The sequence below is a fragment of the Streptomyces sp. 2P-4 genome, from assembly GCF_030167965.1.
GTDB lineage: Bacteria > Actinomycetota > Actinomycetes > Streptomycetales > Streptomycetaceae > Streptomyces > Streptomyces globosus_A.
In genome coordinates this window covers 5,803,005-5,859,959 of the sequence record NZ_CP095011.1, presented here as the reverse complement: position 1 = coordinate 5,859,959, position 56,955 = coordinate 5,803,005, and the positions used below count along the sequence as shown (strand labels likewise).

Below are 56,955 nucleotides of genomic sequence, written 5' to 3'. Positions count from 1 at the left end.
CGGACGGCGACCCAGCCCTCGTTGTGCAGCGGGGAGACCGTGGGGGACTCCAGGCCGGGGGTGAGGGCGACGGCCCGCTCCAGGTGCTCGGCGCGGCAGTCGTAGTCCATCATCACGTAGCTGCGGGCGACGAGGACGCCCTGGAGGCGCCGCAGGAACTGCTGGGCCTGCGGGTTGCCGGTCTCGGCGCCGCTGCGGCGGATGACGACGGCCTCGGAGGTCATGATCGGCTCGCCGATCACCTCCAGGCCGGCGTTGCGCAGGCTGGTGCCGGTCTCGACGACGTCCGCGATGATCTCGGCGACGCCGAGCTGGATCGCGGTCTCGACCGCGCCGTCGAGGTGGACGACGGAGGCGTCGATGCCGTGGTCGGCGAGGTGCTTGGCGACGATGCCCTCGTAGGAGGTGGCGATCGTCATCCCGTGGAAGTCCTCGGGGCCCTTGGCCGTGCCGGGGCGGGTGGCGTAGCGGAAGGTGGACCGGCCGAACCCCAGCGGCAGGATCTCCTCGGCGTTGGCGCCGGAGTCGAGGAGCAGGTCGCGGCCGGTGATGCCGATGTCGAGGCGGCCGGAGGCGACGTAGATCGCGATGTCCTTGGGGCGGAGGTAGAAGAACTCCACCTCGTTGTCGGCGTCGACGACGACGAGTTCCTTGGACTCCTTGCGCTGGCGGTAGCCGGCCTCATGGAGCATCGCCGACGCCGCTCCGGAGAGTGAGCCCTTGTTGGGGACGGCGATGCGGAGCATGGGGGCTTCCTTCTCTGCGGGATGCGGGATTAGGGGCGGTGGGTGCGGGTGGGGGCGGGGCGGAGGACCGGTCCGGGGACCGCGGCGGCCCTAGAGGTGCTTGTAGACGTCGTCGAGGGAGATCCCGCGCGCGACCATCATCACCTGGATGTGGTAGAGCAGCTGGGAGATCTCCTCGGCGGCGGCTTCCCTGCCCTCGTACTCGGCGGCCATCCAGACCTCGGCGGCCTCCTCGACGACCTTCTTGCCGATGGCGTGGACGCCCTTGGCGACCAGCTCGGCGGTACGGGAGGTGCCGGGGTCGCCGTCAGCGGCCTTGGCCTGGAGCTCGGTGAAGAGCTCTTCGAAGGTTTTGTTCGCCATGATGGTCCTCAGGATAGGGGGTCCTCCGCCGCCACTCAGCGCCAGGGTTCGCTGACGGACCGCAGGGTGGCCGCGGTGGAGACGGCGGCGATGACCGCTTCGTGCCCCTTGTCCTCGTTCGATCCCTCAAGGCCGGCGCGGTCCAGCGCCTGCTCCTCGTTGTCGCAGGTCAGAACACCGAAGCCGACGGGGACTCCGGTGTCGATCGACACCTGCACCAGGCCCTGGGTGACGCCCTGGCACACGTAGTCGAAGTGCGGGGTGCCGCCGCGGATGACCACTCCGAGGGCGACGACGGCATCGTAGCCGCGACCGGCGAGTACCTTCGCCACGACCGGGAGCTCGAAGCTGCCGGGGACCCGGAGCAGGGTGGGCTCGTCGATGCCGAGCTCGTGGAGGGCGCGCAGGGCGCCGTCGACGAGTCCGTCCATGACCTTCTCGTGCCACTGCGCCGCGATGACCGCGACCCGCAGGTCGCCGCAGTTCCTCACGCTGAGTTCGGGTGCGCCCTTGCCGCTCACTGCTGTTCTCCTCGGTGGTTCGTTGTCCGTGGTTCGCTGTTCGTGTGTTGCCGGTGGTGCGGGCGGGTCCGCCGGGCCCGGGGGCCGGGTTCCAACGGGGTGCCGCCGGGGTGGGTGCTACTGGTTGCCGCAGGCGGTGGGGACGGTCTCGCCGAGCCAGGGCAGGTCGTGGCCCATGCGGTCCCGCTTGGTGCGCAGGTACCGCAGGTTGTGCTCGCCGGCCTCGACGGGCATCGGCTCGCGGTCGGTGACGGCGATGCCGTGCCGGACGAGGGCCGCGGTCTTGTCGGGGTTGTTGGTGAGCAGGCGGACGCTGCGGACGCCGAGGTCGGCGAGCATCTGCGCGCCTGCGGCGTAGTCGCGGGCGTCGGCGGGGAGGCCGAGCTCCAGGTTGGCGTCGAGGGTGTCGCGGCCGCGCTCCTGGAGTTCGTACGCGCGGAGCTTGGACAGCAGTCCGATGCCGCGGCCCTCGTGGCCGCGCAGGTAGACGACGACGCCGCGGCCCTCCTCCTTGATGCGGGCCATGGAGGCGTGCAGCTGGGGGCCGCAGTCGCAGCGCAGGGAGTGGAAGATGTCGCCGGTGAGGCACTCGGAGTGGACGCGGACGAGGACGTCGGCGCCGTCGCCGATCTCGCCGTGGACGAGGGCGACGTGCTCGACGCCGTCGACGGTGGAGCGGTAGCCGTAGGCGGTGAAGTCGCCGAAGGCGGTGGGCAGGTTGACCTCTGCCTCGCGGCGCACGGTCGGCTCGGCGGAGCGGCGGTAGGCGATCAGGTCCTCGATGGAGATGATCGTCAGGCCGTGCTTGCGGGCGAAGGGGATGAGCTCGGGCAGGCGCAGCATGACGCCGTCCTCGCCGGCGATCTCCACGATGGCGCCGACGGGGCGCAGGCCCGCGAGGCGGGCGAGGTCGACGGCGGCCTCGGTGTGGCCGTTGCGGACGAGGACGCCGCCGGGCTTGGCGCGGAGCGGGAAGATGTGGCCGGGGCGCACGAAGTCGGCGGGCCCGGAGACTCCGTCGGCCAGCATGCGCAGGGTGGTGGCGCGGTCGGCGGCGGAGATGCCGGTGGTCACGCCGTGGGCGGCGCTCGCGTCGACGGAGACGGTGAAGGCGGTCTTCATCGACTCGGTGTTGTGCTGGACCATCTGGGGCAGTTCGAGCCGCTCCAGTTCGTCGGCCTCCATGGGGGCGCAGATCAGGCCGCGGCACTCGCTCATCATGAACGCGACGATCTCGGGGGTGATCTTCTCCGCGGCGACGACGAGGTCGCCCTCGTTCTCGCGGTCCTCGTCGTCGACGACGACGACCGGGCGGCCGGCGGCGATGTCGCGGACGGCCCGCTCGACGGGGTCGAGCCGGAACGGCTCGTCGAGGAGGGAGTCGTAATCGGGAACGGGCTTGAGGGCGGTCATGCCGTTGCTCCTTCCAGGGCCGGGGCGGTGGTGGTGCGCGAGCGCCGGTACCAGTCGTGCGCGCCCCAGAGGACGAGCGCGAAGTAGACGACGTAGACGAGGCCGGAGAACGCCAGCCCGCCGGTGAAGGCGAGGGGGACGCCGACGAGGTCGACGAGGAGCCAGGCGAACCAGAACTCGACGAGGCCGCGGGCCTGGGCGACCATCGCGACGACGGTGCCGACGAAGATGTACGCGTCGGCCCAGGGGCTCCACGACAGGTTCGGGTAGAGGGTGAACAGGCCGCCGACGGCGAGGGTGCCGAGGACGGCGCCGGCCAGGAGGAGGCCGCGCTCGGCCCAGGTGGCGGTGCGGACGGCGATGGAGCCGTCCTGGGCCTGCCGCCGGCCGAGGTGCCAGGCGCGCCAGCCCCAGGCGGCCACGCCGATGACGAGGAGCTGCTTGCCGACGCCGCCCGCGAGGTGGGCGGAGGCGTAGGCGGCGATGAGCACGAGGCCGGAGAGGAGCTGGGCGGGCCAGGTCCAGATGGAGCGGCGCCAGCCGAGGGCGAGGGCGGCCAGGCCGAGCAGGTTGCCGATCATGTCGGACCAGATGACCTTCTGCCCGAAGGCGGTGAAGGCTTCGGCGCCCAGCCAGCCGAGCGCGCTCACGGGGTGTCCTCCTCGGCTGCGGCGGCGGTCGCCGCGAGGGGGTCGACGCCGGCGGCGAGGAGGCGCTCGACGTACTTGGCGAGGACGTCGACCTCCAGGTTGACGGGCTCACCGGGCTGCTTGGTGCCGAGCGTGGTCAGCGCGAGGGTGGTCGGGATGAGGCTGATGGTGAAGTGGTCGGCGGCCGCCTCGACGACCGTGAGGCTGACGCCGTCGACGGTGATGGAGCCCTTCTCGACGACGTACCGGGCGAGGTTGCCCGGGAGGGAGACCTTGACGAGCTCCCAGTGTTCGGAGGGGGTGCGGGAGAGGATCTCGCCGGTGCCGTCGACGTGGCCCTGGACGAGGTGGCCGCCGAGGCGTCCGCCGAGGGCCATGGGGCGTTCGAGGTTGACGCGGGAACCGGGCCGCAGGGCGCCGAGGCTGGAGCGGTTGAGGGTCTCCTGCATGACGTCGGCGGTGAACTCGCCGTCGGCGGTCTCCACGACGGTGAGGCAGACCCCGTTGACGGCGATGGAGTCGCCGTGCTTGGCGCCGTCGGTGACGAGGGGGCCGCGCAGGCGGAAGCGGGAGGCCTCGGCGAGTTGCTCGACGGCGGTGACCTCGCCCAGTTCTTCGACGATTCCGGTGAACACTCAGTGCTCCTTGGGGGCGGTGGGGACGGCGGTGATGCGCAGGTCGGTGCCGGTGCGGACGGCCTCGGTGATGTCGAGGCGGACCGCGTCGGCGATGTTCGTGATGCCGGCGCCGGCGAGGGCGGCGGGGCCGGCGCCCAGGAGGGCGGGGGCGAGGTAGCCGATGACGCGGTCGACGGCTCCGGCTTCGAGGAAGGCTCCGGCGAGGGTGGGGCCGCCTTCGAGGAGGAGGGAGCGGACTCCGCGGTCGTACAGCGCGGCGAGGAGGTCGGGGACGGGGATCCGGCCGTCCTTCGGGGTCAGCCGGAGGAGGTCGGTGCCGGGGGGCAGGTGCCGGGTGTCGGCGTCGTCGGCGACGACCAGGAGGGTGGGGGCGGAGCCGTCGAGGATGCGGGCGCTGGCCTGGGCGGTGGCGCGGGGGTCGACGGCGATGCGCAGGGGCTGGGTGGCGCCGTCGATGCCGCGGGCGGCGAGGTGGGGGTCGTCGGCGCGGAGGGTCCCGGCGCCGACGAGGACGGCGTCGGACTCGGCGCGCAGCCGGTGGACGTCGGCGCGGGACTCCGGGGAGGTGATCCAGCGGCTGGTGCCGTCGGCGGCGGCGCTGCGCCCGTCGAGGGTGGCCGCGTACTTCCAGGTGACGTGGGGCCGGCCGAGGCGGACGGCGGTCAGCCAGGCCGCGTTGCCGGCGGCGGCCTCGGCTTCGAGGAGTCCGCCGCGGACGTCGATGCCGGCGGCGCGCAGGGTGGCGGCGCCGCCGCCGGCCTGCGCGCTCGGGTCGGAGACGGCGTAGGCGACGCGGGAGACGCCGGCGTCGATCAGGGCCTGGGCGCAGGGTCCGGTGCGGCCGGTGTGGTTGCAGGGTTCGAGGGTGACGTAGGCGGTGGCGCCGCGGGCGGCGGGTCCGGCGTCGCGGAGGGCGTGGACCTCGGCGTGGGGGCCGCCCGCGCGCTGGTGCCAGCCTTCGCCGACGACGGCGCCGGAGGCGTCGGCGAGGACGCAGCCGACGACGGGGTTGGGGCTGGTGCGGCCGAGGCCGCGGGCGGCGAGCGCGACGGCACGGCGCATGGCGCGGGTGTCCGCTTCCGCGTCGTGCGGTGCGGCGTGCGCGGCGTCGTGGGGTGCCACCGGGTCCTCCTGCCTCGTCGGGCACGGACTCCGGGGCTGTCGGGATACGACAGATCGAGCGGTACAGGCACGCGGGGACGCCGAGGCCGGAGGAAACGGTCCGTTCCGGGCGCGTCCGCGAGGAAGCGCTGGTGGACCGCCGACGGCGGCGTACCGGTGACTGCCCGCCGCGCACTGCCTCCCATCCGGACTTTCACCGTCGGTCCAGGAATCTCACCTGGTCAACCGGCCGCTGGCTGCGGACGGGTCGCGGACTATACCGCCGGTTCGGAATTACACCGACCCCGGAGTGCGCTGCTACTGGTACTCCCGACCAGTCTGCCACGGGCGATCGGCGCCCATGCCGGCGAAGTGCTGTGGCCTGGGTCACAAGGCCGGGCCGGGCGGGTGAGTCCGTCACGTCGCTTCCATGATTGGTCCAGACCTATTGACGCCTTGGTCTAGTCCTCTTAACGTTCCCTTCATCCTCCCCGGGAGAGCCCGCCGGACGTGCGCACGCCGCGGGCCAACACGCACCACCTGTCTGCATGTTGTGTCCTGCCACCTCCCCTCCCCAGGAGGCTCAATGCTGTCCCCCACACGAACGAGGGCGATGCTCCTGGCATCCGGCGCGGCGATCGCCGGACTGCTGGCGGGCGGGCTCTCGGCGGGCGTCTCGCACGCCGCCGACAACGAGAGCTGCCGGCCCGACGGGCTCTACAAGACGGCCGGGGTCGACGTCCCCTACTGCTCGGTCTACGACACCGAGGGCCGCGAGAAGATGGGCGCCGACCACCAGCGGCGCGTCATCGGCTACTTCACCAGCTGGCGCACCGGCAAGAACGGCCAGCCGGCCTACCTGGTGAACAACATCCCGTGGGACAAGGTCACCCACATCAACTACGCCTTCGCGCACGTCGGCGGCGACAACAGGATCTCGGTCGGCGCGGACGGCCCGAACAACGCCTCCACCGGGATGACCTGGCCCGGCGTGGCGGGCGCCGAAATGGACCCCGCCCTCCCGTACAAGGGCCACTTCAACCTGCTGAACAAGTTCAAGAAGCAGCACCCCGACGTGAAGACGCTGATCTCGGTCGGCGGCTGGGCGGAGACCGGCGGCTACTTCGGCGACAACGGCGACCGGGTGGCCTCCGGCGGCTTCTACTCGATGGCCACCAACGCCGACGGCTCGGTCAACCAGGCAGGCATCGACACCTTCGCCGCCTCGGCGGTCGACTTCATCCGCACGTACGGGTTCAACGGCGTCGACATCGACTACGAGTACGCCACTTCCATGAAGGACGCGGGCAACCCGCTGGACTGGTCGCTCGCCAACCCGCGCCGGGCCGGCCTCGTCAAGGGCTACGACGCCCTGATGAAGTCGCTGCGCGAGAAGCTGGACCAGGCCGGCGCCGCCGACGGCAAGCACTACCTGCTGACCGTCGCCGCCCCGTCCTCCGGCTACCTCCTGCGCGGCATGGAGACGTACCAGATGCAGAAGTACCTGGACTACGTCAACATCATGTCCTACGACCTGCACGGCGCCTGGAACGAGTACGTCGGCCCGAACGCCTCGCTCTTCGACGACGGCAAGGACGGCGAGCTCGCCGCCGCAGGGGTGTACGGCTCCCAGCAGTACGGCGGCATCGGCTACCTCAACACCGACTGGGCGTACCACTACTTCCGCGGCTCCATGCCGGCCGGCCGCATCAACATCGGCCTGCCCTACTACACCCGCGGCCACAAGAACGTCCAGGGCGGCACGGACGGCCTGTGGGGCAAGGCCGCGGCGACCAGCTGCCCGGCCGGCTCCGGCCTGGCCAAGTGCGGCGACGGCGCGGTCGGCATCGACAACCTGTGGCACGACAAGGACGACAACGGCAACGAGTCCCCGGCGGGCTCCAACCCGATGTGGCACGCCAAGAACCTCGAGAAGGGGATCGTCGGCGACTACGTCACCCAGTACGGCTTCCCCGCAGGCACCACGCTGACCGGCACCTACGCCCGCAAGTACGACTCGACCCTGGTCGCGCCGTGGCTGTGGAACGCGCAGAAGAAGGTCTTCCTCTCCACCGAGGACGAGCAGTCCGTGGCCGCCAAGGCCGACTACGTGGTCGACCGCGGCATCGGCGGCACCATGGTCTGGGAGATGGCCGGCGACTACGCCTGGAACGCCGCCAAGGGCCAGTACGAGATGGGCTCCACGCTCACCTCGCTGATGTACGACAAGTTCAAGTCGGCCTCCCCGTACGGGGCGAAGAAGGCGGGCGCCACCGCGCTGCCGGCCCAGGCCGTGGACGTGAAGGCCGAGTTCGGCGACTTCAAGCTCGGCGACTCCAACTACCCGCTCACCCCGAAGATCAAGATCACCAACAACACCAAGACGGCCCTGCCGGGCGGCACCGAGTTCCAGTTCGACTACGCCACCTCGGCCCCGAACAACGCCTCCGACCAGTCCGGCTTCGGCACGAAGGTGATCAGCAGCGGGCACACCGGCAACAACGTCGGCGGCCTGAAGGGCGACTTCCACCGGGTCTCCCTGAAGCTGCCGGCCTGGCAGTCGCTCGCCCCGGGGGCCTCCGTCGACCTGGCGTTCAACTACTACCTGCCGGTGTCCACCCCCTCCAACTGGACGGTGAACATCGCCGGGACGGTGTACGCCCTCGCCGGGGACCTGGCGCGCGGCACGGCCGTGGTCGAGCCGGGCGGCGGTTCGCAGCCGCCGACCAGCCAGCCGCCCACGAGCCAGCCCCCGACGAGCCAGCCCCCGACCAGCCCGCCCCCGGGCGGCACCTGCACCAACCCGGCGTACCAGGCCGGCGACGTGTACACCGCGGGCACGGTGGTCTCCCACAAGGGCCGCAACTGGAAGGCCCAGTGGTGGACGCAGAACGAGGAGCCGGGCACGACCGGCCAGTGGGGCGTCTGGAAGGACCTCGGCGCCTGCTGACGCACCGCCCCCGCACCTGACGCGGGCGGCACGGTGAAGGGACCCGGTGGCCCGGCGGCCACCGGGTCCCCGCACGTCCGGGGCCGGTCGGCGCCCCGTACGCTGCTGCGGGTGACCACCTCTGCGGCAGACCTCTCGGCCGAATTCGAGCAGCACCGCCCCCGGATGTTCGGCATCGCCTACCGCATGCTCGGCTCCGCGGCGGAGGCCGAGGACACCGTCCAGGACGCGTGGCTGCGCTGGAGCGCCGCCGACCGCGGCGACGTCCTGCACCCCGGGGCCTGGCTCGCCAAGGCCGTCACCCACCTATGCCTCAACCGGCTCACCTCCGCGCGCGCCCGACGCGAGGCGTACGTCGGCCCCTGGCTCCCGGAGCCGGTGCTCACCGGGGACGGGGCGCTGGGGCCCCTGGAGTCGGCCGAGCAGCGCGACAGCGTCTCGACGGCCCTGCTGCTCCTCCTGGAAGAGCTCACTCCGGTGGAGCGGGCCGTGTACGTGCTGCGGGAGGCCTTCGCGTACGGGCACCGGGAGATCGCCGGACTGCTGGACGTGTCCGAGGCCAACAGCCGGCAGCTCCACCGGCGGGCCTCGGCGCGCGTCGCCACAGGGAGGGCCGCCGCCGCGGCGGCCGGCGGCGAGGACGGCGGCGAGGACGGCAGCGGGGAGAGCCCGGCCGCCGTCCGGAGCCGGCGCTTCCAACCGGATCCCGCGCAGTGGCAGGTGCTGGTCGAGGGCTTCCTCGCGGCGGCGCGCGACGGCGACCTGGCCCGCCTGGAGGGCATGCTCGCCGCGGACGTCCGGTACGTCTCCGACGGCGGCGGCGTGGTCAGCGCGGCCCGGCGCCCGGTCGAGGGCCGGGACAAGGTGGCCCGCTTCCTGGCCGGCGCCGTGCGCAAGTTCGGGGCCGGCCTGCCGGTCGCGGTCGCCCCGGTCAACGGCGAGCCCGCGCTGCTCGTCGGCGGGGCGGCGGTCGTCATGCAGGTGGAGTTCGAGGACGGCCTGGTCAGCGAGGTGCGGACGGTCCTGAATCCGGAGAAGCTGGAGTTCCTGGCGCAGCAGTTGTCACGTTCGCCGGGGCTGTCCAATCCGGGCTGGTGAACGCACTCCCCAGCGGAAGGACACGGACACCATGAGCACCATCCTGGTCACCGGCGGAACCGGGACCCTCGGCAGGCGGGTCACCGACCGGCTTCAGGCCGCCGGCCACGAGGTACGGGTCCTCAGCCGCCGCTCGGAGCAGTACCCCGTCGACCTGCGGGACGGGAGAGGGCTCGACGCGGCGATGGCGGGGGCGCAGGTGGTCGTGCACTGCGCCTCCTCGCCGCGCGGCGGGGACGACAAGGCGGCCGGGCACCTGATCGCGGCGGCCCGGCGGGCCGGGACCGTCACGAACCTCGTCTACATCTCCATCGTCGGCGTGGACGTGGTGCCGCTGGGCTACTACCGCGTCAAGCACCGGGTGGAGCGGATGCTGCTGGAGTCCGGGCTGGGCGTGACGATCCTGCGGACGACGCAGTTCCACGACCTGGTGGCGGCGGTGGCCCGGGCGCTGGCCAGGGTCCCGGGGCCGGTGCCCGTGCCCAGGGGGGTGCGGGTGCAGCCGATCGCGGTGGAGGAGGTCGCCGGCCGGCTGGCGGAGCTGGCGGTTCCCGTCCCCGCGGCGGGCGGGCGCGTCCCGGACATGGGCGGGCCCGAGGTGCGGACGCTGGCCGACTGGGTGCGGGCGTACCTGGCGGCGGGCGGGGGGCGCCGGCGGCGGGTGGTGGAGGTGCCGCTGGCGGGAAGGGCGTACCGGGGGTTCCTGCGCGGCGGGAACCTCGCGCCGGACCGCGCGGTGGGCACGGTGCGCTTCGCGGACTTCCTGGCGGAGGGCGGCGGGCGCGCCTGAGCCGCCGCGGGGCGGCGGGCTGCGGCCCCGCGGCGTCAGCCGAAGAGCGCGGCCTGGGCGGACTCCGCGGCGGCGAGGCGGGCGCCCGCCAGGACCGCCGCGTCGCCGAGGGCGGTGGCGCGGACCTCCGTGGGGACCGGGCTGAGGGCGGCGAGGCGGCGGGCGACGCGGTCCGCGAGGGCGGGTCCGCCCGCGTGGCCGAGTTCGCCGCCGAGGACGACGCACCCGGGGTCCAGGACCGCCGCGACGGCCGCGGCGCCCAGGGCGAGGCGCTCCGCGAGGGCGTCGAGGAAGGCGTCCCCGGCGGCGCCCGCCACCGCTTCCGCCACCGGCCCGGTGAAGCCGTGCGCGGCGGCCAGCCCGGCCACGGCGGCCCGCCCGGCGAGCGCGTGGAAGCCGCCCTCGCAGCCCGCGGCCGAGGGCAGGGAGCCCGTGCCCGGCACGGGCAGGAAGCCGATCTCGCCCGCTCCGCCCGAGGCGCCGCGCCGCAGCCGGCCGTCGAGGACGACGGCCGCGCCGACGCCTGCGCCGAGCCACAGCAGCACGAAGGAGCCGGCGTCCCGCGCGGCGCCGACCCGCTGCTCGGCCAGGGCCGCCAGGTTGGTCTCGTTCTCCACGGAGACCGCCGCGGGCAGCCGCCGCCGCAGGGCCGCGACCAGGTCGCGGTGCCAGGCCGGCAGCCCGGCGGTGCTGCGCAGGCGGCCGTCGGCGGGCGCCACCAGGCCGGGCGCGCCGACCACGACGGTGTGCAGGGGGTCCGCTCCGGCCTGGCGGGCCAGCGCCTCCAGGGCGTCGACGGCCTCGTCGGCGGCGTCGACCGGGAGGGCCGCCCGGGCCAGGGGCCGGCCCAGCAGGTCGGTGACGACGGCGGTCGCACTGTCCGTGCGCACGTCCAGGGCCGCCAGGTGGGCCCGCCGGGCGACGATCCCGTACAGGCGGGCGTTGGGGCCGCGGCGCCGGGCGCCGGCCTCGCCGACGACCTCGACCAGCCCGGCCTGCGCGAGCCGCTCGACGAGGTCGGCGACCGAGGGCCGGGACAGGCCGGTCATCTCCTTGAGCTGAGCAGCCGTCAGGGGGCCCTCGTCCCTGAGGAGTCGCAGGGCGAGGCGGTCGTTGAGGACGCGGGCCGTGCTCGGCGAGGCCGGGGCGGGGGCCGGTGCGGGGGCCGGGGCGGTCGCGGCCTGGGCGGCAGTCACGGTGCCCATCCTAGGCAGTGCGGCCCCCTCACCATCAGGCAGGCTTCCTGATAGTTTGATCGGCATGACCGGCGAAACCGCATCCGCTCTGGCGCGCCTGCGCTCCGCACGTCTCGCCATTGCGGCCGTCTTCTGCGTCCACGGCGCCGTCACCGGCTCCCTCGCCACCCGCATCCCGTGGATCCAGGAGCACGCCGGCCTCGGGCCCGGCGCCCTCGGTCTGGCCCTCGCCTTCCCCGCCCTCGGCGCGGCGCTCGCTATGCCGCTGGCCGGGCGGGTCAACCACCGTCTCGGCGCCCGGCCGGCGCTGCGCGTCCTGCTCGCCGCGTGGACGCTGTCGCTCGCCCTGCCGGCCCTCTCCCCCAACCTGCCCTCGCTGTGCGCCGCACTGCTGGTGTACGGGGCCGCCTCCGGCATGTCGGACGTGGCGATGAACGCGCTCGGTGTGGAGACGGAGAACCGCATCGGCCGGTCCATCATGTCCTCGCTGCACGGCATGTGGAGCGCGGGGGCCCTGCTGGGGGCCGCCGCGGGCACCGCGGCCGCCCACCTGGGAGCCGACGCCCGCTGGCACCACCTGCTCGCGGCGCTCGCCCTGACCGCCGCCGGGCTGGCCGCCGCGAACGGGGTGCTGGACCTGCGCAGCCCGGCGGACGAGCCCGCGCCGCCGCACTTCGCGCTGCCGCCGCGGTCGGCACTGCTGATCGGCGCGGTGGGCTTCTGCGCGGTGTTCGCCGAGGGGGCGAGCCTGGACTGGTCCGCGGTCTACCTGCGGGACGTGCTGGACGCGGACGCCGCGCTGGCGGCGGGCTGCACCACCGCGTTCGCGCTGACGATGGCGCTGGCCCGGTTCGCGGGCGACCGGGTGGTCGACCGGTTCGGACCGGTGCGCACGGTCCGGGCGGGCGGCGTGCTGGCCACGGCGGGCGGGCTGCTCGTGGTGACCGCGCGGCACCCGGCGGCGGCCATCGGCGGCTTCGCGCTGATCGGGCTCGGCGTGGCGGTGGTGGTGCCGCTGGCCTTCGCGGCGGCGGCGCGCAGCGGCCCGGAGCCGGCGCAGGCCATCGCGGGCGTCGCGACGATCACGTACACGTCCGGGCTGATCGCGCCGTCGGCGATCGGCGCGGTGGCGGACGCGACGTCGCTCGTGGTCTCCTTCGCCCTGGTGACCGCGCTGGCGGTGGTGCTGACAGCGGGCGCATCCGTCCTGCGTCCGCGGGCCGCCGCCGGCGGGAAGGGCGCCCCCGCCAACCGGAACGAACCCACTGGTACACGGCCGTAATATGACGCTGGCCGCACCGGCCGGCCGTGATCCGCGCGCCTGACGTCCGGTACGGCGGGCATGCTTGGCGGACCGGATCGACGGAAGTGGTGGGACATGGGCCTCGGCGTGGGCTGGACGCTGCACGGAGACGGGCGGACCCCCGCCCCCGGAGCAGTGGTGCGGCCGGACGAGCGGCTGTCCTGGCCGCGGACCGCGGGGCTGGGCGCCCAACACGTCGTGGCGATGTTCGGCGCGAGCTTCGTCGCGCCGGTCCTGATGGGCCTGGACCCGAACCTCGCCATCATGATGTCCGGCATCGCCACGGCCGTCTTCCTCCTGGCGACCCGCGGCCGGGTCCCCTCGTACCTGGGCTGCTCCCTGTCGTTCGTCGGCGTCGCCGCGGCGATCCGCGCCTCGGGCGGGGACAGTGCGGTGGTGACGGGCGCCGTGTTCACCGTCGGGGCCGCGCTGTTCCTGGCCGGCCTCGCCGTGCAGCGCTTCGGCGCGCGGATCATCCACGCGACGATGCCGCCGGTGGTGACGGGCGCGGTGGTGATGCTGATCGGCTTCAACCTGGCGCCGGTGACGGCCTCGACGTACTGGCCGCAGGACCAGTGGACGGCGCTGCTGGTCATGCTGTTCACCGGGCTGGCCGTGGTGTGCCTGCGCGGCTTCTGGTCGCGCATCGCGATCTTCCTGGGGCTGGTCTTCGGCTACGCGGTCTCGGCCCTCTTCGACCTGCTCTTCGGCAAGATCCACTCGCCGGCGGGCGGCACGGAGGCGGTCGACCACTGGCGCCTGGACCTGTCCGGTGTCGCCGAGGCCGACTGGATCGGCCTGCCGTCGTTCCACGCCCCGCAGTTCGAGTGGTCGGCGATCCTGATCGCGCTGCCCGTGGTGATCGCCCTGATCGCGGAGAACGCCGGGCACATCAAGGCCGTCGGCGAGATGACCGGCGACCCGCTGGACGACACCCTGGGCACGGCCATCGCCGCCGACGGGGCCGCCTCGATGCTCTCCACCGCGGTCGGCGGCCCGCCGAACACGACGTACTCCGAGAACATCGGCGTCATGGCGGCGACCCGGGTCTACTCCACGGCCGCCTACTGGGCGGCGGCGGGATTCGCCCTCCTCTTCGGCCTGTGCCCGAAGTTCGGGGCGGTCGTCGCCGCGATCCCCGGCGGGGTCCTCGGCGGGATCACCGTCATCCTGTACGGCATGATCGGGCTGCTCGGCGCCCAGATCTGGCTGAACGGCCGCGTGGACCTGCGCAATCCGCTGAACCTCGTGCCGGCGGCCGCGGGCATCATCATCGGCGTCGGCGGGGTCGAGCTCCGGATCACCGACACCTTCGTGCTCGGCGGGATCGCCCTCGGCACGCTCGTGGTGATCACCGGCTACCACGCACTCCGCTTCTTCGCCCCCGCCCACCTGAAGGAGCAGCCGCCGCTGCTCGACGCGGGAACCTCCGACTACGACCGCGAGGACGGCCCCGCGGCGGACGGCCCCTTGGCGGACGGTGCCGGCGGCGGCGCGGAGGGCCCGTCCGGGCAGGGCCCGCGCCCCTGACCCGGGCGGCGGTTCCGGCCCCGAACCCCCGCCGCGGGGTGCCGCGTTCGCCCGAACCGGGGAAGGACACGGCCAAGTCCCCCGCTCGCGCGGCGCGGCCTGCCACCCTCCCTCCATGGAAGCGGTGCTCGCGCGGATGCGCGCCCTGGACGAGCGGCTCCCCCCGCGGGACGGCGTCGCCGTCTTCAACCGGGTCTACCTGACGGTCACGGAGACGCTGGACGAGCGCATCCGCCGCGGGGACTTCCCCGCGCCCCGGCAGGCGGAGACGCTGAGCGTCCGGTTCGCCGAGCGGTACCTGGCCGCGGTGGAGTCGGAGCGCGCCCCGGCGTGCTGGCGGCCGCTGCTCCAGTACCGCCGGCACCCCGGGGTGCGCCCGCTCCAGCACGCGCTGGCCGGGATCAACGCCCACATCGGCCACGACCTGGCGCTGGCGGTGGTGTCCGCCTGCCGGGCGCTGGGCTGCGAACCGCGGGCGCTGGAGGCGGACTTCGACCGCGTCGGCGACACGCTGGTCTGCCTGGAGGAGCGCATCCGGGAGGACCTGATGCCCGGGCCGGACCTGCTGGAGGTCGCGGACCCGCTGACCCACCTCCTCGGCTCGTGGAGCCTCGAACGCGCCCGCAGCGCCGCCTGGTCGGCGGCCCGCCTGCTGTGGCGCCTGCGCCGCACCCCCGACCTCGCCGAGGAGTTCGCCGAGTCGCTGGACGCCGGCGTCGGGCTGGTCGGCCGCTGCCTGCTGACCCCGACGGGCCGGGCATGAGGACGGGCCGCCGCCGCGCTGTGCACGCGGGGGCGGCCCGTGGTCACGGGGAGCCGCGGGTCAGTCCTCCGGCAGCTCGACCGGGGCGATCTCGTCGTAGACGTCGCCCGGGCCCGGGTTGGTGGCGTCGGTCTCGCCGCCGAGGTGGTGCATGACGCCCCAGACGGCGTTCAGGGCCGTCTGCACGGCGCCTTCGGCCCAGCCGGCCGTCCAGGAGATGTCGTCGCCGGCGAGGAAGATGCCGCGCTTGTCCTCGGGCAGGCGGTCCTGCATGAAGTGGGTGAACAGGCGCCGCTGGTAGCGGTAGTGGCCGGGCAGGTTCGCCTTGAACGCACCCATGAAGTAGGGCTCGTTCTCCCAGGAGACCGTCACCGGGTTGCCGATGATGTGGCGGCGGATGTCGACCTTCGGGTAGATCTCGCCGAGGGACTTCAGCATGACCTCCATCCGCTCGTTCGCGGACAGCGGCAGCCACTTCAGGCTGTCGTCGCACCAGGTGTACGACAGGCAGATGACGGCCGGCTGGTCGGGGCCGTTGTCCAGCAGGTAGGTGCCGCGGGTCATCCGGTCCGTCAGCGTCATCGACATGGTGTCGCGGCCGGTCTCCTCGTCCTTGTCGAGCCAGAACGGGCGGTCGACGGGGATGAAGAGCTTGGAGGACTCCATGTAGTGCGTGCGCTCGATCGCCGTCCAGTGGTCGATCGGGAACAGCGAGTCGTCGCACGCGATCTTGGAGAGCAGCATCCAGGACTGCGCCGTGAAGATCGCGGCGCGGTAGGTGCGGATGTCGCCGGAGGCGTCGGTGACGGTGATGCGGTTGCCGGCGGTGCGGTGCAGGCGGGTCACCGCCGGGCGCGGGGTGCCGTCGTGCAGGGAGGACAGCGAGGTGCCCTGCGCCCAGTGCACGATCTTCTCCGGCTCGCGCTCCCACAGGCGCAGCGGCAGCTGCTGGGAGCCGCCGACGATGCCGCGGTGGTGGTCGTCGGCCTCGGTGTAGACGACGCGGAGGATCTCCAGGATGGAGTTCGGGAAGTCGGTGTCCCAGCCGCCGGTGCCGAAGCCGACCTGGCCGAAGATCTCGCGCTTGCGGAAGGACTTGAAGGCCTCCGACTCGCACAGGTAGCCGTAGAAGGTCTGGTTGTCGAGCTTCTCGACGAGCTTGGCCCAGATCTCGCGGATGCGCGGGACGTCCCGCTCGCGCATCGCGGTGTTCATGTCGGAGAAGTCGGCGCCCTCTTCGAGGCAGGCGTTCCACGCGTCGGCGACGTCCCGGTAGATCTGCGGGAGGTCGGCGATCGTCTCGGCGTAGTGGGTCTCGCCCTTGAGGTCGACGACCGTCGAGGGGGTGGCCTCGGCGAGCGGGTTCGGGAAGGGCTCCGTCTGCAGGCCGACGAGGTCGATGTAGTGCTGCAGGGCGGTGGAGGAGGGCGGGAAGCGCATGGCGCCCATCTCCGCGGTGAGGCCCTCGGTGCCCGGGCCCTCGAATCCGACGGTGCGCAGGCGGCCGCCGATCTGGTCGGCCTCGTACACGACGGGCTTGAGGCCCATCTTCATCAGCTCGTAGGCCGAGATGATGCCGGACAGGCCGCCGCCGATGACAGCGACCTCGGTGCCGTGCTCGGTCGCCGGTATCTGGCCCAGGCCCGCCGGGTGGGCGAGGAAGTCGTCGTACGCGTACGGGAAGTCCGGGCCGAACATGGTGATCGGCGGCTGGCCGTCGCTGTGCGGGACGGCGGTGGTGGGCACCGTGGACGTCATGGGGTACGGCTCCTTGCAGGTGGGGCTGGGGGGAGGGCTCGGGCCTCGGGCCCGGGGGCGCGTCGGGCCGGGGGTCAGACGAGGGAGGCGTAGAGCCCGGGGCGGCGGTCGCGCAGGTAGGGGTTGTTCTCGCGCGAGGCCCGCAGGAGCTCGGGGTCGACGTCGCCGACCACCATCTCCTCGCCGCGGCCGGCCCGGGTGCGGGTCACCCCGTCGGGGTTCGCCAGGCAGCTGAGTCCGACGAACTCGAACTCGCCCTCCGGGCCGGTGCGGTTGACGTACGCGATGTACATCTGGTTCTCGAAGGCCCGTACGGGGACGAGCTGTTCGGCGACGAACTGGAAGGGGTGCATCTGCGCGGTCGGCACCAGGAGGAGGTCGGTGCCGGCCAGGGCGTGGGACCGGACGTTCTCCGGGAACTCCACGTCGTAGCAGATCATGATGCCGACGCGGAGGCCGCCGAGGTCCGCCTGGACGACGGCGGTGTCGCCGGGGGTGAAGGCGTCCTGCTCGAAGCAGCCGAAGAGGTGCGTCTTGCGGTAGTTCGCCAGCCGGGCCCCGTCGGGGCCGACGAGCTGCGCCGAGTTGTGGACGGCGTCGCCGTCGCCGCGCTCGGGGTAGCCGTACAGGACGGCGACGCCGTGGCGGCGGGCGATCTCTCCGATCGCGGTGGCGGAGGGGCCGTCGGCGGCCTCCGCGAGGGCCGCGATCTCCTCGACCGGCAGCGCGTAGCCGGTCAGGAACATCTCGGAGGTCACCAGGAGCCCGGCGCCGGTCTCGGCGGCGCGGGCCGCTGCCTCGTCGAGAGCCTTGAGGTTCGCGGCGGTGTCGCCGAGAACGCCGGAGCTCTGGAGGAGGGCGGTGCGCAGCGCGGGCATGGGCTACCTCTGTGACAGGTGGGGTGGGTCCTACGAAGGTACGTTTTCGTGTTCGATCCGGACAAGGCGTGACCGTTGCGGCGGCAGCATCGATTCGTTGCGCGTTTGCCGTGTGGGGCGGTGATTCGTTGCGCGGGGGTTGCGGGGTGCCTGCGGGGGCGGGGCGTCCGGTCCGGTGGGGTCGGGCATAAAGGGGCCGGTGGCCGGTGCTGTGGTGGGTGATCGCCGTCCGCAGCAGCCGTCCGGCGGGTGCCGGCGCACCCGCGGAGAGGAGCCCAGGCCCCATGTCGTCCGTGTCGCCCGTGTCGCCCGAGACCGGGCCCGAGACCGGGACGGCTGCGCCCGTCCACGCCCTCGACAACCCTGTGTGGGCCGCGCTGGCCGGCCCGCACGCCGGTCTCGCCGAGGCTGGGCCGGCGGGCCTCGCGGCCCGCTACGCCGTGGACGTCTCCCCGTTCGCGGCGCTGGCCGATCCCGGTGATCCCCGTGCCTGGGCCGACCTGGCGGCGCTGGCCGGGCCGGACGCCCCGGTGTGGCTGACCGGCCTGCCGGTCCCGCCCGGGGACTGGACGACGGTGGCCCGGTTCGGCGGGGTGCAGATGGACGGTACGGCGGTACGGGCGGAGCCCGACGCCGAGGCCGTGCGGCTGGGCCCGGCGGACGTGCCGGAGATCCTGGAGCTCGTGGAGCTGACCCGGCCGGGGCCGTTCCTGGCGCGGACCGTGGAGCTGGGCACGTACCTGGGGATCCGGCGGGGCGGCCGGCTCGTCGCGATGGCGGGCGAGCGGATGCGGCCGCCGGGCTGGACGGAGATCAGCGCGGTGTGCACGCACCCCGAGCACCGCGGGCAGGGGCTCGCCGCCCGGCTGGTGCGGGCGGTCGCGGCGGGGGTCGCCGAGCGCGGGGAGCGCCCGTTCCTGCACGCCGCGGCGGACAACACGGGCGCGATCACGCTGTACGAGGCGATGGGCTTCACGCTGCGCCGCCGGCCCCTCTTCGTCGGGCTGCGCACGCCCGCCGCCTGAGGCCGGCGCCCCGGCGGACGGGGCCGGTGGGAACGCGCCGTCCGGGACGGTCCGGCAGACGGCATGTTTCGCGTCCCGCGCAGCGGGTCACACGCGGAAACGTCGATGAGCGACTTCCGAGGAGGGGACCACCATGACCGATGTCTCACGGCTGCCGGGCGCCGCCGTCCACCACTGGCAGTGGCAGCTCCGCGCCGCCTGCCGGGACCTGGGCCCCGGCCGCTTCTACCACCCGGCCGGCGAACGCGGCCCGGAGCGGGAGGACCGGGACGCGGCCGCGAAGCGGGTGTGCGCGGTGTGCCCGGTGCGCGCCGCCTGCCTGGAGCACGCGCTGCGGACCAAGGAGCCCTTCGGGGTGTGGGGCGGGCTGACCGAGGAGGAGCGCCGGGCACTGCTGGGCCGCCGGTCCGCGTCGGCGCGCGGCGTGCCCGCGGCGGCCGGCGGCGGCCGGTGAGCGCGCGTCCCGCCGCCGCGGTGCGCGGGCGGCATGCGGAAGGCCCCCGGCGGGATGCCGGGGGCCTTCGTCGTACGCGTGCCTGTGCGGCGGCCGGGCGGGCTGCTCAGGCCGGGGCGCCGGAGGTGAAGCGGCGCAGCAGCGGGGAGAGGACGAGCACGGACTTGGTGCGTTCCACGAAGGGTTCGCCCGCGATGCGCTCCAGGACGCGCTCGAAGTGCCGCATGTCGGAGGCGAAGACCTGGACGAGGGCGTCCGCGTCGCCGGTGACGGTCGACGCGGACACCACCTCCGGGTACCGCTCCAGCCCTCGCCGGATGTCGTCCGGCGAGGTGTTGTGGCGGCAGTAGATCTCGATGAAGCCCTCGGTCTCCCAGCCCATGGCGGCCGGGTCGACGCGGACGGTGAAGCCGGTGATGGCGCCTTCCGCCCGCAGCCGGTCCACGCGCCGTTTGACGGCCGGGGCCGAGAGCCCGACCTCGGAGCCGATGTCCGCGTAGGAGCGGCGGGCATCCTCGGCGAGGGCGTGCACGATGCGTTCGTCGAGATCGTTCAGTCGCACTGCGGGTGGATCACATTTCTGCTGTGGCCAGTCGGGAGCGGCGGACGCCGTACAGGAAGTACACCACGATGCCGACGGCCATCCAGACACCGAACGCGATCCACGTGGCGACGGGCAGGCTGTACATCATGTAGCCGCAGGCGAGGAAGCCGAGGATCGGCGTGACCGGGAACAGGGCGACCTTGAAGGTGCGCGGCATGTCCGGCTTGGTGCGGCGCAGGATCACGACGGCCACGTTGACCAGGGCGAAGGCGAAGAGGGTGCCGATGCTGGTGGCGTTGGCCAGCTCGCCGAGCGGGATGAAGGCCGCGAGGGCGCCGCAGAAGAGGGAGACGATGAGCACGTTGGCGCGGGGGGCGCCGGTCTTCTCGTCGACCTTGGCGAAGACCTTCGGGACGAGGCCGTCGCGGGACATCGCGAAGAGGATGCGGGTCTGGCCGTAGAGCACGGCGAAGACGACGGAGGCGATGGCGACGACGGCGCCGGCGGCGAGGACGACGCCCCAGAAGGTGCCGCCCGTGACGTCGGTCATGATCTGGGCGAGCGCGGCCTCGGTGCCCTCGAAGTCCTGCCACGGCATGGCGCCGACGGCGACGAAGGCGACGAGGCAGTACAGGACGGTGACGATGCCCAGGGAGAGCATGATCGCGCGCGGCAGGTCCTTCTTCGGGTTCTTGGCCTCTTCACCGGCGGTGGAGGCGGCGTCGAAGCCGATGTAGGAGAAGAAGAGCGTGGAGGCGGCGGCGCTGATGCCGGTGATGCCGAGCGGGGCGAGCGGGGCGTAGTTGCCGCCCTTGATGCCGAGGACGCCGATGCCGATGAAGAGCAGCAGGGTGACGATCTTCACGACGACCATGATCGTGTTGATGCGGGCGCTCTCCTTGGCGCCGCGCATCAGGAAGACCATGGCGAGCAGGACGACGACCAGCGAGGGCAGGTTGATGAAGCCGCCGTCGCCCAGCGGGGCGGCGGAGAGCTTCTCGGGGATGGTGATGCCCAGCATCCCGTCGAGCAGCTCGTTGAGGTACTGGCCCCAGCCGACGGCGACCGCCGAGACGGAGACGGCGTACTCGAGGACCAGGCACCAGCCGCAGACCCAGGCGATGAACTCGCCCATGGTGGCGTAGGAGTAGGAGTACGAGGAGCCCGAGACGGGCACCGAGCCGGCCAGCTCCGCGTAGGAGAGGGCCGAGAAGAGCGCGGTGAGGCCCGCGACGATGAAGGCGATCGTGACGGCCGGGCCCGCCTTGGGGGCCGCCTCGCCGAGCACGACGAAGATGCCGGTGCCGAGGGTGGCACCGATGCTGATCATGGTCAGCTGCCACATGGTGAGCGAGCGACGCAGCGTGCCGCCCTCACCCTGGCCGCCCTCGGCGACCAGCTGCTCCACGGGCTTGCGGCGCAGCAGCGGGTTCGCAGGCTTGCGCTTCTCCTGGGAGAGCGGGGGCGCCTGGCCGTGATCGAGCACGAGGGGACTCCTTTGACACTGCGGAGGGGGAATGAGGCATCGACCGCAGCGGTCCGGGCAGGACGCAGACAAGAGTCTGGGCATGGGGGGACCGCCGAGCAGGCGGTCCGCGCCACTCCACGTACAGCGAGTGAGCCTACGAGCAGAGTGATACCGCCCGTAATGCACCATCCTTGCACATTGGCGCACGATCGTTGCACGGATCCGTCCGGAATAGACCTTTGTTGCGTACGGATGATCGATCGGTGCGCTGGAGACCGGAGGGCCCCACTTTGACGCACCGTCAGATCTCCCGCCGCGCGGCACCCCGGGACGCCCCCGGGACCACCGGATGGCTCGATCCGGAACCCTTCCTGCGCGGGGTCGCCTGGCTCGACCGGGGCCGCCCCGTCCGGGCCGACCCGGCCGACACGATGCGGCTCCCGTGGGACACCGGCCGCCGCGCCGACCTGCCGATCGGGGTCCGGCTGGAGTTCACCGCGCCGGACGCCGCAGCCGTCGAGATCCGCTACCGGGCCGAGGCCCCCGGCCCCGCCCCCGGCGCGATGCGGAACCTCGCGCACGTCTTCGCCCTGTGGGACCGCCGCGGGCTCCTCGGCGAGGTGTGGGCCGACCCGGCCGCCGAGGGCGCCGTCCGCATCCCGCTCCCCGCGGGGCCCGGCCCCTTCACCGTCCACCCTCCCGAGGCGTGCTCGCCCCGCGTCCTCGCCCTCCGGGGGATCGGCGGCCCCCTGGCGCCCGCCCCGCCCGCACCCCGATGGGTGGTGCACGGCGACTCCATCACCGAGGGCTGGTGGTCCACCAGGCCCGCCCACGGCTGGCCCGCCGTCGCCGGCCGGGCCCTCGGCTGGGACACCGTCAACCTCGGCTACGCCGGCGCCGGGCGCGGCGAACTCGCCACCGCCGAACAGCTCGCCCGCCTCCCCGCCGACGTCCTCACCCTCGCCTTCGGCACCAACTGCTGGTCCTGCGTGCCCCATTCACCGCCCCTGCTGTACGAGACCACCCGCGCCTTCCTGGACCTCGTCCGCCAGGGCCACCCCCGCACCCCCCTCCTGCTGGTCTCCCCGGTGCTCCGGCCGGACGCCGAGGACACCCCGAACCTGCTCGGCGCCACCCTCGGCGACCTGCGCGCCGCCATGGAGCGGGCCGTACGCGACCGCATCGCCGCCGGGGACGCACGCCTCGCCCTGCTGCCCGGCCGCGGCCTGCTGCAACCGGGGCACCTGGCCGACGGACTGCACCCCGACGACGAAGGACACCGGGTTCTCGGCCTTGCTGTGGCCACGTCCCTGCGGCGCGCCGGGTTCGACGCGCGCTGAGTGAGACACCCCACACCGGAGCCGTTGAACAGAGCGCGCCCCGCACGGCGTGTCCTTCGCACAACTGCCGGCGCACCGCACACCGCGGAGGCGCCGGGGACGGACACACCGAACGGGAGAGACCACCATGGGCATCAAGCGCGGGAGCACCCTGGCCGCCGTGGCCGCCGTCGTCGCACTGACCGCGACGGCCTGCGGCGGGGGCGGCGGCAGCGAGGCCGGCTCCGCGAAGCCGGCCGGGGCCGCCGCCCAGGCGGCCGGTGCCGGGGCCGACTCCGCCTACGGGTCCGACTACGGCTCCGGCGCCGGAGCGGGGTCCGGCTACGGTTCGGCGGGCGACACCGGGGCCGGGAGCGGCCCGGCGGGGCAGCTGGCGGTCGCCGAGACCGACAAGGCCGGTCCCGTCATCACCGACTCGGCCGGGCTCACCCTCTACCGCTTCGACAAGGACACCGCCGAACCCCCGAAGTCGAACTGCGACGGCGACTGCGCCAAGGCATGGCCGCCCGTGCCCGCCGGCGCCGGTGCCGCGTCCGGCATCGACCCCAAGCTGCTCGGCGAGGTGGCCCGCAGCGACGGCACGAAACAGCTGACCGTGGCCGGCTGGCCCGCGTACCGCTACGCCAAGGACACCAAGGCGGGCGACGTCAACGGGCAGGGCGTGGGCGGCACCTGGTTCGCCCTCGCACCCGACGGCAAGAAGGCGGCGAAGCCGGCGGCAGGCGGCGGGGGCGGCGCCCCCGCCTCCCCCGAGCCGAAGCCGGAGGGCGCGCAGCCCGCCCAGGCGGGCCTCTCCGTCGCGACGAACCCCAAGCTCGGCGAGCACGTCGTCGACGGCAACGGGATGACCGTCTACCGATTCAAGCCGGACAGCGCCTGGCCGATGGTCTCCAAGTGCACGGGCGACTGCCTGGCCAAGTGGCCGGTCGTACCGCCGGTGGACAAGGCGGGCGTGAAGGGCGTCACGCTGAAGAACTTCTCGGTGCTCGACCGCCCCGACGGCAGGAAGCAGCAGTCCATCGACTGCTGGCCCGTGTACACCTTCGCGGGCGACAAGAAGCCCGGTGACGCCAACGGCCAGGGCGTCGGCGGCCAGTGGTACGCCGTCTCCCCCGAGGGCAAGCTGATCACCGCCTCCTGACCGCCGGCCGGACGGCCCGCCCACTCCCCTCCCCCTCCCCCCACCCACGGACCGCGCGGCCCCCCGCTCCCCCTCCCCCAGGCGGGCGGGCCGCGCACCCGTTCCCCTGCCGCGCGCCCGTCCCTAGACTTCCGTCGCATGCTGCGCGTACTGGCCGTCGACGACGAGAAGCCGCTCCTGGAGGAGCTGCTGTACCTGCTGCGCTCCGACGCCCGGGTGCTGAGCGCCGAAGGCGCCTCGGACGCCACCGGGGCGCTGCGCCGGATCACCCGCGCGCTGGAGACCGGGCCCGACGGCCCGGACGGCATCGACGTCGTCTTCCTCGACATCCACATGGCCGGGCTGACCGGCCTGGACATCGCCCGCCTGCTGGCGGGCTTCGCGCGTCCGCCGCTCGTCGTGTTCGTCACCGCGCACGAGGGCTTCGCCGTGCAGGCGTTCGACCTCAAGGCGGTGGACTACGTCCTGAAGCCGGTCCGTCCCGAGCGGCTGGCCGAGGCCGTCCGCCGGGCCTGCGACCAACTCGGGCGCACCGCGGCCGGCCCGGCGGGGGCCGGCGGCGGACTGCCCGCCCCGGCCGCGCCCACACGGCACGGGGCGGGGGCCGGTGCGGCGCCCGCCGGGGGCACCCCGGACCGGGCGGCGGAGATCGCCGTCGAACTGGGCGGCGTGACGCGGTTCGTGCCCGTCGCCGACATCCGTTACGTCGAGGCCCAGGGGGACTACGCCCGCCTGCACACCGACGCGGGCAGCCACCTGGTGCGCATCCCCCTGGCGACCCTGGAGGAACGCTGGGCCGAGCGGGGCTTCGTACGCATCCACCGCCGCCACCTGGTGGCGCTCGGCCGGATCGAGGAGCTCCGGCTGGACTCCGGCACGACCAGCGTGCGCGTCGGGTCGGCGGAGCTCCAGGTCAGCCGTCGCCACGCCCGCCAACTGCGGGACCTGCTGATGCGCCGGGCGACGGGGTAGCGGGCCCCGCGGCGCCGGCCTCGGGCAGGAGGAGGGCTGAGGCGGCGTGGACGGTCAGCCGGATCGGCAGGAACTCCGTTGCGTCCAGCCGCGGTTCGCCGGTTCCCGGGTTGAGCGCGTAGCGGGGGTGGGCCGCGGCGGCAACCTGCCAGCGGATGCGGTGGCCGGGTTCGAAGCGGTGGGCGGTGCTGCCCAGGGCGACCCGCACCCCGGCGGGTCGGCCCGGGTCGGCCCGGACGGGCGCGATGCCGTCGCAGACGTTCACGGAGCGGCCGTCGGGGGCGACGTCGCAGAGCCGGGCGAAGACGTCCGTGTGCCCGGTGTCGGTGGAGACCGTCATCCGGGCCGTGACGGGGCCGATGACCTCCACGGCCTCCTGAAGCGGCGGTCCCGTGAAGACGAGGACGTCCTCGCGGGCCTCCGCGGCGCGGGTGTCCCGGGCGCCTGCGGTGCGGGAGAGGAGGCGGCCGCCGACCGACGGGGCGGGGTCGCCCGGGTCGTGGCGCAGCGAGGCGAGCGGCTCCTGCCCGTCGGTGGGAGGGTACGCGGTGAGGGCCCCGCCGGGGGCCGCGTACCAGGCGGTGGCGGCGGGCGGCTCGGCCGGCCAGTCGGCGAGGTCGCGCCATTCCTGCGCGCCGCCGACGTGGACGCGGACGGGGGTGGGCCGCAGCCCGGAGGGGTCGTCCCGGAGGTGGGCGCGCAGCCAGGCGAGGGCGTCCGCGAACACGTCGGGCAGTCCCTGCCCGAGGGCGGAGGCATGGGTCCACGGTCCGGCCAGGAGGCTCACGTCGCAGCCGGCCCGGCGCAGGCGCCGGTACTGCTCCAGCGACTGCTCGGCGAGGAGGTCGTGCCAACCGGTGACGAGCGCGGTCGGGACGGCCACGCGGTCCAGGGAGGGCGCGAGGTCGGCGCCGTCCCAGAAGGCGTCGTCCGGGTCGGGCCGGTCCATGACCTCCTCCAGCCAGGGGATCTCGCCGAGGGCGTCCCGGTGGGCGCCGCGCAGGGGGCGGGCGGTGGTGACGGCCCCCAGCCGGCGCTGCAGCCGGAGCATCGCCCTGACCAGCGCGAGCACGCCCCGGTGCTGGAAGGCCATGGCGGTCCCGCCGGCCAGCATCGTGTCGAGGTTCGGCACACCGCCGGCGTGGTAGCAGCCGTGCGGGTCGTGCAGGCCGAGCTGGACGACCATCGCCTTCAGCTCGGGCGGCGGGTCGAGGGCCAGGGCCCACTGGGTGTAGCCGAGGTAGCTGGGGCCGATGGTGGCGAGCCGCCCGTCGAACCAGGGCTGTCCGCGCAGCCACTCCACGGCGGCCTGCCCGTCGGCGGGTTCGTTGCGCCAGAGGTGGAAGGCGCCGCCGGAGCCGCCGGTGCCGCGGCAGCTCTGCACGACGACGTGGAAGCCCTGTTCGGCGAAGAGCAGGCCGTACAGGGGGGACCAGGGCAGGCCCCTGCCGTACGGGGTGCGGACGAGCAGCGTCGGGAAGTCGCCCCGCTCGCGCGGGAAGTAGTGGTCGGTCAGGAGCGGGCTGCCGTCCGCGGCGGGCACCGGCAGGCCGGGTTCCCACCCGACGGCGTGGCGGCGCGGCGGCAGGCCGCGCCAGGTGTTCCGCATCAGCCGGGCGGGGAGCGGCGGCCTGCCGGCGGGCGGCGTCCAGTGCTGCCGCGTGCGGGGGCCGGGGGCGGTGGCGGCGGGTCGGGGAGGCAGGGGCATGGCGGTGGCGTCGCCCTTCTTTACGTACGGCGTACTACGTACAGCGTACGTTAATGGGGGTGGGGGCATCCGGCAAGGCCGCCCCCGCCTCGCCGCCCGGCGGCCCGACCGCCGCAGCCCGACCGCCCGGCGCCGCGCCCGGTCCGTTCGTCGCGCCGTGCGCCGCGTACGGCGCCCCGCCCCCGCCGTCGGCCGCACCGCCCCCCGCCGCACCCGCCGGCACCCCCGGGCCGCCCTATCGTGGGAGCGACGTCACCAGGGGAGGGTGGGCGGATGGCCGACATCCAGGCGCTGCTCGACGCCGTGGCGGGGCTGCCCCGCGCCCGGCCCGCAGGACCCGACGAGGCCGAGGCGCTGCTCGCCCGGCTGCGCAGCGCCGCCGCCCGCTGGGCCGACGTCCTGTACGAGGCCGGCGAGGGCGCGGGCCGGCAGCTCCCGCCGCGCGCCGAGGCCGCACTGAAGCTGGCCTTCCGGCGGGCCGAGGACTCGTACGTCGAGCTGGAGATCGCCCTGCGGGACTGCACGGAGCACCGGGGCGCGGCACCCTGACGGCCCCGCGCGGCGGGCGCCGGAGCGCGTGCCCCCGACCGCCCGCGCGCCGGGCGGCGCCCCGGCCCGGCGTGGCCGGAGCGGGGCGTGGGAACGCGCCGGATCACGCCTGTTGCCACTCGCGCACCGTGCGTAGACTCCCTCACCCCTCCCCCGGCCGAAGGACCCCCGGTGAACCAGACGTACGCGCTGACCGCGGTCACCGCCGTCGTCCTGGCCACGGTGCTCGTCGGCGCGCTGGGGCTGCGGATCTCCCGCACCACCTCCGACTTCTACGTCGCCTCCCGCACCGTCGGCCCCCGTCTCAACGCGGCCGCGATCAGCGGGGAGTACCTCTCCGCTGCCTCGTTCCTCGGGGTGGCGGGGCTGGTGCTGCTCCAGGGGCCGGGGATGCTCTGGTACCCGCTCGGCTACACCGCCGGCTACCTGGTGCTGCTGGCGCTCGTCGCGGCCCCGCTGCGGCGCTCGGGGGCGTACACCCTGCCCGACTTCGCCGAGGCGAGGCTGGAGTCGCGGGCCGTTCGCCGGATCTCCGTGCTGTTCGTGGTGGGTGTGGGCTGGCTGTACCTGCTGCCGCAACTGCAGGGCGCCGGGCTCACGTTGGAGATCCTCACCGGGGCTCCGCACTGGGCGGGCGGGGCCGTCGTCGCGGTCGTGGTGACCGCGGCCGTCGCCGCGGGCGGGATGCGGAGCATCACCTTCGTCCAGGCCTTCCAGTACTGGCTGAAGCTGACGGCCCTCCTGGTGCCCGCGTTCTTCCTGCTGGCCGCCTGGGCCGCCGACGGCGCCCCCCGAGCGTCCTTCGACGCCCCGGCCGTCTTCCGCGAGCACACCTCCGTCACCCTCGCCGAGGACGTGCGGCTGACCCTGGACGCGCCGCTGGCGGTGACCGCCACCGGCCGCGTCGACGGGCGCACCCGCACCGCCGAACCGCTCACCCTCTCCCCCGGCGAGCACCTGGTCGGGGCGCGCACCCGGCTGGAGTTCGCGCCGGGCACCCCCGTCCCGCAGTCCCGCGCGGCGGCCGGGGCCGGCGCCTCCCGCTGGTCGGAGCCGCTGGCCGGGGACCGCGGGGACAGCCCGGCGTCCGGCCTGTACGCCACGTACGGGCTGATCCTGGCCACGTTCCTCGGCACCATGGGCCTGCCGCACGTCGCGGTCCGCTTCTACACCAGCCCCGACGGGCGGGCCGCGCGCCGCACCACCCTGGCCGTGCTGGGCCTGCTCGGCTCCTTCTACCTCCTGCCGCCCCTGTACGGGGCCCTCGGCCGGACGTACGTCCCCGAACTCGCGCTCACCGGCGACGCCGACGCGGCCGTGCTGGTGCTGCCCGAGCGGGTCATCGGCGGGCTGCCGGGCGACCTGCTGGGGGCGCTGCTCGCGGGCGGGGCGTTCGCCGCGTTCCTGTCGACAGCGTCCGGGCTGACGATGGCCGTGGCCGGGGTCCTGCACCAGGACGTCCTGCCCGGGCGGGGGCTGGGCACCTTCCGCATCGCGGCCGTCGCGGCGATGGCGGTGCCGCTCGCCGGGAGCGTCGCCCTGGCCGACGCGCCGGTTGCGGACGCGGTGGGGCTCGCGTTCGCCGTGTCCGCGTCCTCCTTCTGCCCGCTGCTCGTCCTCGGCATCTGGTGGCGCGGGCTCACCCCGCCGGGCGCGGTCGCCGGGCTGGTCGCGGGCGGCGGGGCCGCCTTGGGCGCGGTGGCCGCGACGCGGGCGGGGGCCGCCCCGCAGGGCTGGGCCCACACCCTGCTGGCCTGGCCGGCCGCCTGGTCCGTGCCGCTGGGGTTCCTGACGATGGTGCTGGTGTCGCTGGCCACGCGCTCGCGCGTGCCGGCCGGGACGGCGGCGACCCTGGCCCGGCTGCACCTGCCGGAATCCGTGGCCGTCGCCCGCCCGGGCGGCGCCCGGTGAGCGCGGCGCTCACCGCGGCGCTCACCGCGGCCGGGGCGGCCCTGCTGGGCGCGGGGTGGGCGGGCGGCCGGTGGCACGCCCGGCGCGCCGAGCGGGCCTCCGGGCCGGCCCTGGGGACTCCCGTGGAGCGGGCGACGTTCCACACCCTGCACACGGCGTCGCTGGCCGCTCCCCCGCTGCGGGCCGGCCTGACCGCGGACTCGGCCCGCAAGGCGGCCCGGCGGCTGCGCTCGCTGCTCGGCACCGAGGCGCTGTGCCTGACCGACCGGGAGGCGGTGCTCGCCTGGGACGGGCCGGGCGCCGACCACCACGGGGAGCGGGCGGTGGCCCGGGTGGCGGCCGTGCTCGACTCGGGGCGGAGCGTCAGCGTGCGCACGGGCTGCGAGCGGCCGGACTGCCCGCTGCGGTGGGCGGTGGTGGCCCCGCTGACCGGGGAGGACGGGGTGCTGGGCGCGCTCGTGGCGTACGGCTCGCAGGAGTCGGCGGTGCTGGTGCGCGCGGCGACGGAGGTGGCGCGCTGGGTGTCGGTCCAGTTGGAGCTGTCCGAGCTGGACCGCTCGCGGACCCGGCTGATGGAGGCGGAGATCCGGGCGCTGCGGGCGCAGATCTCCCCGCACTTCATCTTCAACTCCCTTGCCGCGATCGCCTCGTTCGTGCGGACGGACCCGGAGCGGGCCCGCGACCTGCTGCTGGAGTTCGCCGACTTCACCCGCTACTCCTTCCGCCGGCACGGCGAGTTCACCACGCTGGCCGAGGAGCTGAGGTCGATCGAGCAGTATCTGGCGCTGGCCGGGGCCAGGTTCGGGGACCGGCTGAAGGTGGTCCTCCAGGTCGCGCCGGAGGTGCTGCCGGTGGCCCTGCCGTTCCTGTGCCTGCAGCCGCTCGTGGAGAACGCGGTCAAGCACGGCCTGGAGGACTCCGCCGGGGAGTGCCTCGTCACGATCGCGGCCCGGGACGCGGGCGCGGAGGCCGTGATCACCGTCGAGGACAACGGGGTGGGGATGGACCCGGCGCTGCTGCGGCGGATCCTGTCCGGGGAGGCCGGGGAGCGGGCGGGGTCCTCGCCGGGGATCGGGCTGACGAACGTGGACGAGCGGATCCGGCAGGTGTACGGGGACGCGTACGGCCCGGTCATCGAGACGGGGGTCGGCGCGGGCATGAAGGTGACCCTGCGGATCCCCAAGTACCGCGCCGGGGTGCACAGCACCCCGCCGGGGCGGCTGCCGTGACGGCACCTGCCGGGGCCCGGGCATGCCGGCGGCCCCGGCCCGACCCGCTTCGCGCGGGTACGGGCCCGGGGCCGCCGGGCGGGCCGTGCGGTCCGGGCCGGGGTCAGCTCCAGCTGGCGTGCAGCGGCTTGCCCTCGGCGTAGCCGGCGGCGGACTGGACGCCCACGACGGCCTTCTCCGCGAACTCGGCCAGGGAGCCGGCACCCGCGTAGGTGCAGGAGGAGCGGACACCCGCGATGATCGAGTCGATCAGGTCCTCGACGCCCGGGCGCTGCGGGTCGAGGAACATGCGGGACGTGGAGATGCCCTCCTCGAACAGCGCCTTGCGGGCGCGGTCGTAGGCGGACTCCTCCGAGGTGCGGTTGCGGACGGCGCGCGCCGAGGCCATGCCGAACGACTCCTTGTAGAGGCGGCCGTCGGCGGACTGCTGGAGGTCGCCCGGGGACTCGTAGGTGCCTGCGAACCAGGAGCCGATCATCACGTTGGACGCGCCGGCGGCCAGGGCCATCGCCACGTCGCGCGGGTGGCGGACGCCGCCGTCGGCCCAGACGTGCTTGCCGTACTTCCTCGCCTCGGCGGCGCACTCCAGGACCGCGGAGAACTGGGGGCGGCCCACGCCGGTCATCATGCGGGTCGTGCACATGGCGCCGGGACCCACGCCGACCTTGATGATGTCGGCGCCGGCGTCGACGAGGTCCTTGACGCCCTCGGCGGCGACGATGTTGCCCGCGACGATCGGGACCTGCGGGTCCAGGGCGCGCACGGCCTTGATCGCGGTGATCATCGACTCCTGGTGGCCGTGGGCCGTGTCGATGACGAGCGTGTCCACGCCGGCGTCGAGGAGCTGCTTGGCCTTGCCGACGTAGTCGCCGTTGATGCCGATCGCGGCGGCGATCCGCAGCCGCCCGGCGGCGTCGGTGGCGGGCGTGTAGAGGGTCGCGCGCAGGGCGCCCTTGCGGGTCAGGAGGCCGACGAGGCGGCCGTCGGCGTCGACGGCGGGGGCCAGCTTGCGGTGGCCGGCGTCGAGCTTGTTGAAGGCCTCGCGGGCGTCGATGCCGGCGTCGATGAGCAGCAGCTCCCTCGACATGACCTCGGAGAGCTGGGTGAAGCGGTCCACGCCGGTCAGGTCGTGGTCGGTGACCACGCCGACCGGCCGGTTGTCGGCGTCGACGACGACGCCGGCGCCGTGGGCGCGCTTGGGCAGCAGGGAGAGCGCGTCGGCGACGGTCTGGGTGGGCGCCAGCGTGATCGGGGTGTCGAGCACGAGGTGGCGGGTCTTGACCCAGGTGATGACGTCGGTGACGACCTCGATCGGGATGTCCTGCGGGATGACCACGAGCCCGCCGCGGCGGGCGACGGTCTCGGCCATGCGGCGGCCGGCGATCGCGGTCATGTTCGCGACGACGAGCGGAATGGTGGTGCCGGTGCCGTCGGGGGACGAGAGGTCCACGGCCTGGCGGGAGCCGACCGCGGAGCGGCTCGGCACCATGAATACGTCGTCGTACGTCAGGTCGTACGGCGGCTTCAGGTCATTGAGGAAACGCACGTGCAGAACATCCCAGTCGAGTCGGAGGATCCCGTCATACCCAGGAAGGGCAGCCGAGGAAACGCACGTACTTCATTCTCACACGGCCCGGCACGAAAGCCGCCCCGGCTGATCGTCCAGGACATACCGGACCTGCTGGTGGGTTCCTACCACGGTGTGGTGCGGGCGTGCCGCCGGCAGGTTCGGGGAGGCCCGCCCCTTGCCTCGGACCCGCCCTCGGATGCAACGTTGATTACATGATTACAGCCGAACAGAGCGAGCAGCTCCGCACCTGGTTCGCCGACCGCCTCCCGGCCGGCGTCTACGCGTCCGTGGTCGAGGTCGTGGCCGACCGCGAGGAGATCACCGTCGTCGGCACCCTCCCGGCCGGCGAGTCCCCCGACGCGTTCCGCGAACGCACCCGGGAGCAGCGCATGGAGGTAGCCCGCGAGGCGGAGGAGCTCTACCGCCGCAAGGTGGCCTGGGGCGTCCGCTCCGGCGCGGAGCGCATCCTCTTCACCCACCTGGCCGTCCCCGTCATGACGCGGCTGCGCCAGCCGGAGCGGCAGGTCCTCGACACCCTCATCGAGGGGGGCGTGGCCCGCAGCCGGGCCGACGCCCTCGCCTGGTGCGTCCGCCTCGTCGGCCGCAACACGGACGCCTGGCTCACCGAGCTCCGCGACTCCCTCGCCAAGGTCCGCGAGGTCCGCGAGACGGGCCCGGACCGCGAGGACACGTCCGGCGGGGCGGGGCCGCGGCCGGAGGGGCCCGGGCCTGACCCTGCCTGAAACAGGGCAGGGTCAGGGCCGGGCCGCCTCAGGGACGAGTGCCGGGCGCGCCCTCGGGCGGCTCCACCGGGCCGTCGTCGAGGACCACGTCCAGCCGCGCCCCGCCGCCGGGCCCCCGCCCGCGCGCCACGGCCTCCTCCAGGACCTCCCGGAGCGTCTCCCAGTCCCCGGGGCGCGCCGCCGCCCAGCCGCGCCAGGACGTCACCGCGATCAGCCGCCCCGGCGCCTCCGGCAGCCACGACAGGTCACCCAGCGCATCGGCCAGTGCGTCCCAGTTCCGCCCGAACCACCGCGGCAGCTCCAGCGCCTCCTCCCAGCGCCGCATCAGCTCCGCCTTGCCGCGTACACCGCCCAGGTCCACCCGGACGGTCGCCCAGCCGGCCTCCTCGGCGGCGGCCAGCGCCGGTGCCAGCGGTCGCGGATGCAGGGTCATCGGAGAACCGCCTTGAAGGAGTCGTAGTGGTCGTCCGTGTAGTAGAACTCGCCGCCGCCCCCCGTCACGATCCGCCGGGCGCCGCGGTCGCGCTCCCCCGGGGTGCCCACCGTGTACTCGTGGTAGTAGCCGCGCTTCTGCCGGGGCAGGATCTTCTCGAAGTTCCCGAACACCGTCCCGTCCTGCCGGTACGGGTACGGCCCGCCCCTGTCGATGAGGGCGAGCACCTCGCGGGCCTGCGGGGGCAGCTCGTCGGGCCGTACGGTGGCCATGCCCTGCGCCCACGCCGGGGCGGACGCCGAGGGCCGCTGCGACGGCAGCGCGCCCTGCGCGGACCCGGACGGGCCGCACCCGGCCGCCGCCACCAGGGCGACGACCAGGAACACCGCCCCGAGCACGCGTGACAGCAGCCGGGGCACGTTCCTCACGATCATGCCCCGATCGTGCCAAAGATCCGTTTCGGGGGCGAGTCGCCCACCGGAGGCCGGATCAGTCGTCCGGGTCGGCCCGGTCCAGCGCCGGCCGCAGGCCCGGCTCCGACTCGGTCAGCAGGTAGTCCGCCACCGCCGTGTCCGTGACCAGGCTCGTCACCAGGCCCGACCGCAGGACCGCGCCGATCGCGGCCGCCTTGCGCAGGCCGCCCGCGATCGCTACCACCTCGGGGATCCGGCGCAGCCGGTCCGCCTCAACCGTGATGCAGCGCTCGCCGAGGTCGCGGCCGACCCGGCGGCCGTCCTTGTCGAAGAGGTGCGCGGACATCTCGGCCGCCACGCCGAGGGAGGCGTAGTGGGCGCGCTCCTCGTCGGTCAGCATGTCGTGCACGGTGGAGATGCCCGGCTCCCAGGAGCCGATCGACACCGCCGCGACGGTCACCTTGTCGAAGTATTCGAAGGCGCGCGCGATGCCCGTCTGGCTGCGCAGTGCCGCCGCCGTCGCCGGGTCGGGCAGCAGCATCGGCGCGTAGATCGGGTGCGCGTCGCCGCCGGAGACCTGCGCGGCGCGGCGCACGGCCTCCACCGAGCCGCGCTCCGCCGTGCCCGCGTCGTACACGCCGGTCAGCTGCACGACGGTGCACTGCGGCAGCCTGTGCAGCGAGGCCGCCATGTGGATGGTCGACCGGCCCCAGGCCAGGCCCAGCACGTCGCCCTCGCTGACGAGCTCGCCCAGCAGGTCGGCCGCCACCGCGCCCAGGTTCTCCGGGTCCGGCGCGTCCTCGGTCGTGTCCGCCGGGGACTCGACGACCACGGCGTGCCGCAGCCCGTACCGGGCGCGGAGTGCGTCGGAGCGCTCCGCGTCCAGTTCGGCCGGCACCCGGATCTCGATCCGCACGAGGTCGCGCTCAAGGGCCGTCTCCAGGACCCTGGCCACCTTGAAGCGGCTCACGCCGAACTCCTCGGCGATCTGGATCTTGGACTTGCCCTCCAGGTAGAAGCGGCGGGCCATGGCCGCCGCCTGCACCAGCTCCGCGGGTCCCATCCGCAGGGCTGACCGTCCCGCCGACATTGCCGACACCGCGTTCTCCTCACTGCTGTTCACACTCTCGACTCGCCGTTCATCCTGTCAGATCCGGCGGCCGTTGATCAGCCTGGACGGCTCCCGTTCACCGAGCCGTCCACCAACCCTTGCCTCAGTGGTCGCATACCCAGGGCGCCGCGGCGATCGCGACGTCCGCCTGCTCGCGCAGCGTGCGTACGGCAGCTGCCGGATCAACCGCCCCGTAGACCGCGCTTCCGGCGACGAAGACGTCGGCCCCGGCCTCCGCGCACCGCTCGATGGTGGTGGCCGAGACACCGCCGTCGACCTGCAGCCAGATGTCCAGATCATGCTTGGCGATCAGCTCCCGGGTCCGGCGGATCTTGGGCAGCATGATGTCGAGGAACGGCTGGCCGCCGAACCCCGGCTCGACCGTCATGATCAGCAGCATGTCGAGCTCGGGGAGGATGTCCTCGTACTGCTCGATCGGCGTCGCGGGCTTCAGCGCCATGGCCGCGCGGGCGCCCTTGGCCCGGATCTCCCGCGCCAGGCGCACCGGCGCGGCCGCCGCCTCGGCGTGGAACGTGATCGAGCCGGCCCCGGCCTCCACGTACTGAGGCGCCCAGCGGTCCGGGTTCTCGATCATCAGGTGCAGGTCGAGCGGAGTGTCCGTGGCCCTGCTGAGCGACTCCACGATCGGCATGCCGAGGGTCAGGTTCGGGACGAAGTGGTTGTCCATGACGTCGACGTGCAACCAGTCGGCACCCTCGACGGCCTTCGCCTCCTCGGCGAGACGGGCGAAGTCGGCGGACAGGATGCTGGGAGAAATCTGAGCGGCCATGCCCCAAGCCTGCCATGCCCCCGCCACCTTCAGGCCACGACCCCGGCCCCGGCCCCGGCCGGGGACGGGGGCCGGGGCGGGGGCGGGGGCGGGGGCGGGGGCGGGAGCCTGGGCGGGAGCCGGGGGTATGGGGCGGAGCGGGGCCGGAGACTGAACCGGGGGCACCGGATGAGCGGGGGCCGACGGCTCAGGGCCGGAGGGCGATGCGGGGGCGGGGGGCGACGGGAGCCGATCGGTCGGCGGCGGAAGAGGGACTGGGGGTGTCCCCGGCAGTTGATGGTGTCCGGGGCGGCCCGGTCCCTCAAGGGCGCGCCCTTCGGTCGCGTCGCTACGCGATGGCCCTTCGGGCCACCCTTGACCGACCGACCCGCCCCGGAGGCATTTTTTCTGCCGGGACGCCCCCAGGGGAACGGCCAGGGGGTACGTGGACCATTCAGGGCCATCAGAGCCCTTTCCCTCACGCCCCGGGGGCCCCTTTCGCCCCACCGGCATCAGCCGACCCGTCGCCGGAAGCTGGGTGGGCTGTGACGTCTGGAAACGACGTCCAGAGCATCATCCGCAGACAGGAGCGCCCGGATCGCTACGTGGGCGCCGTCGGCTCAGCGTCCGGCGGCCGTCAGGGGCCGGGGCGCGCGGCAGATCGCTACGTGGGCGCCGTCGGCTCGGCGTCTGACGGCCGTCAGGGGCGGGGGTGGCGCGGCAGGTCGTTACGTGGGCACCCTCAGCTCAGCGGCCATCGGCCGTCAGCGGCCGGGGCGGACGCGACAGATCCCTACGTGGGCACCCTCAGCTCAGCGGCCATCGGCCGTCGTCATGGGCAGCGAAGCGCCCCAGCCCGCCATAGACCCCATCTGTTTCGGCGACCGACCACCGCCCAAGGCGCCAAGGCGCCTCAGACCGCTGCATGCGCGGGCTGCTCGGCGACCGCCCGCAGTCCGGGGCAGCGAAGCGCCCCGCCACACTGCCCGCTGCCGCCTCCTCGCCGACCGGCCGCCATCCGGGGCAGCGAAGCGCCCCAGCCCGCTTCGCCCTCCTCACCCCTGCGCGACACCGGGCCGTCAGGGGGCGCGAAGCGCCCCCGCCCACTCCCTGCTCCTCCCATATCGGCCTCCGGCCGCAGAACGAACGCATCCACCCCCGCCCACCGCCATGATCCGGCGATCCAGAGGCCCGGCGCTCAGCCGCCGAGCCGACGGCGCCCCCGTAGCGATCTGCCGCGCCGCCCGGGCCTCTGACGGCAGCCGGGCGCCGAGCCGAGGGCGCCCACGTAGCGATCCGCCGCGCCGCCCCGGCCCCTGACGGCCGCCAGACGCCGAGCCGAGGGCGCCCACGTAGCGATCCGGGGCGCTCCTGTCCGCGGATGATGCTCTGGACGTCGTTTCGTGCGGTCACAGCCCACCCGGCTCCCGTCGGCGGGTCTGCTGATGCCGGTGGGGCGGGATGCGGCGGCCGGGGCGGGAGGGCAGCGGCTCTGACACGCCCGGTAGGTCATGGTCCCTCCAGGCCGTTCCCCTGGGGGCTTCCCGGCAGCTTGTTGGCATTCCGGGGCGGGCCGTCCTGTCCAGGGTGGCCCGCAAGGGCCATCGCGCAGCGACGCGACCAACGGGAGCGCCCTTTACAGGACGGCCCGCACCGGAAGGACAATCGGCTGCCGGGACACCCCCAGCACCACCCGACCCCGAGCCCCCGGCTCCCGCCCCGCCCGACGCCACAGTTGCGCCTCCGGCCCCGCCCGACCGGCCCCCGCCGAACACCGCCCCGCCGTCGCCTTCCGAGCCCGAGTCGCCGGCTTCCGGCTGCCCGCGCTCCGCCGCCTCCGCCCGGCCCCGCTCGTCGGCTCCCGCACCCGGCTTCCGCCCTCCTGTCCGCCCCCGGCCCGGCCCCGCCCCGGCCCCTACTCCACCCTCCGCAGCAGCGCCAGGTACATCGCGTCCGTGCCGTGCAGGTGCGGCCACAGTTGGATGTCCGGGCCGTCGCCCAGGGCCGGGACGCCCGGGAGGTAGGGGCGGGCGTCGATCAGTTCGGCGGAGACGGGCTCCGCGGCGGCGCCGCGGCCCTTCAGGACGTCGTCCACGACGACGCGGGTCTCCGCCAGGTGCGGCGAGCAGGTCGCGTAGCCGACCACGCCGCCGACGCGGACTGCGGACAGGGCCTCGCGGAGCAGCGCGCGCTGGAGCGGGGCGAAGCCCTCGATGTCCTGCGGGCGGCGGCGCCAGCGCGCTTCGGGGCGGCGGCGCAGGGCGCCGAGCCCGGAGCAGGGGACGTCCATCAGGACGCGGTCGAAGGAGCCCGGGAGCCATGCGGGGCGGGTGCCGTCGGCGGTGATGACCTGGTAGGGCCCGGGGTTGCCGTGGAGGGCGCGTTCGACGAGGCGGGCGCGGTGCGGCTGCTTCTCGGAGGCCAGCAGGAAGGCCCCGTGCTCGGCGGCGAGGGCTCCGAGGAGGGCGGCCTTGCCGCCCGGGCCCGCGCAGCCGTCGAGCCAGCGCTCGTCGCGGCCTTCGACGGGGACAGCGGCGAGCGCCGCGGCCACGAGCTGGCTGCCCTCGTCCTGGACGCCCGCGCGCCCCTCGCGTACGGCCTCCAGCGCGCCGGGCTCGCCGCCCTCGGCCATCCGCACGGCGTACGGGGACCAGCGCCCGGGCAGGGCGGCGTCCTCGCCGACGGCGGCGACGAGTTCCTGCGTCGTCGATCGGCCGGGCCGGGCGACGAGGGTGACCTCGGGCCGCTCGTTGTCGGCCTCCAGCAGGTCCTCGATGCCGGCGCGCCCGCCGCCGAGGGCGTCCCACAGGGCGCTGACGACCCAGCGGGGGTGGGAGTGGCGGACGGCGAGGTGCTCCTCTGCGTCCACCTCGTACGGCGGGGCGACGCGCTCCAGCCACGCGTCCAGGTCGTGCGCGGCGATCTTGCGCAGGACCGCGTTGACGAACTTGGCGCGCCCGTCGCCCAGGACGACGCGGGCGAGTTCGACGCTCGCCGAGACGGCGGCGTGGCTGGGGATGCGGGTGCCGAGGAGTTGGTGGGCGCCGAGGGAGAGCACGTCGAGGACGGGCGGGTCGACCTCGCGCAGCGGGCGGTCGATGCACGCGCTGATGACGGCGTCGTACGTGCCCTGGCGGCGGAGCGTGCCGTAGACGAGTTCGGTGGCCAGGGCGGCGTCGCGGGCGTCGAAGTCGCCGTTCTCGCGGGCCTTGCGCAGCAGCGGCGGCAGGACGAGGTTCGCGTACGCGTCGCGCTCGTCCACGGCCCGCAGCGCCTCGAAGGCGAGGATGCGGACCGGGTCCTTCTTTGGCCGGCGGTACGGCTTGGGCTGCTTGCCGCCGGGGGCGGCGGGACGGCGGCGGGGCTGTTCGCTCACGTGGAAGGTGCTCCGGATGTATGGAGGTACGGATGTACGGGACGTACGGAAGGGGATGAACGCGTGTCGATCGGGTCGAAAGGGTCGGACCGGCCGGCATCTGCCAGCCTACGTCGCCCCCGCGGGGCCGGCCCGGCCGCTGGGCGGCGGCGGGGACTGGGTGCGGCGCCCAGGGGGTTGTGTGAAAGTCCCGCACAGCGCCCACGGCGCCCGGCACGCACTCGCGCCGCACCGGCCGAAGCCCCGAGTACGCCCCGTACGAGGGGTTTCGCCCGGCACGCCGAGAGCACTCAACCGGACACCGCGGGCACCGCCGGCACCGCCGGCGCCGCACAGGACCTTCGCAACGCCCCCTAGCCCAGCCGCTCGCCCGCCGCGATGCGGACGCCGCGGGCCCAGTCGGCGGCGCGCATCGGCTTCTTGCCCTGCGGCTGCACCCACAACAGCTCGGCCGCGTGGGAGCCGGTGCCGACGTACACGTTGTTCTTGGCGGCGGCGAGTTCGCCGGGGGCCAGGTCGGTGCGGGCGGGCAGCAGGCCGAGGGAGACGACCTTGAGCCGTTCCCCGCGGAACAGCGTCCAGGCGCCGGGAGCGGGGGTGCAGCCGCGGACGACGCGGTCGGCGCGCATCGCGGGGGCCGACCAGTCGATGCGGGCGTCCTCGACGGTGATCTTGGGGGCGTGGGAGACGCCGTCGGCGGCCTGGGCGACGGCGCGCAGGGTGCCGTCCTCGATGCCGTCCATGGTGGCGGCGAGCAGCCCGGCGCCGGCGAAGGCGAGGCGGGTCAGCAGGTCGCCGCTGGTGTCGGTGGGGCGGATCTCCTCGGTGAGGACGCCGAAGACGGGCCCGGTGTCGAGGCCTTCCTCGATGCGGAAGGTGGAGGCCCCGGTGACCTGGTCCCCGGCCAGGATGGAGTGCTGGACGGGGGCTGCGCCGCGCCAGGCGGGCAGCAGGGAGAAGTGCAGGTTGACCCAGCCGTGGCGGGGGATGTCGAGGGCGCTCTTGGGCAGGAGGGCGCCGTAGGCGACGACGGGGCAGCAGTCGGGGGCGATCTCGCGGAGCCGGGCCTGGAAGTCGGGGTCGCGGGGGCGGACCGGCTTGAGGACCTCGATGCCGGCTTCCTCGGCGCGTTCGGCGACCGGGCTCGCGACGAGGCGGCGGCCGCGGCCGGCCGGTGCGTCGGGCCGGGTGACGACGGCGGCGACCTCGTGGCGCCCGGAGGCGATCAGGGCGTCCAGGGCGGGGACGGCGACCTCGGGGGTGCCGGCGAAGACGAGCTTCACTGGGGTCCTACCTCGATATCTCGGCTGTCAGCAGCGCACCAGTCTATGGGTCGGGTGGGCTGCGGGCCTGCGCCGGGCCCGCGCCGGACCCGCACCGGACCCGGCCCGCGGTCGCCTCCCGGGCCCCATCAGCCCCACCAGGGGGCGGGCCGCACATGCGCGCGCCTCTCGCATATGCCGACACGCCCCCGAGGCGTGACTTCCTCGACCGGTGGCGCGTTGGTCAAGAGAGATTGACCGAAACCGGGCCGCGTTCAGAACGGTGTCTGCGGCCCGATCCGCTCTTCAGCACCGGTTCGAGAGGCTTCTTCATGGCCGACCACGCCACCCACGACGCCCAAGCACGGGCCAGCCTGCATCTCCTGGTCCGGGACATCGAGCGGGTCCGCCGGCAGGTGGATGCTCTGCGTACGCTCACCGCCCAGCTCGGCAACGTGTACCGCCCGCGCCGCTCCGGTCCTTCGACGGGCTTCGTCGTCTACGGCCGGGCCCCGGCGCCGACCGTCCGCCTCGCCCAGGAGCTGCGGGACAGCGTCGAGACGCTGGTGACCGCCGCCGTGGACTTCGACCGCTCGCTCGGCTTCTCGTGGGACGCGGTCGGCTCGGCCCTCGGCGTCACCAAGCAGGCCGTGCACCGGCGCTACGGGGCCCGGCGCGCGCAGGCCGCGGAAGCGGCGGAGCCGCTGGCCGAGGGGACGGCGACGCGGCCCCTCAACCCGCTGCCGACGGTCCCCGCGGCGCGCTCCGTGCCGCCGCAGCCGGTGCGCGAGGAGTCGCAGGCCGCGGCGGTTGCCCGGCCGGCCGCGTTCCCCGGGCCGCGCAACGGCTGACCGCCCGTCCGGCCGCCGGGACGCCGACCCCCGTCGGCCGGCCGGGCCGCCAGGCCGCGGCCGTGCACACCCCCGGTGGGCGACTTCACCGTCGCCCACCGGGGGTTTTCTGCGCCCCGGGCCTGCTCAGCCGATGTCCGGCGGGTCGATCCGCACCCGGATCGCGTCTCCGGCGGGGACGCCGCGGGCGAGGCGGGCGGCCTGCGCGGCCTTGAGCGCGGCGGCCAGGGCGGCCCCGCTGCCGGGCGGGACGCGGATCAGCACCCGCTCCCCCGGGGAGGGCGCGCCGCGCCGCCCGGGCAGCGGTACGGGGCCCAGTACCTCGGCGTCGGGCGGCAGTTCGGCGGTGTCGAGGAAGGCCGCCAGGGCTTCGCCGCGGCCGGCGACGGCCGCCATCCGGGAGACCGGGGGGAAGCCGAGCTGGGCCCGTTCGGCGAGTTCCCGCGCGGCGTGCCCGGCGGGGTCCCAGCGGACGAGGGCCTGGACGGGGCGCAGCGTCGGCTCGGCCACGACGACGACCTGCCCGTCGGCCCGTACGAGGGAGGCGGCGGCAATCCAGCGGCGCAGGGCGTCCTCCCCGGCGCGGAGGTCGGGGCGGGTCAGCATGGCCCACCCGTCGAGGAGGAGCGCGGCGGCGTACCCGGCTCCGGCGGCGACGGGTTCGGCGCCGGGGGTGGAGACGACGAGGGCGGGCCGGTCGGGGACCTCGTCGAGGACGTGGTCGCGGCCGGAGGTGCGGACGGGGACGGCGGGGAAGGCCCGGCCGAGTTCCTCGGCGGTGCGGCGGGCGCCGACGACCTGGGCGCGCAGCCGGAACGAGCCGCACTCCTCGCAGTGCCAGGCGGTTTCGGGGCGGCCGCACCAGCCGCACTGGAGGTCGCTGGCGTCGGGCGCCTCCAGCGGGCCGGCGCAGGCCCGGCAGCGGGCGGGGGTGCGGCAGCGTTCGCAGGCCAGGCGGGGGGCGTAGCCGCGGCGGGGCACCTGGACGAGGACGGGCCCGGTCTTCAGGCCGTCGCGTACGGTCTCCCAGGCGAGGCTGGGCAGGCGGGCGGCGCGGGCGGCCTCGTCGCGGGCGAGGAGTTCGTCGCCGACGGTGCGGATGCGGGGGGCGCAGGCGCGGACGGTGTCGCGGTCGGCGGCCAGCGGGCGCGCCCAGCCGGATGCGACGAGCTGGGCGGCTTCGACGGTGCAGCCGGTGCCGCCGGCGAGGAATCCGCAGCCCTCGCTGACGGAGCGCAGTTCGAGGACTTCCCGGACGTGCGGGAAGGGCGCGCGGTCGTCGCTGTGGCTGGAGTCCCCGTCGTCCCAGACGGCGACGAGTCCGAGGTCGCGTACGGGCGCGAACATGGCGGCGCGGGTGCCGATGACGGCGCGGACGGAGCCGCGGTGGACGGCGAGCCACTGCCGGTAGCGCTTCTCCGGCCCGGATTCGGCGGTGAGGGTGGCGTGCCGGCCTTCGCCGAGGAGGGCGGTGAGGGCCGCGTCGACGCGGGCGGCGGTGCGCCCGTCGGGCAGGACGGCGAGGGCGCCGCGGCCGGACGCGAGCGTGGCGGCGAGGGCGCGGGCCAGCTCGTCGGCCCAGCCGGGTCCGGGGAGGGCGGTCCAGACGGCGCGCGGGGAGCCCCCGGCGGCGAGGGAGCGCAGGAAGGCCGGTCCGGCGGCGTAGCGGGTCCAGCCGCCGGGGTCCGGAACGGGCGGCGGGGGCAGCGGCGGCGGCGAGGGCTTGGCCTCGGCGCGGGCGTTGCGCGGGGGCAGGGCCAGCTGGAGGACGTCGGCGAGGCTGCCGGCGTAGCGGTCGGCGACGGCGCGGGCGAGGGAGAGCAGGGCGGGGGTGAGGACGACCTCGGGCGAGACGACGTGGGCGAGGGCGGCGAGGGCGCCGTGGTAGTCGGTGTCGGCGCGGCGCTCGACGATGAACCCGTCGATGAGGCGGCCGCCCTCGCGGCGGCCGCCGTGGACGTGGTGGGAGCCCGCGCCGAAGCGGACGCGGACTCGGACGCCCGGCCGGGCCGCCTCGGAGAGCTCTTCGGGGACGGCGTAGTCCCACAGCTGGTCGAGGTGGAGGACGCCCTTGTTGACGAGGACGCGGGCGACGGGGAGGTCCTTGGCGAGGGCGGCGCCGCGCCAGGTGCGCGGTTTGGCCTTGGGCGCCTTGGCCTTGGCCTCGGCGACCATCTCCCGGATGAGGGCGAGCTGCTCGGGCGGGCCGCCGGGACTGCCGTCCCCGGGCCGCTGTCGGGACTCGTTCTCGCTGCTCACACCCGCATTTCTACCAAAGCGCGCCGACAGTGGCGGATGCCCGCGGGGCCCGCTGCCGGGGGCGGGGACGCGGGAGGGCCCCGGACCCGGCGGCGTACTCGCCGCGGTCCGGGGCCCTCCCGTCGGGTGGTGCTCCGTCTTACAGGCCGGCCGCGGCGCGCAGGGCGTCGACGCGGTCGGTGCGCTCCCAGGTGAAGTCCGGCAGCTCGCGGCCGAAGTGGCCGTAGGCGGCGGTCTGGGCGTAGATCGGGCGGAGCAGGTCGAGGTCGCGGATGATCGCGGCCGGGCGAAGGTCGAAGACCTCGGCGATGGCGTCCTCGATCTTCGAGGTGTCGATCTTGGCGGTGCCGAAGGTCTCGACGAACAGGCCGACGGGCTCGGCCTTGCCGATCGCGTACGCGACCTGGACCTCGCAGCGGGAGGCGAGGCCCGCCGCGACGATGTTCTTGGCGACCCAGCGCATCGCGTAGGCGGCGGAGCGGTCGACCTTGGACGGGTCCTTGCCGGAGAAGGCGCCGCCACCGTGGCGGGCCATGCCGCCGTACGTGTCGATGATGATCTTGCGGCCGGTGAGGCCGGCGTCGCCCATCGGGCCGCCGATCTCGAAGCGGCCGGTCGGGTTCACCAGGAGGCGGTAGCCGTCGGTGTCGAGCTTGATGCCGTCCTCGACGAGCTCCTTCAGGACGTGCTCGACGACGAACTCGCGGATGTCGGGCGCGAGCAGCGAGTCGAGGTCGATGTCGGAGGCGTGCTGCGAGGAGACGACGACCGTGTCGAGGCGGACGGCCTTGTCGCCGTCGTACTCGATGGTGACCTGGGTCTTGCCGTCGGGGCGCAGGTAGGGGATGGTCCCGTTCTTGCGGACCTCGGACAGGCGGCGGGAGAGCCGGTGCGCGAGGTGGATCGGCAGCGGCATGAACTCGGGCGTCTCGTCGCACGCGTAGCCGAACATCAGGCCCTGGTCGCCGGCGCCCTGCTTGTCGAGCTCGTCCTCGTCGCCCTCGACGCGCTTCTCGTAGGCGGTGTCGACGCCCTGCGCGATGTCCGGGGACTGCGCGCCGATGGACACCGACACGCCGCAGGAGGCGCCGTCGAAGCCCTTCTTCGAGGAGTCGTAGCCGATCTCGAGGATCTTGTCGCGGACGAGCTGCGCGATCGGCGCGTACGCCTTCGTCGTCACCTCGCCTGCGATGTGGACGAGACCGGTGGTGATGAGCGTCTCCACGGCCACGCGCGAGGTCGGGTCCTCGGTGAGGAGCGCGTCGAGGATCGTGTCGCTGATCTGGTCAGCGATCTTGTCGGGGTGGCCCTCGGTGACGGACTCCGAGGTGAACAGGCGGCGGGACACATCGCTCCCTGGGGTTGCAGCGGCTGCTGGCTGATCGTTTGGCGGAACGATACCGGGGGCTGCGCCCGGACGCGTTCCGAATGCAGTTTATCCGTCGCCACCGGCCGCAGGACCACCCGTCTCGCCCTCTGGAAGCCGTGTGACCTGCGACACCCCGTTCCGGACCGGGGTGCGGCGGGGCCGGGCGGCGCGTGTTTCAGGCGAGTCGCGCCGCGACCTGGTCCCATACGACGTCCGCGAGGGCTTCCTTCGGACCGTAGGGGACGGGCAGTTCGGATCCGTCGGAGGCGAGGATCACTGCCTCGTTCTCCTCCGATCCGAAGGTCTTGTTCTCTCCGACCTCGTTGACGACAAGGAGGTCGCACCCCTTGCGGCGGAGCTTGGCGCGCCCGTTGGCGAGCACGTCGTCGGTCTCGGCGGCGAAGCCGACGACGACCTGTCCCCCGCGGGCGCGGTCGGCGGAGACCTCGGCGAGGACGTCGGGGTTGCGGACGAGGGCGACGGGGGCCGGATCCCGCCCCTCCTGCTTCTTGATCTTGCCGGCGGCGTACTCGGCCGGACGGAAGTCGGCCACGGCCGCGGCCATGACCACGGCGTCGGCGTCGGCGGCCGCCTTCAGGACCGCCTCGCGCAGCTGTACGGCGGTGCCGACGCGGACGACGTCCGCCCCGGCCGGGTCGGGCAGCGCCGTGTTCGCGGCGACGAGCGTGACCCGGGCGCCGCGCGCGACGGCGGTGCGGGCCAGGGCGTACCCCTGCTTGCCGGAGGAGCGGTTGCCGAGGAAGCGGACGGGGTCGAGGGGCTCGCGGGTGCCGCCGGCGCTGATCACGACGTGGCGCCCGGCGAGGTCGGCCGCGGCGGTGCCGCGGGCGAGGACGGCCCGGCAGACCTCGAAGATCTCCTCCGGGTCGGGCAGCCGGCCCTTGCCGGTGTCCTTGCCGGTCAGGCGGCCGACGGCGGGCTCGATGACGACGGCACCGCGGCGGCGCAGGGTGGCGACGTTCTCCCGGGTCGCCGGGTGCTCCCACATCTCGGTGTGCATCGCGGGGGCGAAGACCACGGGGCAGCGGGCGGTCAGGAGGGTGTTGGTGAGGAGGTCGTCGGCGAGCCCGTGGGCGGCCTTGGCCAGCATGTCGGCGGTGGCGGGGGCGACGACGACGAGGTCGGCGGCCTGGCCGATGCGGACGTGGGGCACCTCGTGGACGGTCTCCCACACCTCGGTGCCCGCCGGGTGCCCGGAGAGGGCGGCCCAGGTGGCCTCGCCCACGAAGTTCAGGGCCGAGGCGGTGGGCACCACGCGCACGTCGTGCCCGGACTCGGTCAGCCGCCGCAGCAGCTCGCACGCCTTGTAGGCGGCGATGCCGCCGCTGACTCCGAGCACGACCTTCGGATTGCCCACCACACTCGCCCTTCCGGCTGCTGTCACCGGCCGCGGCGTCACCGGCCGCGGCCCACCTGCCTATGACACACCACAGGCCCGGCAGTCGTGCTGCCGGGCCTGTGGTGCAAGGATTCCTCGGTGCCCTACTGGACCGGGGCCTCGATGGCCTCGGAGGTCAGCAGGCCCGCGTTGATCTCGCGCAGCGCGATCGAAAGCGGCTTCTCGTGGACGTGGGTGTCCACCAGCGGGCCGACGTACTCGAGCAGGCCCTCACCGAGCTGCGAGTAGTACGCGTTGATCTGACGCGCGCGCTTGGCCGCGTAGATCACGAGGCTGTACTTCGAGTCCGTGGCCTCGAGCAGCTCGTCGATCGGCGGGTTGATGATGCCCTCGGGCGCAGTGATGGAAGAGGACACGCTCTACCTTCCGAAGATGGATGAAAGTTCAGACGCCCACCGGTGCGAACACCGGTAGACGATCACACAACGTCCATCAAGGCTAGCAGCTCACGCGCCACGTCCTCGACGGAGGTGTTGACCAGGGTGGTGTCGAACTCGGACTCGGCGGCCAGCTCGCCCCGGGCTGCCGCCAGCCGGCGCTCGATGACCTCGGCGGACTCGGTGCCCCGGCCGGTGAGCCGGCGGACCAGCTCCTCCCAGCTCGGCGGCGCCAGGAAGACCAGCTGGGCCTCCGGCATGGACTCCCGGACCAGGCGGGCGCCCTGGAGGTCGATCTCCAGGAGCACGGGCTCGCCGTTCTCCAGGCGCTCGACGACCGCGCCGCGCGGGGTGCCGTAGCGGTTGCCCGCGAATTCGGCCCACTCCAGCAGCTCGCCGTTGGCGATCAGCTTGTCGAACTCGTCGTCGCCGACGAAGAAGTAGTGGACTCCGTGTCGCTCACCGGGCCGCGGCTTGCGGGTGGTGGCCGACACCGAGAGCCATACCTCGGGGTGGACCTTGCGCATATGCGCGACGACCGTGCTCTTGCCGACCCCTGAGGGGCCGGAGAGCACGGTCAGCCGCGGACGAACCTCTGCTGCCATAGAGCGATTATCCAGGTTCCCGGGACTGCCCGGTAACGCCGGAGGCACTCCGGGCGGCACGTCAGCCGGCAGGGGTGCCGAACTCACGCTCCAGCGAGGCGATCTGGTTGGAGCCGAGACCTCGGACACGCCGGGACTCGGAGATGCCGAGGCGCTCCATGATCTGCTTGGCGCGGACCTTGCCGACGCCGGGCAGGGACTCCAGCAGGGCGGAGACCTTCATCTTGCCGATGACGTCGTTCTCCTGGCCCGTCTTGATGACCTCTTGGAGCGAGGCGCCGGAGTGCTTGAGTCGATTCTTCACCTCGGCCCGCTCCCGGCGAGCCGCGGCGGCCTTTTCGAGCGCGGCTGCGCGCTGTTCAGGGGTAAGGGGCGGAAGAGCCACGCCTACGTCACCTCGGATGTCGAACTGTCGGATACGGACCGGTGGGAGCCCGTCGGACACCACACCAGGCGAGTGCCCGAACAGCGGTGGAACTCGTTCGCTGCTCGTTCACTCTGGTCGGAGACTAGCGGCCAAGGCCGCTCCAGTCAGCGAGAACGGACGAAAAGTCCTGGTCAGCCTCCACTGAACCGTACATCACGGACAAACCGCCCTGGATTTGTCCGGCGAAAGACGTTCGATTCCCGTCAGATTTCGTCAGACCGTACGACGTGCGGTCAGCCGGAGACGGCCGTGCGGATCTCCTCGGCGAACCGCTCCGCAGCCCCGCGCAGCGCGCCGGAGTCCGGTCCGTGCCGGAGCACGCCGCGCGAGACGTTCGGCACGACGTTGCGCACGGCCGCGCCGAAGACGCGGGGCAGGTCGGCGGCGGTCGCGCCCTGCGCCCCGATGCCGGGGGCGAGCAGCGGGCCGTTGATGTCCAGGTCGAAGGAGGACAGGTCGCCGAGGGTGGCGCCCACGACCGCCCCGAAGGAGCCCATGGGGGACTCGCCGGCGTTCTCCGCGGCAAGGTGGCCCAGCATGGTCGCGCCGATGGTCCGCCCGTCCTCGCGGACCGCCCGCTGCACCTCCGCGCCCTCGGGGTTGGAGGTGAGGGCGAGGACGAACAGGCCGGCGCCGGAGGTGCGGGCGAGCTCGACCGCGGGGGCGAGGGAGCCGTAGCCCAGGTACGGGGACACGGTCAGGGCGTCGGAGAACAGCGGGGAGTCCGGGTGGAGGAAGGTCTCGGCGTAGGCGGCCATGGTGGAGCCGATGTCGCCGCGCTTGGCGTCCATGACCACGAGGGCGCCGGCCGCGCGCGCGTCGGCGGCGGTACGCTCCAGTACCGCCACACCGCGGGAGCCGAAGCGCTCGAAGAAGGCGGCCTGCGGCTTGAAGACGGCGACAGTGTCGGCGAGGGCCTCGACGACCGTGCGGGAGAACCGCTCCAGCCCGGCGACGTCGTCGTCCAGGCCCCAGGAGGCCAGCAGCGAGGCGTGCGGGTCGATCCCGACGCACAGCGGGCCGCGCTCGTCCATGGCGGAGCGCAGGCGGGCGCCGAACGGCCGGGGGCTGCCCGAGGGCGTCGGCGAGGGGTGGCGGTCGGGCGAGGGGTGGGCGGTCACTGGGCGGCCTTTCGGGTCTCGGCGCCGACGGCCTCGGCGAGGGTGGCGTACGGGCTGGCGGCGAGGCGGGCGGCCAGGCCCTTGTGGATGGCGCGGGCGTAGAACGGGCCCTCGTAGATGAACGCGCTGTACCCCTGGATGAGGGTGGCGCCGGCCAGGATGCGCTGCCAGGCGTCCTCGGCGTTCTCGATGCCCCCGACGCCGACGAGGACCAGGCGGTCGCCCACGCGGGCGTACAGGCGGCGCAGGACCTCCAGGGAGCGCTGCTTGACGGGGGCGCCGGAGAGGCCGCCGGCCTCCTTGACCAGGGCGGGGTCGGACTTCAGGCCGAGGCCGTCGCGGGCGATGGTGGTGTTGGTGGCGATGATGCCGTCGAGGCCGAGCTCCAGGGCGAGGTCGGCGACGGCGTCCACGTCCTCGTCGGCGAGGTCGGGCGCGATCTTCACCAGCAGCGGGACGCGGCGGTCGGGGACGCTGCGGTCGGCGGCCTCCCGGACGGCGGCGAGCAGGGGGCGCAGCGACTCGGTGGCCTGGAGGTTGCGCAGGCCGGGGGTGTTCGGGGAGGAGACGTTGACGACGAGGTAGTCGGCGTGCCGGGCCAGGCGCTCGGTGGAGGCCACGTAGTCCGCGACGGCCTCCTCCTCGGGCACGATCTTGGTCTTGCCGATGTTGACGCCGACGACGGTCTTGAAAACGGCCTTGCGGGCCGCCAGGCGGGCCGCCACGGCCTCGGAGCCGTCGTTGTTGAAGCCCATGCGGTTGATCAGTGCACGGTCCGGCACCAGGCGGAAGAGCCGCTTCCTGGGATTGCCGGGCTGGGCCTGGGCGGTGACCGTGCCGATCTCGACGTGGTCGAAGCCGAGCATGGACATGCCGTCGATGGCGACGGCGTTCTTGTCGAAGCCGGCCGCGAGGCCGAAGGGGCCGTGCATGCGCAGGCCGAGGGCCTCCGTGCGCAGCTCCTTGTGGCGGGGGGCCAGGGCGGCGGCCGCGAAGGTCCGCACGACCGGGGTGCGGGCGGCGAGGCGGATCCAGCGGAAGGCCATGTGGTGGGCGGCCTCGGGGTCCATCCGCTTGAAGACCAGGTTGAAGAAGAGCTTGTACATGCTTCGGGGGTTCCCTTGTGCGCTCATGGAGAGGGGGACACCGCCGCGCAGTCGCGCTCGTGGTGTCCCCCTCGTCCGGACGGGCTGCTAGTCGCGGGCCGCGGTCAGGTGCTCGGCGTGCTCCTGGAGGGAGCGGACGCCGACCTCTCCGTGTCCGAGCGCCTCGATGCCCTGCACGGCCGCGGCGAGCGCCTGGACCGTGGTCAGGCACGGGACGCCGCGGGCCACGGCGGCGGTGCGGATCTCGTAGCCGTCGAGGCGGCCCCCGGTGCCGTACGGGGTGTTGACGATCAGGTCGACCTGGCCGTCGTGGATCAGCTGGACGATGGTCTTCTCGCCGCCGGGGCCCTCGCCCTCGCTGAGCTTGCGGACCACGGTGGCGTTGATGCCGTTGCGGCGCAGGACCTCGGCGGTGCCGGAGGTGGCGAGCAGCTCGAAGCCGTGGGCGACGAGCTCGCGCGCCGGGAAGATCATCGAGCGCTTGTCGCGGTTGGCGACGGAGATGAACGCGCGGCCCTTGGTGGGCAGCGGGCCGTAGGCGCCGGCCTGCGACTTGGCGTACGCCGTGCCGAAGACCGAGTCGATGCCCATGACCTCGCCGGTGGAGCGCATCTCCGGGCCGAGGACCGTGTCGACGCCGCGGCCGTGGATGTCGCGGAAGCGCGACCACGGCATGACCGCCTCCTTGACGGAGATCGGCGCGTCGAGCGGCAGGGTGCCGCCGTCGCCGGTCTTCGGCAGCAGGCCCTCGGCGCGCAGCTCGGCGATGGTGGCGCCGAGCGAGATGCGGGCGGCGGCCTTCGCGAGCGGGACGGCGGTGGCCTTCGAGGTGAAGGGGACGGTGCGGGAGGCGCGCGGGTTGGCCTCCAGGACGTAGAGGATGTCCCCGGCCATCGCGAACTGGATGTTGATCAGGCCGCGGACGCCGACGCCCTTGGCGATGGCCTCGGTGGAGGCGCGCAGGCGCTTGATGTCGAAGCCGCCGAGGGTGATCGGGGGCAGGGCGCAGGCCGAGTCGCCGGAGTGGATGCCGGCTTCCTCGATGTGCTCCATGACGCCGCCGAGGTAGAGCTCCTCGCCGTCGTAGAGGGCGTCGACGTCGATCTCGATGGCGTCGTCGAGGAAGCGGTCGACCAGCACGGGGCGGGTCGGGGAGATCTCGGTGGACTCGGCGATGTACGCCTCCAGGCGCGCCTCGTCGTAGACGATCTCCATACCGCGGCCGCCGAGCACGTAGGACGGGCGGACGAGGACGGGGTAGCCGATCTCGTCGGCGATGGCCTTGGCTCCGGCGAAGGTGGTGGCGGTGCCGTGCTTGGGGGCGGGCAGGCCGGCCTCCTGGAGCACGCGGCCGAAGGCGCCGCGGTCCTCGGCGGCGTGGATGGCCTCCGGGGAGGTGCCGACGACGGGCACGCCGTTGTCCTTCAGGGCCTGGGAGAGGCCGAGCGGGGTCTGGCCGCCGAGCTGGACGACGACGCCGGCGATGGGGCCGGCGAGGGACTCGGCGTGGACGATCTCCAGCACGTCTTCCAGCGTCAGCGGCTCGAAGTACAGGCGGTCGGAGGTGTCGTAGTCGGTGGAGACGGTCTCCGGGTTGCAGTTGACCATCACCGTCTCGTAGCCGGCGTCGCTGAGGGCGAAGGAGGCGTGGACGCAGGAGTAGTCGAACTCGATGCCCTGGCCGATGCGGTTCGGGCCGGAGCCCAGGATGATCACCGCGGGCTTGGTGCGCGGCGCGACCTCGGTCTCCTCGTCGTAGGACGAGTAGAAGTACGGGGTCTTGGCGGCGAACTCGGCGGCGCAGGTGTCGACCGTCTTGTAGACGGGGCGGACGCCGAGGGCGTGGCGCACCTCGCGGACGACGTCCTCGCGCAGTCCGCGGATGTCGGCGATCTGGGCGTCGGAGAAGCCGTGGCGCTTGGCCTCGGCGAGGAGCTCGGGGTCGAGCTTCTCGGCGGCGGCGAGCTCGTCGGCGATCTCCTTGATGAGGAAGAGCTGGTCGACGAACCACGGGTCGATCTTGGTGGCGTCGAACACCTCCTCCTGGGTGGCGCCGGCGCGGATGGCCTGCATGACGGTGTTGATGCGGCCGTCGGTGGGGCGGACGGCGAGGCGCAGCAGCTCGTCCTTGTCGCCGGGCTCGCCGGTGAAGGCGAACTGGCTGCCCTTCTTCTCCAGGGAGCGCAGGGCCTTCTGGAGGGCCTCGGTGAAGTTGCGGCCGATGGCCATGGCCTCGCCGACGGACTTCATGGTGGTGGTGAGGGTGGCGTCGGCGGCCGGGAACTTCTCGAAGGCGAAGCGGGGGGCCTTGACGACGACGTAGTCGAGGGTCGGCTCGAAGGAGGCCGGCGTCTTCTCGGTGATGTCGTTGGGGATCTCGTCCAGGGTGTAGCCGACTGCCAGCTTGGCGGCGATCTTGGCGATCGGGAAGCCGGTGGCCTTGGAGGCGAGGGCCGAGGAGCGGGAGACGCGGGGGTTCATCTCGATGACGATGATCCGGCCGTCGTCCGGGTTGACCGCGAACTGGATGTTGCAGCCGCCGGTGTCGACGCCGACCTCGCGGATGATCGCGATGCCGATGTCGCGCAGGCGCTGGTACTCGCGGTCGGTGAGGGTCATCGCGGGGGCGACGGTGATGGAGTCGCCGGTGTGGACGCCCATCGGGTCGAAGTTCTCGATGGAGCAGACGACCACGACGTTGTCGGCCTTGTCGCGCATCAGCTCCAGCTCGTACTCCTTCCAGCCGAGGATGGACTCCTCCAGGAGCACCTCGGTGGTCGGGGAGAGCGTCAGGCCCTGGCCGGCGATGCGGCGCAGCTCCTCCTCGTCGTGGGCGAAGCCGGAGCCGGCGCCGCCCATGGTGAAGGAGGGGCGGACGACGACGGGGTAGCCGCCGAGGGTCTCGACGCCGGCGAGGACCTCGTCCATGGTGTGGCAGATGACCGAGCGGGCGGACTCGCCGTGGCCGATCTTGCGGCGGACCTCCTCGACGACCTCCTTGAAGAGGTCGCGGTCCTCGCCCTTGTGGATGGCCTGGACGTTGGCGCCGATGAGCTCGACGTTGTACTTCTCCAGCACCCCCTGCTCGTGCATGGAGATGGCGGTGTTGAGCGCCGTCTGGCCGCCGAGGGTGGGCAGGAGCGCGTCGGGGCGCTCCTTGGCGATGATCTTCTCGACGAACTCGGGGGTGATCGGCTCGACGTAGGTGGCGTCGGCGATCTCCGGGTCGGTCATGATCGTCGCGGGGTTGGAGTTGACGAGGATGACCCGCAGGCCCTCGGCCTTGAGGATGCGGCAGGCCTGGGTGCCGGAGTAGTCGAACTCGGCGGCCTGGCCGATGACGATCGGGCCGGAGCCGATGACCAGGACGGACTGGATATCGGTGCGCTTAGGCACGCTCGGCCTCCATCAGGGCGGTTTCCATCAAGGACGTGAAGCGGTCGAAGAGGTACGCGGCGTCGTGCGGGCCTGCGGCCGCCTCGGGGTGGTACTGGACGCTGAAGGCCGGCTGGTCGAGCAGCTGGAGGCCTTCGACGACGTTGTCGTTCAGGCAGACGTGGGAGACCTCGGCGCGGCCGTAGGGGGTCTCGGAGACCTTGTCGAGGGGCGCGTCGACGGCGAAGCCGTGGTTGTGGGCGGTGACCTCGACCTTGCCGGTGGTGCGGTCCTGGACCGGCTGGTTGATGCCGCGGTGGCCGTACTTCAGCTTGTAGGTGCCGAAGCCGAGGGCGCGGCCGAGGATCTGGTTGCCGAAGCAGATGCCGAAGAGCGGCGTCTTGCGCTCCAGGACGCCCTGCATGACGGAGACGGCGTGGTCGGCGGTGGCCGGGTCGCCGGGGCCGTTGGAGAAGAACACGCCGTCCGGGGAGACCGCGTAGACGTCCTCGACGGTGGCGGTGGCGGGCAGGACGTGCACCTCGATGCCGCGCTCGGCCATCCGGTGCGGGGTCATGCCCTTGATGCCGAGGTCGACGGCGGCGACGGTGAACCGCTTCTCGCCGATGGCGGGGACGACGTAGGGCTCCTTGGTGGCGACCTCGGCGGAGAGGTTCGCACCCTTCATCTGCGGGGCTTCCTGGACGCGGGAGACCAGGGCCTCGTCGCGGACGCCCTCGGCGGCGGCGCCGGAGAAGATGCCGACGCGCATGGCGCCGCGCTCGCGCAGGTGGCGGGTGAGGGCGCGGGTGTCGATGCCGCTGATGCCGACGACGCCCTGCGCGGCGAGCTCCTCGTCCAGCGAGCGCTTGGCACGCCAGTTGGAGGGGACGCGGGCGGGGTCGCGGACGACGTAGCCGGCGACCCAGATGCGGGCGGACTCGGGGTCCTCGTCGTTGACGCCGGTGTTGCCGACGTGCGGCGCGGTCATCACGACGACCTGCCGGTGGTACGACGGGTCGGTGAGGGTCTCCTGGTAGCCGGTCATGCCGGTGGAGAACACGGCCTCGCCGAAGGTCTCCCCCACTGCGCCGTAGGCGCGGCCGCGGAAGATGCGGCCGTCCTCCAGGACGAGTACGGCGGGAGCTTTGGCTGCTCCCCTGGTGGAGGTCGTCATCGTTCGGCGCCTTCCGTCGTGGTGGTGTGGTTCATGGAGGTGATGGCCTCGACCCAGGCGGCGTGCTCGGCCGCCCGGTCGGAGCGGAATCCGGAGTCGATCAGCGTGTCGCCGTGCGCCCACGTGACCACGAGCAGACCGCCCTCGGTGAGTACCTTGCCCGCGATCCCCTTGTCGAGGCGGGCGCCGCGCAGCTGTGCGGCCGGTACGAAGAAGTCGCCTGCACCCGGACGGACCACTTGGAGGCCCGCGTCGGTGAGGGTGAGCTCGACCCGGCTGCGCACGCCCAGCCCGTGGGCGACGATCCGGTCGAGCCACTGTCCGGCGGTGGTCGACCCGTGGTACCGGCCGGTGAGCGCCAGCCGGTGCTCGGGGAGGCCGTCGGGGGCGGCGGGCAGTTCCGGCAGGCCGCCCTGCAGGGCGCCGCGCCATTTCCAGCCCTGCCGCATCAGCCAGTAGACGAAGGCGATGAAGACGAGCAGACCGATGACCCACGCGATGCGCGCGCCCCAGTCCGTCACCTCCGCCGACTTGCGTTCGGCGGCCTCGGCGGCCAGTTGGATCACTGCAGGTGTCACGCGAGCTTCCCGTCCACGACCGTTGTCCGGCCCCGCAGGAAGGTGTGGGTGACGCGGCCCGGCAGCTCGCGGCCCTCGTACGGGGTGTTGCGGCTGCGGGAGGCGAACCCTGCGGGGTCCACGACACCACGGTACGAGGTGTCGACCAGGGTGAGGTTCGCGGGTTCACCAGCCGAGACGGGCCGTCCGTGGCGGTGGGACAGGCCGCCGATGCGGGCGGGCGCGAAGGACATGCGCTCCGCGACGCCGGCCCAGTCGAGGAGGCCCGTCTCGACCATCGTCTGCTGGACGACGGACAGGGCGGTCTCCAGGCCGACCATGCCCATGGCGGCGGCGGCCCACTCGCAGTCCTTGTCCTCGTGCGGGTGCGGGGCGTGGTCGGTGGCGACGATGTCGATCGTGCCGTCGGCGAGCGCCTCGCGCAGGGCCATGACGTCGCGCTCGGTGCGCAGCGGCGGGTTGACCTTGTAGACGGGGTTGTAGGAGCGCACCAGCTCGTCGGTGAGGAGGAGGTGGTGGGGGGTGACCTCGGCGGTGACGTCGATGCCGCGGGACTTGGCCCAGCGGACGATCTCGACGCTGCCGGCGGTGGAGAGGTGGCAGATGTGGACGCGGGAGCCGACGTGCTCGGCGAGGAGGACGTCGCGGGCGATGATCGACTCCTCGGCGACGGCGGGCCAGCCGCCGAGGCCCAGCTCGGCGGAGACGATGCCCTCGTTCATCTGGGCGCCCTCGGTGAGGCGGGGCTCCTGGGCGTGCTGGGCGATGACGCCGCCGAAGGCCTTCACGTACTCCAGGGCGCGGCGCATGATCACGGCGTCGTCGACGCACTTGCCGTCGTCGGAGAAGACGGTGACACGGGCGGCGGACTCGTGCATGGCGCCGAGCTCGGAGAGCTTCTTGCCCTCCAGGCCGATGGTGACGGCTCCGATGGGCTGCACGTCGCAGTAGCCGGACTCCTTGCCGAGGCGGTAGACCTGCTCGACGACGCCGGCGGTGTCGGCGACGGGGAAGGTGTTCGCCATGGCGAAGACGGCGGTGTAGCCGCCGGAGGCGGCGGCGCGGGTGCCGGTCAGGACGGTCTCGGAGTCCTCCCGGCCGGGCTCGCGCAGGTGGGTGTGGAGGTCGACGAGGCCGGGGAGGAGGACCTGGCCGGCGGCCTCGATGACGGTGGCGCCGTCGGCGGAGAGGTCTGCACCGGTGGCGGCGATGGTCTCGCCGTCGATGAGGACGTCCTGTGCCTCGCCGCCGAGGACCTTCGCACCGCGGATCAGGGTCTTGGACATGGTTACTTGGTCTCCTCGGTGCGGGACGGGGCGGTGACGGCGGGCTCGGAGCCGCCGAGCAGGAGGTAGAGGACGGCCATGCGGACGGAGACGCCGTTGGCGACCTGCTCGACGACGGTGCAGCGGTCGGAGTCGGCGACCTCGGCGGTGATCTCCATGCCGCGGACCATGGGGCCCGGGTGCATGACGACGGCGTGCTCGGGCATCCTCGCCATCCGGGCGGCGTCGAGCCCGTACCGGCGGGAGTACTCGCGCTCGGTGGGGAAGAACGCGGCGTTCATGCGTTCGCGCTGCACACGCAGCATCATGACCGCGTCGGACTTCGGCAGCACCTCGTCGAGGCTGTAGGAGACCTCGCAGGGCCAGGTCTCGACGCCGACGGGGACGAGCGTGGGCGGGGCCACGAGGGTGACCTCGGCGCCGAGGGTGTGCAGCAGGTCGACGTTGGAGCGGGCGACGCGGCTGTGGAGGATGTCGCCGACGATGGTGATGCGGCGGCCGGCGAGGTCCTTGCCCAGGCCGGCGTCGCGGCCGACGAGGCGGCGGCGCATGGTGAAGGCGTCCAGCAGGGCCTGGGTGGGGTGCTGGTGGGTGCCGTCGCCGGCGTTGATGACGGGGGCGTCGATCCAGCCGGAGTTCGCCAGGCGGTAGGGGGCGCCGGAGGCGCCGTGCCGGATGACGACGGCGTCGACGCCCATGGCCTCCAGGGTCTGGGCGGTGTCCTTGAGGGATTCGCCCTTGGAAACGGAGGAGCCCTTGGCCGCGAAGTTGATGACGTCCGCGGAGAGGCGCTTCTCGGCGGCCTCGAAGGAGATCCGGGTGCGGGTGGAGTCCTCGAAGAAGAGGTTGCAGATCGTACGGCCGCGCAGGGTGGGCAGCTTCTTGATCGGCCGGTCGGCGACGCGCGCCATCTCCTCGGCGGTGTCGAGGATCAGGACGGCGTCGTCGCGCGTGAGGTCGGCGGCCGAGATGAGGTGGCGCTTCATCTGGGTGCTCCGTGGGTTGAAGGAGGGCAGAGCGGCGGGCGGCGTGCCGGAGGGGTGCGGGGCAGGCCGGAGCGCGGGCCCGTGCGGGCCCGTCAGGGGGTCGGGCTACTGCCCGGCTTCGGCGTCGGTCCGCTGGCCGAGCAGCACGGCGTCACGGCCGTCCTCCTCCTGGAGCTGGACCTTGACGATCTCCCGGAGGGAGGTCGGGAGGTTCTTGCCGACGTAGTCGGCGCGGATCGGCAGTTCGCGGTGGCCGCGGTCGACGAGGACGGCGAGCTGGACCGCGCGGGGGCGGCCGAGGT

At 73.9% G+C, this 56,955-nt stretch carries 50 protein-coding genes and 1 riboswitch (2 of these 51 running past the window's edge); of the genes, 16 read left to right on the top strand and 34 right to left on the bottom strand.

Translation table 11 applies throughout. The features are described from left to right. From hisG to ribD, 7 genes are all read right to left on the bottom strand, one after another. Positions 1 to 746: the 5' portion of an ATP phosphoribosyltransferase gene (gene hisG / locus MUK52_RS26070; protein ID WP_114056706.1), read on the bottom strand. Its footprint begins 103 nt before the window's first position; only the first 746 of its 849 coding nucleotides appear in the window; it begins with the start codon at positions 744 to 746; its stop codon lies off the left edge, out of view. Between the two features lie 90 nt (positions 747 to 836). Next, positions 837 to 1,109: a phosphoribosyl-ATP diphosphatase gene (locus tag MUK52_RS26065; RefSeq protein WP_114056707.1), complete on the bottom strand. Its 273-nt coding sequence runs from the start codon at positions 1,107 to 1,109 to the stop codon at positions 837 to 839. A gap of 35 nt (positions 1,110 to 1,144) precedes the next feature. Then, the gene (gene ribH, locus MUK52_RS26060) at positions 1,145 to 1,630 is read right to left on the bottom strand and encodes a 6,7-dimethyl-8-ribityllumazine synthase (RefSeq protein ID WP_114056708.1); all 486 of its coding nucleotides are present in this window, start codon (positions 1,628 to 1,630) and stop codon (positions 1,145 to 1,147) included. 117 nt (positions 1,631 to 1,747) lie between these two features. Next, positions 1,748 to 3,043, bottom strand: a complete 1,296-nt coding sequence (locus tag MUK52_RS26055) for a bifunctional 3,4-dihydroxy-2-butanone-4-phosphate synthase/GTP cyclohydrolase II (RefSeq protein ID WP_114056709.1) — start codon at positions 3,041 to 3,043, stop codon at positions 1,748 to 1,750. Beyond that, positions 3,040 to 3,693, bottom strand: coding sequence for a nicotinamide mononucleotide transporter family protein (locus tag MUK52_RS26050; protein WP_114056710.1), 654 nt, complete (start codon positions 3,691 to 3,693; stop codon positions 3,040 to 3,042). The genes MUK52_RS26055 and MUK52_RS26050 overlap by 4 nt, the downstream gene beginning before the upstream one ends. Beyond that, the gene (locus MUK52_RS26045) at positions 3,690 to 4,328 is read right to left on the bottom strand and encodes a riboflavin synthase (protein WP_284580485.1); all 639 of its coding nucleotides are present in this window, start codon (positions 4,326 to 4,328) and stop codon (positions 3,690 to 3,692) included. Before MUK52_RS26045 ends, MUK52_RS26050 begins: the two co-directional genes overlap by 4 nt. Continuing rightward, entirely contained in the window at positions 4,329 to 5,393 is a 1,065-nt protein-coding gene (gene ribD, locus MUK52_RS26040; protein WP_284581776.1) for a bifunctional diaminohydroxyphosphoribosylaminopyrimidine deaminase/5-amino-6-(5-phosphoribosylamino)uracil reductase RibD, read from the bottom strand. A gap of 227 nt (positions 5,394 to 5,620) precedes the next feature. After that, positions 5,621 to 5,750, bottom strand: a riboswitch (FMN riboswitch). 268 nt (positions 5,751 to 6,018) lie between these two features. Here ribD and MUK52_RS26035 point away from each other — a divergent pair. The 3 genes from MUK52_RS26035 to MUK52_RS26025 all read left to right on the top strand — a co-directional run bounded on the left by MUK52_RS26035 (position 6,019) and on the right by MUK52_RS26025 (position 10,270). Next, positions 6,019 to 8,382, top strand: a complete 2,364-nt coding sequence (locus tag MUK52_RS26035) for a chitinase C-terminal domain-containing protein (protein WP_114056712.1) — start codon at positions 6,019 to 6,021, stop codon at positions 8,380 to 8,382. Positions 8,383 to 8,493: 111 nt separating this feature from the next. Continuing rightward, positions 8,494 to 9,480, top strand: coding sequence for a sigma-70 family RNA polymerase sigma factor (locus tag MUK52_RS26030; RefSeq protein ID WP_284580482.1), 987 nt, complete (start codon positions 8,494 to 8,496; stop codon positions 9,478 to 9,480). Between the two features lie 31 nt (positions 9,481 to 9,511). Then, positions 9,512 to 10,270: an SDR family oxidoreductase gene (locus MUK52_RS26025; protein WP_114056713.1), complete on the top strand. Its 759-nt coding sequence runs from the start codon at positions 9,512 to 9,514 to the stop codon at positions 10,268 to 10,270. 35 nt (positions 10,271 to 10,305) lie between these two features. On the opposite strand, the gene MUK52_RS26020 is transcribed toward MUK52_RS26025, so the two are convergent. After that, positions 10,306 to 11,475 (bottom strand): ROK family transcriptional regulator, encoded by a 1,170-nt coding sequence (locus MUK52_RS26020; RefSeq protein ID WP_284580479.1) that lies wholly within the window; start codon positions 11,473 to 11,475, stop codon positions 10,306 to 10,308. 55 nt (positions 11,476 to 11,530) lie between these two features. On the opposite strand from MUK52_RS26020, the gene MUK52_RS26015 reads away from it, so the two are divergent. The 3 genes from MUK52_RS26015 (at position 11,531) to MUK52_RS26005 (ending at position 15,062) form a co-directional block, all read left to right on the top strand. Next, on the top strand, positions 11,531 to 12,748 hold the full coding sequence (locus MUK52_RS26015) for an MFS transporter (RefSeq protein WP_284580477.1): 1,218 nt from the start codon (positions 11,531 to 11,533) through the stop codon (positions 12,746 to 12,748). 96 nt (positions 12,749 to 12,844) lie between these two features. Beyond that, a complete protein-coding gene (locus MUK52_RS26010; RefSeq protein WP_114056716.1) occupies positions 12,845 to 14,299 on the top strand; it encodes a uracil-xanthine permease family protein in 1,455 nt (484 codons plus the stop codon). 115 nt (positions 14,300 to 14,414) lie between these two features. Then, entirely contained in the window at positions 14,415 to 15,062 is a 648-nt protein-coding gene (locus MUK52_RS26005) for a DUF5995 family protein (protein WP_114056717.1), read from the top strand. 60 nt (positions 15,063 to 15,122) lie between these two features. Here the strand turns inward: MUK52_RS26005 and MUK52_RS26000 are convergent, their stop codons facing one another. Then, on the bottom strand, positions 15,123 to 16,820 hold the full coding sequence (locus MUK52_RS26000) for a flavin monoamine oxidase family protein (protein ID WP_114056718.1): 1,698 nt from the start codon (positions 16,818 to 16,820) through the stop codon (positions 15,123 to 15,125). A gap of 74 nt (positions 16,821 to 16,894) precedes the next feature. Next, positions 16,895 to 17,698, bottom strand: a complete 804-nt coding sequence (locus MUK52_RS25995) for a carbon-nitrogen hydrolase family protein (protein WP_284580473.1) — start codon at positions 17,696 to 17,698, stop codon at positions 16,895 to 16,897. Positions 17,699 to 17,982: 284 nt separating this feature from the next. On the opposite strand from MUK52_RS25995, the gene MUK52_RS25990 reads away from it, so the two are divergent. Together MUK52_RS25990 and MUK52_RS25985 are read left to right on the top strand one after the other, a co-directional pair. Continuing rightward, complete coding sequence (locus MUK52_RS25990) at positions 17,983 to 18,723, top strand: GNAT family N-acetyltransferase (protein WP_114056720.1); 741 nt, start codon at positions 17,983 to 17,985, stop codon at positions 18,721 to 18,723. 133 nt (positions 18,724 to 18,856) lie between these two features. Then, a complete protein-coding gene (locus tag MUK52_RS25985) occupies positions 18,857 to 19,177 on the top strand; it encodes a WhiB family transcriptional regulator (protein WP_114056721.1) in 321 nt (106 codons plus the stop codon). 106 nt (positions 19,178 to 19,283) lie between these two features. Here the strand turns inward: MUK52_RS25985 and MUK52_RS25980 are convergent, their stop codons facing one another. After that, positions 19,284 to 19,739 (bottom strand): Lrp/AsnC family transcriptional regulator, encoded by a 456-nt coding sequence (locus tag MUK52_RS25980; RefSeq protein ID WP_007262967.1) that lies wholly within the window; start codon positions 19,737 to 19,739, stop codon positions 19,284 to 19,286. Between the two features lie 10 nt (positions 19,740 to 19,749). Further along, positions 19,750 to 21,207, bottom strand: coding sequence for an amino acid transporter (locus MUK52_RS25975; protein WP_114056722.1), 1,458 nt, complete (start codon positions 21,205 to 21,207; stop codon positions 19,750 to 19,752). A 272-nt stretch (positions 21,208 to 21,479) separates the two neighbouring features. Between MUK52_RS25975 and MUK52_RS25970 the strand changes: the two genes are divergently transcribed. From MUK52_RS25970 to MUK52_RS25960, 3 genes are all read left to right on the top strand, one after another. Continuing rightward, positions 21,480 to 22,529 (top strand): GDSL-type esterase/lipase family protein, encoded by a 1,050-nt coding sequence (locus MUK52_RS25970; RefSeq protein WP_284580451.1) that lies wholly within the window; start codon positions 21,480 to 21,482, stop codon positions 22,527 to 22,529. 127 nt (positions 22,530 to 22,656) lie between these two features. Next, positions 22,657 to 23,670 (top strand): SCO0930 family lipoprotein, encoded by a 1,014-nt coding sequence (locus tag MUK52_RS25965; RefSeq protein ID WP_284580448.1) that lies wholly within the window; start codon positions 22,657 to 22,659, stop codon positions 23,668 to 23,670. Between the two features lie 138 nt (positions 23,671 to 23,808). Beyond that, positions 23,809 to 24,642, top strand: coding sequence for a LytR/AlgR family response regulator transcription factor (locus tag MUK52_RS25960; protein ID WP_284580446.1), 834 nt, complete (start codon positions 23,809 to 23,811; stop codon positions 24,640 to 24,642). Here the strand turns inward: MUK52_RS25960 and MUK52_RS25955 are convergent. Further along, positions 24,584 to 26,251 (bottom strand): CocE/NonD family hydrolase, encoded by a 1,668-nt coding sequence (locus MUK52_RS25955; protein ID WP_284581775.1) that lies wholly within the window; start codon positions 26,249 to 26,251, stop codon positions 24,584 to 24,586. The genes MUK52_RS25960 and MUK52_RS25955 overlap by 59 nt on opposite strands. A 372-nt stretch (positions 26,252 to 26,623) precedes the next feature. On the opposite strand from MUK52_RS25955, the gene MUK52_RS25950 reads away from it, so the two are divergent. The 3 genes from MUK52_RS25950 (at position 26,624) to MUK52_RS25940 (ending at position 30,039) form a co-directional block, all read left to right on the top strand. Then, positions 26,624 to 26,899 carry a hypothetical protein gene (locus tag MUK52_RS25950; protein WP_114056725.1) on the top strand — a complete coding sequence of 92 codons (276 nt, stop codon included), beginning with the start codon at positions 26,624 to 26,626 and terminating at the stop codon, positions 26,897 to 26,899. Between the two features lie 171 nt (positions 26,900 to 27,070). After that, the gene (locus MUK52_RS25945; protein ID WP_114056726.1) at positions 27,071 to 28,810 is read left to right on the top strand and encodes a sodium/solute symporter; all 1,740 of its coding nucleotides are present in this window, start codon (positions 27,071 to 27,073) and stop codon (positions 28,808 to 28,810) included. Beyond that, positions 28,807 to 30,039 carry a histidine kinase gene (locus MUK52_RS25940; protein WP_114056727.1) on the top strand — a complete coding sequence of 411 codons (1,233 nt, stop codon included), beginning with the start codon at positions 28,807 to 28,809 and terminating at the stop codon, positions 30,037 to 30,039. The genes MUK52_RS25945 and MUK52_RS25940 overlap by 4 nt, the downstream gene beginning before the upstream one ends. A 103-nt stretch (positions 30,040 to 30,142) precedes the next feature. On the opposite strand, the gene MUK52_RS25935 is transcribed toward MUK52_RS25940, so the two are convergent. Beyond that, a complete protein-coding gene (locus MUK52_RS25935) occupies positions 30,143 to 31,591 on the bottom strand; it encodes a GuaB1 family IMP dehydrogenase-related protein (protein ID WP_502963634.1) in 1,449 nt (482 codons plus the stop codon). A gap of 230 nt (positions 31,592 to 31,821) precedes the next feature. Here MUK52_RS25935 and abmR point away from each other — a divergent pair, with 230 nt between their 5' ends. Next, positions 31,822 to 32,352: an ATP-binding transcription factor AbmR gene (gene abmR / locus MUK52_RS25930; RefSeq protein WP_284580441.1), complete on the top strand. Its 531-nt coding sequence runs from the start codon at positions 31,822 to 31,824 to the stop codon at positions 32,350 to 32,352. Between the two features lie 28 nt (positions 32,353 to 32,380). Here abmR and MUK52_RS25925 read toward each other — a convergent pair whose 3' ends face one another. From MUK52_RS25925 to fmt, 6 genes are all read right to left on the bottom strand, one after another. Beyond that, a complete protein-coding gene (locus tag MUK52_RS25925) occupies positions 32,381 to 32,785 on the bottom strand; it encodes a barstar family protein (protein ID WP_114056730.1) in 405 nt (134 codons plus the stop codon). Beyond that, the gene (locus MUK52_RS25920; protein WP_284580437.1) at positions 32,782 to 33,219 is read right to left on the bottom strand and encodes a guanyl-specific ribonuclease; all 438 of its coding nucleotides are present in this window, start codon (positions 33,217 to 33,219) and stop codon (positions 32,782 to 32,784) included. Before MUK52_RS25920 ends, MUK52_RS25925 begins: the two co-directional genes overlap by 4 nt. A 55-nt stretch (positions 33,220 to 33,274) precedes the next feature. Continuing rightward, positions 33,275 to 34,288, bottom strand: a complete 1,014-nt coding sequence (locus MUK52_RS25915) for a sugar-binding transcriptional regulator (protein WP_114056732.1) — start codon at positions 34,286 to 34,288, stop codon at positions 33,275 to 33,277. Positions 34,289 to 34,412: 124 nt separating this feature from the next. After that, a complete protein-coding gene (rpe, locus tag MUK52_RS25910) occupies positions 34,413 to 35,099 on the bottom strand; it encodes a ribulose-phosphate 3-epimerase (RefSeq protein ID WP_114056733.1) in 687 nt (228 codons plus the stop codon). Positions 35,100 to 36,993: 1,894 nt separating this feature from the next. Then, positions 36,994 to 38,454, bottom strand: coding sequence for an RsmB/NOP family class I SAM-dependent RNA methyltransferase (locus MUK52_RS25905; protein WP_284580433.1), 1,461 nt, complete (start codon positions 38,452 to 38,454; stop codon positions 36,994 to 36,996). Between the two features lie 353 nt (positions 38,455 to 38,807). Continuing rightward, complete coding sequence (gene fmt, locus MUK52_RS25900) at positions 38,808 to 39,737, bottom strand: methionyl-tRNA formyltransferase (protein WP_114056735.1); 930 nt, start codon at positions 39,735 to 39,737, stop codon at positions 38,808 to 38,810. A 311-nt stretch (positions 39,738 to 40,048) separates the two neighbouring features. Here fmt and MUK52_RS25895 point away from each other — a divergent pair, with 311 nt between their 5' ends. Then, positions 40,049 to 40,567 (top strand): hypothetical protein, encoded by a 519-nt coding sequence (locus MUK52_RS25895; RefSeq protein WP_284580431.1) that lies wholly within the window; start codon positions 40,049 to 40,051, stop codon positions 40,565 to 40,567. Between the two features lie 126 nt (positions 40,568 to 40,693). Here MUK52_RS25895 and MUK52_RS25890 read toward each other — a convergent pair whose 3' ends face one another. The 14 genes from MUK52_RS25890 to pyrR form a co-directional block, all read right to left on the bottom strand. Continuing rightward, entirely contained in the window at positions 40,694 to 42,826 is a 2,133-nt protein-coding gene (locus tag MUK52_RS25890; protein ID WP_114056737.1) for a primosomal protein N', read from the bottom strand. 139 nt (positions 42,827 to 42,965) lie between these two features. Further along, positions 42,966 to 44,174, bottom strand: coding sequence for a methionine adenosyltransferase (gene metK / locus MUK52_RS25885; protein WP_284580428.1), 1,209 nt, complete (start codon positions 44,172 to 44,174; stop codon positions 42,966 to 42,968). 196 nt (positions 44,175 to 44,370) lie between these two features. Beyond that, positions 44,371 to 45,573 (bottom strand): bifunctional phosphopantothenoylcysteine decarboxylase/phosphopantothenate--cysteine ligase CoaBC, encoded by a 1,203-nt coding sequence (gene coaBC / locus MUK52_RS25880; protein WP_114058815.1) that lies wholly within the window; start codon positions 45,571 to 45,573, stop codon positions 44,371 to 44,373. Between the two features lie 125 nt (positions 45,574 to 45,698). Next, entirely contained in the window at positions 45,699 to 45,971 is a 273-nt protein-coding gene (rpoZ, locus tag MUK52_RS25875; protein WP_114056739.1) for a DNA-directed RNA polymerase subunit omega, read from the bottom strand. Between the two features lie 62 nt (positions 45,972 to 46,033). Beyond that, complete coding sequence (gene gmk, locus MUK52_RS25870; RefSeq protein ID WP_114056740.1) at positions 46,034 to 46,597, bottom strand: guanylate kinase; 564 nt, start codon at positions 46,595 to 46,597, stop codon at positions 46,034 to 46,036. A 61-nt stretch (positions 46,598 to 46,658) separates the two neighbouring features. Continuing rightward, entirely contained in the window at positions 46,659 to 46,982 is a 324-nt protein-coding gene (locus tag MUK52_RS25865) for an integration host factor (RefSeq protein WP_008740406.1), read from the bottom strand. Between the two features lie 275 nt (positions 46,983 to 47,257). After that, positions 47,258 to 48,145, bottom strand: a complete 888-nt coding sequence (gene pyrF / locus MUK52_RS25860) for an orotidine-5'-phosphate decarboxylase (RefSeq protein ID WP_281277950.1) — start codon at positions 48,143 to 48,145, stop codon at positions 47,258 to 47,260. Continuing rightward, on the bottom strand, positions 48,142 to 49,251 hold the full coding sequence (locus tag MUK52_RS25855; protein ID WP_114056741.1) for a quinone-dependent dihydroorotate dehydrogenase: 1,110 nt from the start codon (positions 49,249 to 49,251) through the stop codon (positions 48,142 to 48,144). The genes pyrF and MUK52_RS25855 overlap by 4 nt, the downstream gene beginning before the upstream one ends. Before the next feature lie 87 nt (positions 49,252 to 49,338). Beyond that, positions 49,339 to 52,647 (bottom strand): carbamoyl-phosphate synthase large subunit, encoded by a 3,309-nt coding sequence (gene carB / locus MUK52_RS25850; RefSeq protein WP_284580411.1) that lies wholly within the window; start codon positions 52,645 to 52,647, stop codon positions 49,339 to 49,341. Continuing rightward, a complete protein-coding gene (gene carA, locus MUK52_RS25845; protein WP_114056743.1) occupies positions 52,640 to 53,803 on the bottom strand; it encodes a glutamine-hydrolyzing carbamoyl-phosphate synthase small subunit in 1,164 nt (387 codons plus the stop codon). The genes carB and carA overlap by 8 nt, the downstream gene beginning before the upstream one ends. Continuing rightward, the gene (locus MUK52_RS25840; protein ID WP_114056744.1) at positions 53,800 to 54,381 is read right to left on the bottom strand and encodes a PH-like domain-containing protein; all 582 of its coding nucleotides are present in this window, start codon (positions 54,379 to 54,381) and stop codon (positions 53,800 to 53,802) included. Before MUK52_RS25840 ends, carA begins: the two co-directional genes overlap by 4 nt. Next, the gene (locus MUK52_RS25835) at positions 54,378 to 55,667 is read right to left on the bottom strand and encodes a dihydroorotase (RefSeq protein ID WP_284580407.1); all 1,290 of its coding nucleotides are present in this window, start codon (positions 55,665 to 55,667) and stop codon (positions 54,378 to 54,380) included. The genes MUK52_RS25840 and MUK52_RS25835 overlap by 4 nt, the downstream gene beginning before the upstream one ends. A 2-nt stretch (positions 55,668 to 55,669) precedes the next feature. Then, complete coding sequence (locus MUK52_RS25830) at positions 55,670 to 56,653, bottom strand: aspartate carbamoyltransferase catalytic subunit (RefSeq protein WP_114056746.1); 984 nt, start codon at positions 56,651 to 56,653, stop codon at positions 55,670 to 55,672. Positions 56,654 to 56,758: 105 nt separating this feature from the next. Next, on the bottom strand, positions 56,759 to 56,955 hold the end of the coding sequence (gene pyrR, locus MUK52_RS25825) for a bifunctional pyr operon transcriptional regulator/uracil phosphoribosyltransferase PyrR (RefSeq protein ID WP_281277951.1). The gene runs 397 nt beyond the window's last position; the window shows 197 of its 594 coding nt (coding positions 398-594); its start codon lies off the right edge, out of view — the gene reads right to left on this strand; it ends in the stop codon at positions 56,759 to 56,761.

Bases quoted from the DNA above. Each gene is read 5' to 3' on its own strand.
- MUK52_RS26010 (WP_114056716.1), top strand. From the start codon at position 12,845: ATGGGCCTCGGCGTGGGCTGGACGCTGCACGGAGACGGGCGGACCCCC.
- MUK52_RS26065 (WP_114056707.1), bottom strand. From the start codon at position 1,109: ATGGCGAACAAAACCTTCGAAGAGCTCTTCACCGAGCTCCAGGCCAAG.
- carA (WP_114056743.1), bottom strand. From the start codon at position 53,803: ATGACGACCTCCACCAGGGGAGCAGCCAAAGCTCCCGCCGTACTCGTC.
- MUK52_RS25915 (WP_114056732.1), bottom strand. From the start codon at position 34,288: ATGTCGGCGGGACGGTCAGCCCTGCGGATGGGACCCGCGGAGCTGGTG.
- MUK52_RS25965 (WP_284580448.1), top strand. From the start codon at position 22,657: ATGGGCATCAAGCGCGGGAGCACCCTGGCCGCCGTGGCCGCCGTCGTC.
- abmR (WP_284580441.1), top strand. From the start codon at position 31,822: ATGATTACAGCCGAACAGAGCGAGCAGCTCCGCACCTGGTTCGCCGAC.
- MUK52_RS26025 (WP_114056713.1), top strand. From the start codon at position 9,512: ATGAGCACCATCCTGGTCACCGGCGGAACCGGGACCCTCGGCAGGCGG.
- MUK52_RS26005 (WP_114056717.1), top strand. From the start codon at position 14,415: ATGGAAGCGGTGCTCGCGCGGATGCGCGCCCTGGACGAGCGGCTCCCC.
- MUK52_RS25855 (WP_114056741.1), bottom strand. From the start codon at position 49,251: ATGTACAAGCTCTTCTTCAACCTGGTCTTCAAGCGGATGGACCCCGAG.
- rpe (WP_114056733.1), bottom strand. From the start codon at position 35,099: ATGGCCGCTCAGATTTCTCCCAGCATCCTGTCCGCCGACTTCGCCCGT.
- MUK52_RS26015 (WP_284580477.1), top strand. From the start codon at position 11,531: ATGACCGGCGAAACCGCATCCGCTCTGGCGCGCCTGCGCTCCGCACGT.
- MUK52_RS25920 (WP_284580437.1), bottom strand. From the start codon at position 33,219: ATGATCGTGAGGAACGTGCCCCGGCTGCTGTCACGCGTGCTCGGGGCG.
- gmk (WP_114056740.1), bottom strand. From the start codon at position 46,597: ATGGCAGCAGAGGTTCGTCCGCGGCTGACCGTGCTCTCCGGCCCCTCA.
- MUK52_RS25895 (WP_284580431.1), top strand. From the start codon at position 40,049: ATGGCCGACCACGCCACCCACGACGCCCAAGCACGGGCCAGCCTGCAT.
- MUK52_RS25925 (WP_114056730.1), bottom strand. From the start codon at position 32,785: ATGACCCTGCATCCGCGACCGCTGGCACCGGCGCTGGCCGCCGCCGAG.
- MUK52_RS25995 (WP_284580473.1), bottom strand. From the start codon at position 17,698: ATGCCCGCGCTGCGCACCGCCCTCCTCCAGAGCTCCGGCGTTCTCGGC.
- MUK52_RS26000 (WP_114056718.1), bottom strand. From the start codon at position 16,820: ATGACGTCCACGGTGCCCACCACCGCCGTCCCGCACAGCGACGGCCAG.
- MUK52_RS26020 (WP_284580479.1), bottom strand. From the start codon at position 11,475: ATGGGCACCGTGACTGCCGCCCAGGCCGCGACCGCCCCGGCCCCCGCA.
- MUK52_RS26055 (WP_114056709.1), bottom strand. From the start codon at position 3,043: ATGACCGCCCTCAAGCCCGTTCCCGATTACGACTCCCTCCTCGACGAG.
- MUK52_RS25960 (WP_284580446.1), top strand. From the start codon at position 23,809: ATGCTGCGCGTACTGGCCGTCGACGACGAGAAGCCGCTCCTGGAGGAG.
- MUK52_RS25835 (WP_284580407.1), bottom strand. From the start codon at position 55,667: ATGTCCAAGACCCTGATCCGCGGTGCGAAGGTCCTCGGCGGCGAGGCA.
- MUK52_RS25830 (WP_114056746.1), bottom strand. From the start codon at position 56,653: ATGAAGCGCCACCTCATCTCGGCCGCCGACCTCACGCGCGACGACGCC.
- MUK52_RS26035 (WP_114056712.1), top strand. From the start codon at position 6,019: ATGCTGTCCCCCACACGAACGAGGGCGATGCTCCTGGCATCCGGCGCG.
- ribD (WP_284581776.1), bottom strand. From the start codon at position 5,393: ATGCGCCGTGCCGTCGCGCTCGCCGCCCGCGGCCTCGGCCGCACCAGC.
- MUK52_RS25990 (WP_114056720.1), top strand. From the start codon at position 17,983: ATGTCGTCCGTGTCGCCCGTGTCGCCCGAGACCGGGCCCGAGACCGGG.
- MUK52_RS25985 (WP_114056721.1), top strand. From the start codon at position 18,857: ATGACCGATGTCTCACGGCTGCCGGGCGCCGCCGTCCACCACTGGCAG.
- MUK52_RS25950 (WP_114056725.1), top strand. From the start codon at position 26,624: ATGGCCGACATCCAGGCGCTGCTCGACGCCGTGGCGGGGCTGCCCCGC.
- MUK52_RS25955 (WP_284581775.1), bottom strand. From the start codon at position 26,251: ATGCGGAACACCTGGCGCGGCCTGCCGCCGCGCCGCCACGCCGTCGGG.